Annotated in this window: 39 protein-coding genes; 30 read left to right on the forward strand and 9 right to left on the reverse strand. The window is 64.7% G+C overall.

All coding sequences use genetic code 11. From position 1 onward, the window contains the following. The coding region (locus tag SX243_06155; protein MDY7092542.1) for a protein kinase at nt 1-1,298 on the forward strand (1,298 nt) is incomplete at its 5' end. A gap of 33 nt (nt 1,299-1,331) precedes the next feature. Here SX243_06155 and SX243_06160 read toward each other — a convergent pair. The 3 genes from SX243_06160 to glgX form a co-directional block, all read right to left on the reverse strand. After that, nucleotides 1,332-3,143: a DegV family protein gene (locus tag SX243_06160; GenBank protein ID MDY7092543.1), complete on the reverse strand. Its 1,812-nt coding sequence runs from the start codon at nt 3,141-3,143 to the stop codon at nt 1,332-1,334. 158 nt (nt 3,144-3,301) lie between these two features. Next, nucleotides 3,302-4,780 (reverse strand): response regulator, encoded by a 1,479-nt coding sequence (locus tag SX243_06165; protein ID MDY7092544.1) that lies wholly within the window; start codon nt 4,778-4,780, stop codon nt 3,302-3,304. A 56-nt stretch (nt 4,781-4,836) separates the two neighbouring features. Beyond that, entirely contained in the window at nt 4,837-6,903 is a 2,067-nt protein-coding gene (gene glgX, locus SX243_06170; GenBank protein MDY7092545.1) for a glycogen debranching protein GlgX, read from the reverse strand. A 449-nt stretch (nt 6,904-7,352) separates the two neighbouring features. On the opposite strand from glgX, the gene SX243_06175 reads away from it, so the two are divergent. The 17 genes from SX243_06175 (at nt 7,353) to SX243_06255 (ending at nt 30,716) form a co-directional block, all read left to right on the forward strand. Continuing rightward, nucleotides 7,353-9,395 (forward strand): M1 family metallopeptidase, encoded by a 2,043-nt coding sequence (locus tag SX243_06175; GenBank protein MDY7092546.1) that lies wholly within the window; start codon nt 7,353-7,355, stop codon nt 9,393-9,395. 1 nt (nt 9,396) lies between these two features. Next, nucleotides 9,397-10,428: a hypothetical protein gene (locus SX243_06180; protein ID MDY7092547.1), complete on the forward strand. Its 1,032-nt coding sequence runs from the start codon at nt 9,397-9,399 to the stop codon at nt 10,426-10,428. 106 nt (nt 10,429-10,534) lie between these two features. Continuing rightward, nucleotides 10,535-12,445, forward strand: coding sequence for a SpoIIE family protein phosphatase (locus SX243_06185; GenBank protein MDY7092548.1), 1,911 nt, complete (start codon nt 10,535-10,537; stop codon nt 12,443-12,445). Between the two features lie 135 nt (nt 12,446-12,580). Beyond that, entirely contained in the window at nt 12,581-13,018 is a 438-nt protein-coding gene (locus tag SX243_06190) for a hypothetical protein (protein ID MDY7092549.1), read from the forward strand. A 480-nt stretch (nt 13,019-13,498) separates the two neighbouring features. Next, the gene (locus SX243_06195) at nt 13,499-15,163 is read left to right on the forward strand and encodes a carboxypeptidase regulatory-like domain-containing protein (protein ID MDY7092550.1); all 1,665 of its coding nucleotides are present in this window, start codon (nt 13,499-13,501) and stop codon (nt 15,161-15,163) included. Nucleotides 15,164-15,426: 263 nt separating this feature from the next. Continuing rightward, on the forward strand, nt 15,427-16,221 hold the full coding sequence (locus SX243_06200; protein MDY7092551.1) for a hypothetical protein: 795 nt from the start codon (nt 15,427-15,429) through the stop codon (nt 16,219-16,221). An 89-nt stretch (nt 16,222-16,310) separates the two neighbouring features. Further along, a complete protein-coding gene (locus tag SX243_06205) occupies nt 16,311-16,751 on the forward strand; it encodes a hypothetical protein (protein ID MDY7092552.1) in 441 nt (146 codons plus the stop codon). Nucleotides 16,752-16,766: 15 nt separating this feature from the next. Further along, nucleotides 16,767-19,409, forward strand: a complete 2,643-nt coding sequence (locus SX243_06210) for an ATP-binding cassette domain-containing protein (GenBank protein MDY7092553.1) — start codon at nt 16,767-16,769, stop codon at nt 19,407-19,409. A gap of 50 nt (nt 19,410-19,459) precedes the next feature. Continuing rightward, a complete protein-coding gene (locus SX243_06215; GenBank protein MDY7092554.1) occupies nt 19,460-20,767 on the forward strand; it encodes a TAXI family TRAP transporter solute-binding subunit in 1,308 nt (435 codons plus the stop codon). Between the two features lie 224 nt (nt 20,768-20,991). After that, nucleotides 20,992-22,605, forward strand: coding sequence for a hypothetical protein (locus SX243_06220; protein ID MDY7092555.1), 1,614 nt, complete (start codon nt 20,992-20,994; stop codon nt 22,603-22,605). 205 nt (nt 22,606-22,810) lie between these two features. Continuing rightward, nucleotides 22,811-24,448, forward strand: coding sequence for a hypothetical protein (locus SX243_06225; protein MDY7092556.1), 1,638 nt, complete (start codon nt 22,811-22,813; stop codon nt 24,446-24,448). A 165-nt stretch (nt 24,449-24,613) separates the two neighbouring features. Further along, a complete protein-coding gene (locus SX243_06230; GenBank protein ID MDY7092557.1) occupies nt 24,614-25,813 on the forward strand; it encodes a glycosyltransferase family 2 protein in 1,200 nt (399 codons plus the stop codon). Continuing rightward, nucleotides 25,810-26,523, forward strand: coding sequence for a class I SAM-dependent methyltransferase (locus SX243_06235; GenBank protein ID MDY7092558.1), 714 nt, complete (start codon nt 25,810-25,812; stop codon nt 26,521-26,523). Before SX243_06230 ends, SX243_06235 begins: the two co-directional genes overlap by 4 nt. Before the next feature lie 62 nt (nt 26,524-26,585). Then, nucleotides 26,586-27,680, forward strand: coding sequence for an OpgC domain-containing protein (opgC, locus tag SX243_06240; GenBank protein ID MDY7092559.1), 1,095 nt, complete (start codon nt 26,586-26,588; stop codon nt 27,678-27,680). Between the two features lie 10 nt (nt 27,681-27,690). Beyond that, nucleotides 27,691-28,752 carry a hypothetical protein gene (locus SX243_06245; GenBank protein MDY7092560.1) on the forward strand — a complete coding sequence of 354 codons (1,062 nt, stop codon included), beginning with the start codon at nt 27,691-27,693 and terminating at the stop codon, nt 28,750-28,752. 99 nt (nt 28,753-28,851) lie between these two features. Continuing rightward, the gene (locus SX243_06250; protein ID MDY7092561.1) at nt 28,852-29,841 is read left to right on the forward strand and encodes an SPFH domain-containing protein; all 990 of its coding nucleotides are present in this window, start codon (nt 28,852-28,854) and stop codon (nt 29,839-29,841) included. Further along, the gene (locus SX243_06255; GenBank protein MDY7092562.1) at nt 29,841-30,716 is read left to right on the forward strand and encodes an SPFH domain-containing protein; all 876 of its coding nucleotides are present in this window, start codon (nt 29,841-29,843) and stop codon (nt 30,714-30,716) included. Before SX243_06250 ends, SX243_06255 begins: the two co-directional genes overlap by 1 nt. 32 nt (nt 30,717-30,748) lie before the next feature. Here the strand turns inward: SX243_06255 and SX243_06260 are convergent, their stop codons facing one another. Beyond that, on the reverse strand, nt 30,749-31,015 hold the full coding sequence (locus SX243_06260; protein ID MDY7092563.1) for a Txe/YoeB family addiction module toxin: 267 nt from the start codon (nt 31,013-31,015) through the stop codon (nt 30,749-30,751). Beyond that, complete coding sequence (locus tag SX243_06265) at nt 31,012-31,254, reverse strand: type II toxin-antitoxin system Phd/YefM family antitoxin (GenBank protein MDY7092564.1); 243 nt, start codon at nt 31,252-31,254, stop codon at nt 31,012-31,014. Before SX243_06265 ends, SX243_06260 begins: the two co-directional genes overlap by 4 nt. 178 nt (nt 31,255-31,432) lie before the next feature. Here SX243_06265 and SX243_06270 point away from each other — a divergent pair, with 178 nt between their 5' ends. After that, nucleotides 31,433-33,025 (forward strand): VWA domain-containing protein, encoded by a 1,593-nt coding sequence (locus tag SX243_06270; GenBank protein ID MDY7092565.1) that lies wholly within the window; start codon nt 31,433-31,435, stop codon nt 33,023-33,025. A 36-nt stretch (nt 33,026-33,061) separates the two neighbouring features. On the opposite strand, the gene SX243_06275 is transcribed toward SX243_06270, so the two are convergent. Then, nucleotides 33,062-34,189, reverse strand: coding sequence for a hypothetical protein (locus SX243_06275; GenBank protein ID MDY7092566.1), 1,128 nt, complete (start codon nt 34,187-34,189; stop codon nt 33,062-33,064). A 185-nt stretch (nt 34,190-34,374) separates the two neighbouring features. On the opposite strand from SX243_06275, the gene SX243_06280 reads away from it, so the two are divergent. From SX243_06280 to SX243_06320, 9 genes are all read left to right on the forward strand, one after another. Then, nucleotides 34,375-35,646 (forward strand): hydroxymethylglutaryl-CoA reductase, encoded by a 1,272-nt coding sequence (locus SX243_06280; protein ID MDY7092567.1) that lies wholly within the window; start codon nt 34,375-34,377, stop codon nt 35,644-35,646. Next, nucleotides 35,643-37,244 (forward strand): NAD(P)/FAD-dependent oxidoreductase, encoded by a 1,602-nt coding sequence (locus SX243_06285; protein MDY7092568.1) that lies wholly within the window; start codon nt 35,643-35,645, stop codon nt 37,242-37,244. Before SX243_06280 ends, SX243_06285 begins: the two co-directional genes overlap by 4 nt. Next, a complete protein-coding gene (locus SX243_06290; protein ID MDY7092569.1) occupies nt 37,241-39,070 on the forward strand; it encodes a VCBS repeat-containing protein in 1,830 nt (609 codons plus the stop codon). Before SX243_06285 ends, SX243_06290 begins: the two co-directional genes overlap by 4 nt. Before the next feature lie 12 nt (nt 39,071-39,082). After that, entirely contained in the window at nt 39,083-39,772 is a 690-nt protein-coding gene (locus SX243_06295; GenBank protein MDY7092570.1) for a CRTAC1 family protein, read from the forward strand. An 18-nt stretch (nt 39,773-39,790) separates the two neighbouring features. Next, entirely contained in the window at nt 39,791-41,560 is a 1,770-nt protein-coding gene (locus tag SX243_06300; GenBank protein MDY7092571.1) for a 1-acyl-sn-glycerol-3-phosphate acyltransferase, read from the forward strand. Between the two features lie 126 nt (nt 41,561-41,686). Next, a complete protein-coding gene (locus tag SX243_06305) occupies nt 41,687-42,163 on the forward strand; it encodes a TlpA disulfide reductase family protein (GenBank protein ID MDY7092572.1) in 477 nt (158 codons plus the stop codon). Between the two features lie 152 nt (nt 42,164-42,315). After that, the gene (locus tag SX243_06310) at nt 42,316-43,143 is read left to right on the forward strand and encodes an alpha/beta hydrolase (protein ID MDY7092573.1); all 828 of its coding nucleotides are present in this window, start codon (nt 42,316-42,318) and stop codon (nt 43,141-43,143) included. A 965-nt stretch (nt 43,144-44,108) separates the two neighbouring features. Continuing rightward, complete coding sequence (locus SX243_06315; protein ID MDY7092574.1) at nt 44,109-44,759, forward strand: RNA polymerase sigma factor; 651 nt, start codon at nt 44,109-44,111, stop codon at nt 44,757-44,759. Then, nucleotides 44,752-45,780, forward strand: a complete 1,029-nt coding sequence (locus SX243_06320; protein ID MDY7092575.1) for a hypothetical protein — start codon at nt 44,752-44,754, stop codon at nt 45,778-45,780. Before SX243_06315 ends, SX243_06320 begins: the two co-directional genes overlap by 8 nt. Nucleotides 45,781-45,989: 209 nt before the next feature. Here SX243_06320 and SX243_06325 read toward each other — a convergent pair whose 3' ends face one another. From SX243_06325 to SX243_06335, 3 genes are all read right to left on the reverse strand, one after another. Further along, complete coding sequence (locus SX243_06325) at nt 45,990-46,844, reverse strand: hypothetical protein (protein ID MDY7092576.1); 855 nt, start codon at nt 46,842-46,844, stop codon at nt 45,990-45,992. 179 nt (nt 46,845-47,023) lie between these two features. Further along, nucleotides 47,024-49,006 (reverse strand): ABC transporter permease, encoded by a 1,983-nt coding sequence (locus SX243_06330; GenBank protein MDY7092577.1) that lies wholly within the window; start codon nt 49,004-49,006, stop codon nt 47,024-47,026. Between the two features lie 8 nt (nt 49,007-49,014). After that, nucleotides 49,015-50,838 (reverse strand): VWA domain-containing protein, encoded by a 1,824-nt coding sequence (locus SX243_06335; GenBank protein MDY7092578.1) that lies wholly within the window; start codon nt 50,836-50,838, stop codon nt 49,015-49,017. Nucleotides 50,839-50,948: 110 nt separating this feature from the next. Between SX243_06335 and SX243_06340 the strand changes: the two genes are divergently transcribed. Both SX243_06340 and SX243_06345 read left to right on the forward strand, forming a co-directional pair. Continuing rightward, nucleotides 50,949-51,212, forward strand: coding sequence for a hypothetical protein (locus tag SX243_06340; GenBank protein ID MDY7092579.1), 264 nt, complete (start codon nt 50,949-50,951; stop codon nt 51,210-51,212). A gap of 645 nt (nt 51,213-51,857) precedes the next feature. After that, nucleotides 51,858-55,226: a CHAT domain-containing tetratricopeptide repeat protein gene (locus SX243_06345; protein MDY7092580.1), complete on the forward strand. Its 3,369-nt coding sequence runs from the start codon at nt 51,858-51,860 to the stop codon at nt 55,224-55,226. Nucleotides 55,227-55,637: the final 411 nt, after the last annotated feature.

Consider the following 55,637-nt stretch of genomic DNA (forward strand, 5'->3'; position numbering starts at 1 on the left):
CCGCCCTGACCCAGGGGGGGCACCGAGTTCTATGCTTCGACGATCCCGCTGAGGCGGCGGGGGCCGCGGAACGCACGGCGGTGGATGCGGCGGTGCTGGACATCATGATGCCCGGCAAGAGCGGCTACGACCTGCTGGGTACCCTGCGGGCGGATCCCCGCACTCGCAACCTCCCGGTGCTTTTTCTGTCGTCGCTGGATTCCGCTCCGGAGCGGGTGCGGGGACTGCGGGAAGGAGCCGACGACTACCTGGGCAAGCCCTTCGATCCGGACGAGCTCAACCTGCGGCTGGATCGTCTCCTGGGACGCCGTCCCGTCACCACCGAGGAGGCGACGGCGAAGGGCGAGGAAGAGGAAGAAGCGACGGCGCCGTCGGTGGGGGATACCCTGGGCCGGTACCAGGTGTTGGAGGTCATCGGCGAGGGCTCCATGGGCACCGTCTTCCGAGGTTGGGATCCCCGGCTGCGGCGTACCGTCGCCCTCAAGACCGTGCGGCTGGACGTCACCCGCACCACCCTTTCGCGTAGCGAGCTGATCTCCCGGTTGCTCCACGAGGCGGTGATGGGAGCCCGCTTCAGCCATCCCAACATCGTCGCCGTATTCGACGTCGGCGATGCCCCCAACGCTGCCTTCATGGCGTTGGAGTTCGTGGAAGGCTGGAGCCTCGACGCCTATCTGCGGGAGTTTCAGCGGTTGCCCAGCCAGAGTGTCGCCCACGTCGGCGCCCAGGTCGCCGCCGCGCTGGCCGCCGCCCACGCTTGCAGCGTAGTGCACCACGACGTCAAGCCGGGGAATGTCATGCTGGGACCCAACGGCATGGTCAAAGTCACCGACTTCGGCCTCGCCAACTGGGTTTCGGAGCTGGTGCGGGAGAGCGGCCGGGTCTTCGGCACGCCGGGCTTCCTGGCCCCCGAGGCGTTGCGGGGTCAGGGCTACGATGAAGCTTCGGATCTCTTCGGCCTCGGCGCCATCCTCTATCGGGCTCTCACCGGTGTTCCCGCCTTCCCCGGCAAGACCATTTCGGAGATGGTGGCCACCACCCTCGGGGGCGAGGTGGTGTTGCCGTCGGAATATGCGGCGGACGTGGATCCGGAGCTGGAGATGATGATCATGGCGCTGCTGCAGCGCAACCGCGAGCTCCGCCCCCCCAGTGCCGACCAGGTGCGCCGGGAGCTGAATTCACTGATCACCACCGAGCCGCCGGATTGGACTCAGGGGATGAAGGGGGTCAGCTGGTCCAACGAGGAAGAGGGGGAGGAGATCTCCCTCAGCCACTCGACCCTGATTCGTACTGGCTAGGATTCGTACCGGCTAGCGGTCGCAGGGCGGCTGCTAGCTCTCGGCGTCGGGCTCCAGCGGTCGGATCAGCTCGAGCTCGCTCTCGGTGGGTTGGAAGATGCCCAGGCCGACGGTCCCCGGCCCCACGTGGGTACCGATCACCGGACCCATCTCGGAGACGATCATCTCTGCCACCCGGAAAGTTTCGAGGAAGATCTTCCGCAGGCGGTCGGCCCACACCGGCGCCTGGGAGTGGGCGATGGTCGCCATCACCGGCGCTCCGGCCTCCAGCTGCTCCTGAGCCAGCTCGAGGATGCGGCGGTGGGCGTTGCGGCCGCCCCGCACCTTGTCCAATGCCACCACCTCGCCGTCGGCGATGCCGAGGATAGGCTTGATGCCCAGCAGGCTACCCAGCAGGGCCCGGGCACGGCCGATGCGATTGCCCCGCACCAGGTACTCGAGGGTGTCGACGACGAAGAAGGAGTCGATGCGGTCGCGCATCTCCTGCAGCCGGCGGGCGATCTCCGGCGCCGGGAGCCCCCGTTCCGCCATGCGCGCGGCAAAGACCACCAGCATTCCCTGGGCCAGGGAGCTCTGACGGCTGTCCACCACTTCCAGCTGCACCGGCCGGCCGTCGTCGCGCTCCGACGGCTGCACCAACAACGCCTCGCCGGCGGCCTCCCGGGCGTGGACCACGGTCTGGGACAGCTTCTCCGAAATGTGCACCGTCACCACGTCCTTGCGCGGCAGCAGGCGCTGGAAGCAATCCTCGAAGGCCTTGCGCGGCGGTGGATTGGTGAACGGGTGCTCCGGGTTGGTGGCCAGCTGCTGGAAGAACTCGCCGGGACTCAGGTCGACGCCGTCGAGGTAGGCCTGCCGGCCGAAGGTGACGGTGAGAGGCACTACTTCCACCCCCAGGGAGTGGACCAGGTCTCGGGGTAGATCGCAGCAGGAATCGGTGACCACCGCCACTCCGGCTTCCGGCTCCAGGAGCTTGACCACCCCCAGGCTTTCGAGCTCCAGAACCTGTTCCATGAGCTGGCCGTCGGGGACTTTGGAGGAGTCCAGCAGCCGGCCCAGGGCGATGCCGTTGCGGGCCAGCTGGAGCACTTCCTGCTGGAGAGGGGTGAATTGATGGGAGAAGAGCTCCGGTCCCACCTCGACCTTCACCCGCATGCGCGGATCGGGCATCTCGCCCAACGAGTCCTCCAGGGCGAGGGCCATGAGGGCATCCAGGTCCTCCCGCCACTGGGTCGCCGGCACGCTCTCCGTCGGCCGCAGGCGGAAGGTGCCCTCGGCGGTGGTGACCAGCCTGCAGAAGGCCTTGAGCCCGTCGATCTCTCCGCTGCGGGCCGCCACCGGCTGGCCGCCGTCGACATAGATCTGGCCGTTGGGGAGCTCCAGGACGCCGCGGAAGGGATTGCGGCCCAGGGCCGGCAGTAGCTCGAAGAGTGGGCGGGTGGAGAGCTGGCCCAAGAGGCCGGTAACCTCTGCGTCGGTGACCAGGTCCAGATCTCGCCCCAGGAGCACCAGCAGCAAACGGTCGAGAAAGGCCTCCGGGGTCAGGCCCTCGGTGGCCAGGAAGGCGACCCGCCGGGGTACCCGGCCCTCCTCACTGGCTCGACCCAAGGCCACCACGGTCCGGCGGCGGGGAGCATCGGCACCGATGTAGGGGACGAGGTCGGGGTGCGCCAGATCTTCCACCGGCAGCACCACCACCTGCGGCTCCAGGGCCTGCAGATATTGGGCTCCCTGGGCGATGTCCCGGGCCGGGGCGACCTCGTAGCCGCGGCGGGTCAGACCCTGGGCGAGGGATTTGCGGCGTTGCGGGTCGAGGCCGATGAGAACGACGGCGGAAGCGCTCACGGCGGACCTTTGGGAGGAGCTTGCGGTGTGGGCAGAGGTTCGATGGCTCTCATCACGGCGTTTCCAGGTTTTGACCAAGGATGGCTGAGTTTCTCACATTGTTCCCGTGATGTATTGCCGGATTCCAAGCCACCCTGGGGGTGCCCCGCGGGGGTGGGTCAGATCAGGGAGAGAAGCTTGCTCAAAGACGTCGGTGCCTGGGACGACAGGCGCCAGCGCTCGCTGCCCCGGAGGCGCTCCCGGGCGCGGCGCAGGGTGTCCTCGGCGGTGGCCAGCAGCAGGCCGCTCTGGGAGCGCTCGGAGGAGTCGAGCCGCTGAATCAAATCGTCCGCCAGCTCCACCGCCGAAGAGTCGTCGACCCACAGCCCGACGGCGGTGCACAGGGCGAGGGTCGCGGCGGTACGCCCGAGGCTGGCTTGGGTGAGCAGCTGGGCGTGCACCGAGAGCTGACCGCCGGGGGTGCTCAAGGAGGCGGTGCCGCCGCGGCGCAGCTGCATCTGGCGGTGCAGCTTGCTCCAGGCCGCGTCCCCCAACTCCTCTCCCGCCGCTGCGACCAGTTCTTCCAGGCGAGTCCAGGCCTCTCCCTGGGCCAGCAGGAGCACGTGGACCTTCTCGCCTCCCCGGCCGCTGAGCCGTGCCGCCAACAGTAGCCGCCGGACCGCTGCGGCCATCTCGTCGGTGGGCTCGCCGGTGGTGGGGCTCGGTGCCGGCGCTCCGGCGGTGGTCACCAGCCCCTGCTCGAGGAGCCAAGCGACGGCCAGCTGGATCTTCTGGGGGGCCACCGCCAACCGTTCCTCGAGCTTGCTCAGGCTGGTGTCGGGATGATCCAGGATGCCCAGATAGGTCGCCGCCACCGGGATGCTCTCGAAGGTCTCCGGCAGCGGCGGTAGGGTTCCCGGCAGGGCGTGGAGGAGCTGGTGGGTACCGGGAACGAAGCGCTGCAGCTTGCGCAGCTCGTCCTGCAGGAAGGCGGACTCCATGAGCAGGCCGTTGATGGAGATCTCGACGCCGGCGGAGGTGTCCGCCACCTCGTCGCCGGCGGTGCGGAAGTTGAACCGTCCTCGGGCTTCGTGGGCCATGGCCAGGGCGGCCTCGCGGCCTACCAGATTGCCGAAGGCGGCGAGTTGTACGCCCCCCAGATGGAGTCGCAGGTAGGCAGGCTGGGGGAGGTCTTGGAGCTCCAGGTGCCCGCTGCGACGTCCGTGCTGGAGGGATTGGAGCAGCTCCCAGAAAGGATAGCTCTCCAGGTGTCCCTCCAGCTCCCGGGAGTCGACGGCTTCCACCAGCCGCCCCACTCGCAACACCAATTCGTCGGGGTCGAAGGGTTTGGCGACGAAGTCGGAGGCCCCCTGACGCAGCCCGTGGACCCGCTGGCGACTCTCGCTGGCGGAGGAGAGGAGGAGCACCGGCAGCCGAGCGGTGCGGCCGTTGGTGCGCAGCTGGCGTAGCACCTCGTAGCCCGAGACCCCGGGCATCAGGACGTCCAGCACCACCGCGTCCACGTCCTCTTCGGCAGCCAAGGCCACCACCTGGCTCGGTTGGGTGGTGGTTACCACCTGGTGCCCTGCGGTTTCCAGCGACGCTTCCACGAGCAGGACGATGTCGGGATCGTCATCGACGACTAGGATTCTGGCCAAGGGCTTCTCGAATGGTCTCGGTGATCTACTGGAAAGGAAAAAAGTACCACAGGTGATCAGATCTCCACGGTGCCCACCAGGCATTGGACCGAGTGACTCTCGAGGAAGGATTCGGTCTGGCGTGGGGGAGCGGTGCCCAGCTCGAGCTCCGGTGCGGCGCTGTCCAGGGCGAGGTGCCAGCCGGCGGAGATCTGTGGCAGCTGGAATCGGAGCCCCTGGTCCCCGGCGTGGAGCAGCAAGAGCAGGGCTCCGGTGCCGCCGGGCTCGCGCAGACACATGCCCAAGCTGCGCAGCTCACCGTCGTTCCATTCTTCATCGCCCATGGCTCGGCCCGAGGGATGGAACCAATGGGGCGCGGGCAGATCGCCGCCCTGGGGACGCCAGGCCCAACCCAGAGAGCGCCGCAGGCGGCTCGCCCGGCGGACGAAGGCGAGGAGGGGGGCCTCCTCCCGGCGCAGCTTCCAATCGAGCCAGGAAGTGGGATTGTCCTGGCAGTAGGCGTTGTTGTTGCCCCGCTGGCTGTGGCCCATCTCGTCGCCGTGGAAGAGCATGGGGACTCCTTGGGAGAACAGGGCGGTGGTGAGCAGGCTGCGGTGGAGTTTGCGCCGCAAGGACTGGATCACGGGATCATCGGTGGCGCCCTCGTGGCCCCAGTTGCGACTCAGGTTGTGGCCGTGACCGTCGCGATTGCCCTCGCCGTTGGCCTGGTTGTGCTTGCGCTCGTAGCTGACCACGTCGCGGGTGGTGAAGCCGTCGTGACAGGCGACGAAATGGATGTCGGCGTTGGGCCGGCGGTGGAAGATGTCGCGGCTGCCCGCCAGGCGGCTGGCGAGCTCCGGCACCCGGCCGGCGTCGCCGCGCCAGAAGGAGCGAACGGTGTCCCGCCAGCGGTCGTTCCACTCCCGGAAGGGGCTCGGAAAACCTCCCAGCCGGTAGCCTTCCGGCCCGATGTCCCAAGGCTCGGCGATCCACTTCACGGAGCTCAGCAGGGGGTCCCTTTGGATCTCCTGGAAGAGGGGGGCGTGGGGGTTGAAGACCGCGGGATCCCGCGCCAGCACCGGCGCCAGATCGAAGCGGAAGCCGTCGACGTGCATCTCGCGCACCCAGTAGCGCAGGCAGTCGAGCACCAGCTGGAGCGCCCGGGGCTTGCGGATGTCCAGGGTGTTGCCACAGCCGGAGTAATTGAGGTAGCGCTGCGGGTGGCCGTCCTGCAGCCGGTAGTAGGCGAGGTTGTCGAAACCCTTGAGGCTGAGGGTCGGTCCTCGGTGGTCACCCTCGGCGGTGTGGTTGAGGGCGATGTCGAGGATCACCTCCAGCCCCTCCCGGTGCAGCCTCCGGACCATGGTCTTGAACTCCCGCACCGGGTCGTCGAGGCTGGTGAACCGGCGATCCGGGGCGAAGAAGGCGAGGGTGTTGTAGCCCCAATAGTTGGCCAGGCCCATGCGGTGCAGGCGGTGCTCGGTGAGGGAGTGTTGTACCGGCAGCAGCTCGACGGCGGTGACCCCCAAGCTCAGCAGGTGCTCCAGCACCGGTTCCTGGGCCAGGCCCAAATAGGTGCCCCGCAGCGTTCTCGGGATCAGCGAATGCAGCTGCGTCATGCCCTTGACGTGGCATTCGTAGATCAGGGTCTCGGACCACGGATGGGCCGGAGGCCGGTCGTCGCCCCAGGCGAAGGAGGGGTCCACCACCATCGCCTTGGCCATGAAGGGGGAGCTGTCCCGACTCGAAGGCCGCTGGGGCTCCTGGGGCTGGTAGCCGTAGAGTTCGTCACTCCACACCACTTCCCCCGCCACCGACCGGGCGTAGGGATCGAGGAGCAGCTTGGCGGGATTGTGGCGCTGGCCGAAGCGCGGCTGGTATGGGCCGTGGACCCGGTAGCCATAGAGCTGTCCCGGTCCGTGACCGGGGAGATAGACCTGCCAGATACCGTCCTCCCGACGGCGGAGGGAGTGGCGCGCCGACTCCCGGCCTTGCGCGGGGTGGTCGAAAAGGCAGAGCTCCACGGCGGTGGCTTCTCCGGCGTAGACCGAAAAATGCACACCTCGGCCATCCCAGTGGGCACCGAGCTCACCGCTGGAGCTCTCCGCGGCGGTTGCTTCCAGGGGCGGTGACAGCTGGCTCACGGTAGCTGGCTCAAGAGGGCTGGCTCAATGAAGGGGCCGTCCTGGAACGAAGATCGTGCTGCATCATTTCCGGCTCCGAGGATATACCGAAGCAAGTCCAAGAGACACGAAGTGGGGAGACTTGTTGTCGCAGCCGGGGGCGCTCGGGGCCGGGCCTTCAGATTTGGAGCCTTCCGAGCCGGGCTCTTGGGCTGGCATTGATGGGTGTGCTGGCGGGCCTGCGCTGGCGGGCTGGCAATGCCGGGCTGGCAATGCCGGGCTTGCTCTGACGGGCCTCGGATCGGTATCCTGCTCTCGTGGTATCCACTTCAGCCTACCCATTCCCTGCCGGCGCGATGGGGCGGTCGCGGCGAGCCCGAGGCTCTTCTCGAGCTCGGTGGCGGAAGCATGGTGGACCCTGGAGGCTTGGCGGGCTCTTTCTCGCTCTCATGATCGGAGTCGGTCTCCCAGTGCTCGGTCAGGGGCTGCCGGAATCCAACGAGGATCTGGTCTACAGCCTGCGGATGGAAGCGCGCTACGAGCCGGAGACCCGCGAGCTCACCGGCCGTCAGCAGCTGACCTGGCGCAATACGTCCTCGGTGCCGATTCACGAGCTCCGCTTCCACCTCTATCTCAACGCCTTCGCCAACAACCGCAGCACCTTCATGCTGGAGAGCGGTGGCAAGCTGCGGCGTACGGAGTTCGACCGGGAGGGATGGGGGTGGATCGAAGTGCAGGCCCTGCGGCTGCCCGACGGCACCGATCTCAAGCCCTGGGAGCGCTTCCTGGCTCCCGACGACGGCAACCCGGAAGATCGCACCGTCGTCGCCTATCCCTTGCCCCGGCCCCTGGCTCCCGGTGCTTCGGTGGAGCTGGAGATCGAATTCAACGCCCGCATGCCCAGCGTCTTCGCGCGCACCGGTGCCCACGGCGACTACGTGTTGGGCGGCCAGTGGTTCCCCAAGATCGGTGTCTTCGAGGATGCCGGAGTGCGCGGTCGCCGACAGCCCGGATGGAACTGCCACCAATTCCACGCCCACAGCGAGTTCTACGCCGACTTCGGTGACTACGACGTCACCTTGGACCTGCCCGAGCGCTACCAGGGCAAGGTGGGCGCCACCGGCCGCTTGGTCGAGGAGAAGACCGCCGATGGGCGGTATCGGGTGCGCTTCCGCCAGGCCTGGGTGCACGACTTCGCCTGGGCGGCGGATCCGGATTTCGAAGTCTTCGAGGACGTTCTGGATCCCGCCGTGGACGTGCCCGAAGCCCTGCGCAGGAGCTTCGCCGAGAAGTTGGGCATGTCCCCCCAGCAGCTGGAGATTTCACCGGTGACCCTGCGCCTGCTGCTGCAGCCCTCCCACCGCGCCCAGGCAGCGGTGCACCTGGAGGCCGCCAAGCGCTCGCTGGTGGGGTTGGGGCTGCGCCTGGGGGCCTATCCCTACGAGACCCTCACGGTGGTGGATCCGGCCCACGGCGCGGAGGGCTCGGGGGGCATGGAGTACCCGACCCTGATCACCGCCGGCACCTCGGTGCTCTTCAACTACCCCTATCTGCAACGCTTGCCGGTCCCCGAGCTGGTAATCCTCCATGAGACCGCTCATCAATATTTCCAAGGTATGGCGGCGAGCAATGAGTTCGAGGAGAGCTGGCTCGACGAGGGCATCACTACCTACTACGAGATGGACGTGGGCCAAGACTTTCTCGTGCCCATCACCTTCTTGGGGCTGGACCTGGATCCCCGCATGGCACGGCGGCGAGCGGTGGCGCAAGGGGATTATCTGTCGCCGGTGAACACCCCGTCCTGGGAATTCGCCTCCAGCGGCCGCTACGGCGACGCCAGCTACGGGCGCCCCGGCATGACGCTCATGCACCTGCGCAATCTGCTAGGAGAAGAGACCTTCCACCGCGCTCTTCGGACCTACTTTCAGCGCTATCGATTCCGTCATCCCTCCACCGCCGATTTCGAGGCGACGGTGTCCCTGGTGGCGGAGCAGGACCTGGATTGGTTCTTTCGCCAGGCGCTGCGCTCTCCGGCGGTGCTGGACTACTCGGTGCGCCGGGTCCGGTCTCGACCCCTCAAGCCACCCCAGGGACAGTTTTGGCGCCCCGGCCCCGCGGGAGAGGAACGGCATACCATCGACGATTGGAACGAGACCTGGGCCCACGGTCAGGACCCGGATCAGCTCGACGAGCGATGGCTCTACGAGTCTCGGGTAGAGATCGTTCGGGAGGGCGATTTTCACCATCCGGTGGTGGTGGAGCTGGAGTTCGAGGATGGCGAGCTGCAGCATTACACCTGGAACGGCGAGGGGCGCTGGTGGCATCGAACGGTGCGCCGCCGCTCACCGCTGGTGGCTGCCCGAGTGGATCCCGACCACCACCTGGTGCTCGACAGCAACACCCTCAACAACGGCCTTTCCGTCGAGCCGGACCGGCGTCCGGCGACCAAGGTGGCGGCAACCTTCTTGTTTTGGGTACAGAGTCTGTTCCAGGCTCTGATGTGGGTGACCTGAGGTGCTGCTGAAAATGGAAGGGGTGGAGGCTCCCAGGAAGGCAGGCTCCCGGGGCTCCGGTGCTCGCAGGCTGGCGCCCTGGTGGTCCGGACTGCGGCAGGCCGTGGGGCGCCCGGGGCTGGTGCTCTCGGTCTACCTGGCTTCGGCGCTGCCGGCGCTTCTTTGGCTCTTGGTGCTGGCGCCGAGCCTGTTCGAAGGTTTGAACCGGCGCCCCGCGGCGTCGGGCGTGCTGGAAGGGGAGGCTCTCGCGGTCTGGTTCGAGCTGGTGCTCAGCGGTGAGCTCCATACCCGGCCGGCGATGCTTCTGCTGCCGCTGATGGCCTTGCTGGCGTTTGTCATCCAGCTGGCGGTGGCCGGCGGCGTGGTGCATTCTCTCCTGCACTCCACCGCCGCTCCACCGGCGACCTTCTGGGCTGCCATGGGCCGCTACCTGGTGCGTTTCCTGCGCTCCCTGTTGGTCTTCTCTCTGGCTCTGGCGGCGGTCTTGGCGCTGCCGGCGGCGGCGATTTGGCTCGGAGGAACGGTGGCGGACAGCACCGGGGACGGGCGCTGGTTCTATGGCCTGGCAGCGCTGGGGCTGGTGGTGGCCTACCCCTTCTTCGCCTGGATCGACCTGGCCTACGATCTGTCTCGCATCGCCGCCGTGCACCACGCCCACCGCTCCATGTTGCGGGGCTTTCTCCGCGGCTGCGCCTGGGTGCTCCGGCGTCCCTTGCGGCTCTTGCTCCTGCACCTGGCCTTCGTGCTCAGCCTGGTGATCGTGCAGGCCCTCTACGCCGCCGTGCGCATACCGTGGACCCCCAACTGCGTCTGGACCATCTCGCTGATGCTCTTGCTGCAGCAGATCGTGCTCTTCCTGCGGGCTGGCTTGCAGGTGGCGTTTTGGGCGGCGCTGGTACAAGCCTATCGCCGGAGTGGGGCTCCTTCTCTGGCCCGTCCCCGATCGGCCCCGAGACCGCCCCGTCGCAAGGTCCCAGAAGATCTGCGCAGCGGAGAGCACACGCCGAGCCAGGCCATTCCGACGGTTTCTTAGCGTTTCCGCGTTCTGAGCTTCATCGCTTCGAGAAGGAAACCTCCGGCCTGGCCTTGCGTACTTCGAAACGGCGTCCGCTGACGGCGCCGTCCTCACCCTTCGAGCCATGAAGCTTCGTACCCAGCTCCTCCTCGCCTTTCTGATCCTCGCCGTATTGCCCCTGGCGCTCCTGGTCTTGCTCTCCTATCGCTCTTCCCAGGATGCCTTCCGCCAGGCGGTGGAGGCGGAGGCGTTGGTGCTGGCAGATGAGATGGCCGAGCGTCTGGCGAGCTCCAAGCAGGATCTCAGCCGGACCGTCGAGCGCCTCGGAGTGCTGGCCCTTCAGCAATCGGCCTTCGATGCGGCGACGGGCCGCCCGCTGTCCGCCGTCGAGCTGCGGGAGCTGCGCGAGGAGCTGTTGGCGGAGCTGGGACCGGTGGCGCTGCCGCTGGTGGAGAAGCTGGAATTGATGATCGCCGCGCCGGCCGGCGAGGAGACGCTGGAGCTGGTGTGGCCGGAGGACGGACCGCGAGCTCCGGCGGCACCGGAGACTCCGGAAGTGATCACCGAGACGGAGGAGCTCGGCGCCGTGGAGAACCCCCCCGGCGAGCCCTCCGGCGTGCCGGAAGGAACGCGGGATTGGCTGCAGAAGGCCCTCGCGGCCGTGGGTTCGCAGCGGGAAGGCCCGCCGCAGGAAGTGATGCCCGGGCGGGCGCTGATGGCTCGGATCCCCGGTGAAGAGCTGGTGCAGGCGGTGCTGGCGCGGACGCCGCGGGATCGGGGAGAGGTACCCTTCGCCCGGGACCTCAACGGGCGTCTGTTTACCCAGCGACCGTCGGATCGCCAGCGTCTCGAGGCGGTGCCGGCGGAGGCCATGGAGCTGGGGGATGCAGACTCCCAAATGCGCGGCGCCGGCGGCTGGGTGGTGGCAGCCCGCCGGGATCCCAACACCGGCATCACCTTCGGCGTCGCGCGGCCGATCCAGGAGTCGGTGGAGCAGATGCGAGCCGCCGCCGTGCGCAATCTGGTGCTGGGCTTGGCCTTGTTGGGACTCGCCCTGCTGGGAATCCTGCCTCTCTCGGCCCATCTCACCCGGCCTCTCAGTGCCCTCAGCCTCGGTGCCGAGCGCATCGCCGCCGGCGATCTCCAAGTGCGGGTGCCGGTTTCCTCGGAGAACGAGATCGGCCAGCTGGCGCGTTCCTTCAACCGCATGGCCTACGAGCTCAGCGAGAATCAGCGACAGCTCCTGGAGCAGGAACGGGAGCGCCAGGAGCAGGAGCTCCAGCGTCAGCTCTTGGAGGTGGAGAACGCGCGCAAGAGCCGGGAGCTGGAGGAGGCGCGGCGCTTTCAGCTGGCTCTGCTGCCCCGGCAGGTACCGCAGCCGCCGGGGATGTCGCTGGCGGTCTACACTCGCACTGCCACCGAGGTGGGGGGCGACTACTACGACTTCGTGGACGCCGAGGGCGGTGGCCTCATCGCCGCCATCGGTGACGCCACCGGTCACGGTGCCCGCGCCGGTACGCTGGTGGCGGTGATCAAAAGCCTCTTCGCCACCCGCGCCCCGGACTCCGAGCTGCCGGACTTCCTGCACCAGGGCTCCCGCACCATCAAGGGCATGGGGCTGGAGCGCATGGCCATGGCGTTGGCGGTGGTCCGCATCGACGGGCCGAAGCTGGAGATTTCGTCTGCCGGCATGCCACCGGCGCTGATCTACCGCTGCCGCCACCGCGAGGTGGAAGAGGTGGAGCTTCCGGGCATGCCCCTGGGAGGTCTGCTGGGCTTTCCCTACCGCAGCCACACCACCGAGCTGCACCCCGGCGACACCCTGCTGCTGATGACCGACGGGTTTCCGGAGCTGCTCAGCCCCGAGGAGCAGGTCTTCGGGTACCAGCGGGTGCGCGCGGTCTTCTCCGGGGCCGCCGAGCTGGCGCCGGAGGAGATCATCGCGGAGCTCGCCCACGCCGCCGACGGCTGGCGCAACCGCCGCGCCCTCGCCGACGACATGACCTTCGTGGTCATGCAGGCGCAGACTGCTTGAGCAATCCTTCGATTCTGCAAAGACTTCGATTCCTCGCTATCATTCTCTCGGCCGTTAGGTCTTATTTCTCCCGATCCGCCGGTGCCCATGGTGGGTGGTGGGGGAGTCGGGTGATGTTTCTTCAAGGAGGACTCGATGAGTAGATGGAGCGTGTTGATGATGTCGGCCTTGGCTTGGGTCTGGATCTTTGCTCCGGTGGAGGCCGCGCCGGGATTGGAGCAGGTCGTCCCCGCTGAGACCTGTGCGAACAGTGCAGACGCCGCCAGCTGGAGCGGTGATTCTTGGACCGGTGCAGACCTGCCGACGACCCCCGAGCCGCAGCCGCTGGTGTGTCCGCAGGGATTCTGCACCTCCGACCAGCAATGCCGCTCGGCCTGTCCCTCGGCGCAGACGGCGACCTGCGTCAGCGACTTCTGCCACTACACCTACTCCGGCGGTGGCGGCGGCGGTGGTGGAGGAGGGGGAGGTCCCATCTGTCCCACCTCCATCTGCGCCCATGACCTGCACTGCTGGAACGCCTGTCCTCAGGCCAACGGCGTGGCTTGCGTCAACGACATCTGTCAGTACTGGTAGATTTCACCGCCCTCGAACCGGTCCTTGGTTTCTCGGTCACCTCTTCGTCCGGAAAGCCAAGGGCCGGAAGTCTCTCCAGACCATGGCCTTGTGCCATGGCAAACCAATCCTCTCGCACGGTTCTGTCTGCTTCTCTCTCCTAATAGAGCACTCCCCACCGCCCGCTTCGCCAACCGAGGAAGCTGGACAGCGGGTGAGAAATATGCTCTATTAGCATGGACTAATCCGAAAGGGCGAAGCTTCTCCCCCCACCAGTTTTGGGAGCGGAAGGCTTCTGAGCAGACGAACATGAGCTGGAGAGGAGTGGGGCCGATGGCATACCGTGAGAGTCGAGAATTCGCGCGTCGCAGAGCGAGGATCGAGCGGAGTCAGGGGGGGCGGATAGCTGGCCGGAGCCGGCCCGAGGCCGAGCCCTGGGGGACCGACGAAACGGCTCGGCCCCCGCTTCGGATCGGACGCTTCCTGGCTTGCGCCCTGGCCTTGCTCGCGGGCTGGCTCCTTGCGCCGGTGGCCTTCGCCGGGAGCGTCGAAGGCCGGGTGACGGACGCTCTCACCGGTGAGCCTCTGGCCGGCGCCGTGGTGCGCCTCTCCGGCAGCGGCAATCCGGGGATCAGCGACGCCGACGGCTTCTACACGATCTCCGACGTTCCCGCGGGAGATTTCTACTACATCTATATCGACCAGCCGCCGGAAGGCTACGTGGGGGAGGTCTATTTCGGTGGACCGTGCTTCGGGCCCAAGGCCACCGAGGCTTGCGCCATCGGCCTGGGAGGGCCGGTGGAGGTGCCGGAGGTGGGCGTCACCTCCGGCATCAACTTCGCGCTCGATCCTGACGCGGTGATCAGCGGTACGGTGCTCGATCTGGGTGGTTCGACAGCGGTGACCGGGGAGGTGACCCTCTACAGCTTCTCCCAGGACTTTGGAGAGGTCTACCGCATTCGCTCCGTAGTCGCCGAGGCGGATGGCTCCTACAGCTTTTCCGGCTTGCCGGCGGGATTCACCTTCTATGTCGTGGTGGAGGCGGACGGTTTCGTCGACCAAGTCTGGGACGACATCCCCTGCCTGGTGGAGTGTGTCGTCGAGTCCGGAACGGCCATCGTCCCCGCTTTGGACGAAGACGTGGCCGGCATCGACTTCAACCTCGTTCCGGAAAGCGCCGTCGGTGGTCTGGTCGAGGCGGAGGGCACCGGGGAGCCGATTCCGAATGTGGTGATCTGGCTTCACGACTCGGAGGGAACTTTCCTCGACGCGACATCTACCGGGGCCGACGGCCGCTACCGATTCTTCGGATTGCCCCAGGGCACCTACTACCTGCGGACCTTCGCCAACTTCTTCTGGGCCGATGAGCTCTACGGCGGTCAATTCTGTCCCCAGGCCGACGGCACCTGCGACGTCACCGAGGGCGTTCCCATCCTCCTCACGGCTCCGGGCTCGGTGGTGGAGAATATCGATTTGGCGCTCGCCGAAGGCGGCCGCATCACCGGCACCGTGCGAAGCGCCGGTGGCCGTACTTTGAGCGCCGTGATCGACGCCTGGAGCGGCGCGGGCGAGCGAGTGCGCATCACCGGCAGCGGCGAGGACGGCCGCTACGAGATCTCCGGCCTCGCCCCCGGCGACTACTTTGTCACCACCCGCCTGGTGCCCGGCTACAAGCCGCAGCTCTATGACGAGCTCCCCTGCGGCGATCTCCCGGAGCCGGATTGCGACGTCACCGCCGGTACGCCGGTCTCGGTGACGTTGGGAGAGGCCACGGCGAACATCGACTTCGCTCTCGAGCGCCAAGGCTTCTGCCAGCCCAGCGCCACCGTCCTCTGTCTCAACAGCGGCCGCTTCGCCGTCGAAGCCCGCTGGACCACCCGCGAGGGGGAAACTGGTCCGGGCGTCGCCGTGAACCTGCCCCAAGCAGACGACTCCGGCTATTTCTGGTTCTTCGAAGAGGACAACGCGGAAGTCCTGGTGAAGGTGCTGGACGGCTGCGGCACCAGCTTCAACTCCTTCTGGGTCTTCGCCGCCGGCCTCACCAACGTCGAGGTCGTCCTCACCGTCACCGACACCGTCTCGACTCAACAGCGAACCTACACCAACCCCCTCCGCACCCCCTTCCAGCCGATCCAGGACACCCGGGCGTTCATGACTTGCCCGTAGTCTGAATCGTCACCTTCTGACCTCTCCTTAGCGGCCGGCGAGAGCTTCTTGGCTCCCGCCGGCCGTTCTGTCGTTTGTCGACATTCCTCCTCTGCGATGCGGATGGGGCTGAAGTGTTGACCTGACAAATCTCTGAATTCCGCTTCTATAAGAAAAGACGGTAACGCTATCAGTGTTCGTTCGAAGCTAGGCCGCACCGTCACACCTCGCTCCCGGACCCCGGCGGCGATGGCGTGCCACAACCAATATTTGAAGGAGGAGTCATGACCAGATTCTTGATTTCGACGGTCGCCTGTATCGTCGCCGCCCTTTGCTCGATCTCGGCGCTGTCGGCGGAGCAAACCGAAGACGTTCCCTTTGAGCCCGGGGTGCGCGACAAGGCGGTGCTGCAATTCCCCGCGGTAGGCGAGATTCAGCAGTCGCTCCAGGACACGGGGCTGGTGGAGGACTTCGCTACCGTCGAGGTGCGCTGCTCCGCGCCGGAATGGAAGAAGCTCTCGGCAGTACAGTCCCAGCTGCAATTCGGCTCGCTCATGGGCGAGCTCGCCTTCGCGGCGATCCGCCAACACAATCCCACCACTGCCCGATGCTTGGAGGCGTTGCTAGCTGGATCGAAGGCCCTCGGTGTGCCCGAAGACAGCAAATCTCGGCAGGCTCTGCAGGAGGTTCTGGGCAAGGTCAAGACGGGCACCATCTCGGCAGCGCAGTTGCTCAAGGTCCTGGACAGCCTGCGCGAGCAGGGACTGCGAGACCTGGCCGACGAACTCGACGAGGAAGGCATGACCGTGGTGACCGCCGCAGCCTGGTTGCGCGGCGGCATCGTGACGGCGCAGCAGGTTGAGACAGAGGACCAGGCGACGGCTCTGGCCCAACTGCTAGCCCAACCGGATCTGGTGCAACGCATCGAGGCCTCGCTGGCCGATGCCACCGGCGCTGAGGAATCTGACGCCAGGTACCGGCGCATTGCCTCTCAACTCCTCGAGCTGGCCCACGCCGAGGATCCGGGGCGGGAGGAGCTCGAAAAGTTTACCGCGCTGGCTGAACAGCTGTTCTCGTGACCAGCTCACAACCGGCCGCTCCCGCAGCCCGCACCACTCATATCCGCCGCCTCACCATCCGCCAACGCCTACCTGGAAAGGAAGAGCTCATGAATCGTCCGTGGACCCTCCGCATCGCTCTCATCGCCATCGCTTGCTGCATGCTGTCTCTGATCACGGTTCCCGCCGAGGCGAGCCAGGACGAAGCGGTGAGCAAGGCCGCTCTCGTCTTCCTCACCCACCTGGCCCCCAAGGGCTACACCGAGATTCGCAACGAGGATGCGGACGTGCTGTCCCAGGGGCAGCGCATGACCTACACGGTCACTCTCTATCGCAATGTCACCTACGCCCTCTTTGCTGCCGGCTGCAGCAACATCCGGGATCTGGACATCTTTCTCTACGACGAGAACGGCAATCTGGTCGCTCGGGACACTCTACGGGACAACTATCCCATCGTCACCATCACGCCCCGTTGGACTGGCACCTTCCGCCTGCAGATCCGGAACTACCGGGGGGGCAGGGGCTGGTTCCACGTCGGCATCGCCTACTGATCGGCGTCGGGGTCGATGAGCATGCAAGGTCTCCAGGATCTCCTCTCCGGTGTCGAGCTCGATGCCGGAGAGATTCTCACCGCTGAGGAGGCGCGCACCGCCGTCGCCGCGGTATGTCTGATGGCACTGTGTGACGAGGTACTCACCGCCGAAGAAAAGAAGAGTATTCGTCACGAGCTGGGCCGCCGTTGGGGGATTGGTATCAGTGCCGGTGCATTGGATCGTATGGTCAGCGAGCTGGTCGCTGCGCCGCGTCCGGAGGTCTTGGGAGCGGCCCTGGATGCCTTGGAGCGATGGCCCGACGCCCACAAGCAGCCACTCATCGAAGTCCTGGTGGCGGTGGTGGCCAGCGACGACAATCTTTCGCTGGCGGAGTATCGGCTGCTGCGCAGAATGGCCGATGTCCTCGGTGAAAGTCTGGACGATCTCTCACGCTATGGCATTGATCCCCGGGCCGCGGAAGCTTCGGAGGTCATCGCGAAGATTCCTCTGGAGGAGGGCAGAAAGATCCTCCTGGGCCGATCCGCGGAGGCCCAGATACGCCTGCCGCGGGCACCCATCGACGGTGTGCAAGCGTCCCTCGAGTTACGGGACGGGCGCCTGTCGATCCGGGATCTCGGCTCGGAGCCCTTGCTGACTCGCGGTACCGAGGTGCTGGCGCAGCACGAGGTCCTCGATTCCGGCGACGAGGTCGGCGTTGGACGCTATGTCCTGCGTTTCGAGAGTGAGCCTTCGCGGATAGTGGTGCGGCAGCGGGGGGCCACCATCAAGTTGGAGGTTCGCGACCTGAGCTTCTCCGTGCCTTATCGGGGCACTCGCCGGTCGATCTTCCGCGGCCTGAGCTTCTGGGCTCACGCCGGCACCATGGTGGCGGTCATCGGACCCTCGGGGTGTGGCAAGTCTTCTCTGCTCAACGCCCTGGCGGGTATCAGCCGCACCGACGGGGGGGCCATGACCCTGGACGGTGTGGCCATCGAGCCGGGACTGGGGGCGGTGACCCGGCGCATTTCCTTCGTGCCCCAAGACGACCTGCTCTTCGCCGGCCTGACGGTAGAGGAGTCCATCTCCATGACCGCTCAGCTCAAAGGATTGCAACGCTCCAGCGGCGACCTGGAGGGGTTGACCAGCGAGATCATGGAGCGCCTGGGGCTGAATCAGGAAGAAGTCCGGGAGAGCCGCATCGGCGACGCCGTGCGCCGTGGGATCAGCGGCGGCCAGCGCAAGCGGGTCAGCGTCGCCCAGGAGCTGGTGGGGGATGACACCGACGTGGTGTTGTTGGACGAGCCCACCAGCGGCCTCGACCCGCGCACCGAGGCCGGGGTAATGCTGATGCTCCGGGAGATCGCCGATAGCGGCAAGATTGTTGTCTGCACTACCCACGGCGTGCTCGGCGGTCTGACTCACTTCGACAAGGTGCTCTGCCTCAGCGCCAACGGTGAGCCGGCTTATTTCGGCCGTCCCTCCGGATTGCTTCACCACTTCGGCATCGCCTCCATGGGAGAGCTCTACCAATGCCTCGAGGAGGGGCTCGACGGTAGCCCGCTCGTGTCGCCCGGGGGATCTCCGGGGCCAGGGCTGAAGGGCGAGGCGGATGGGGAAGAGAAGGTGCCCCCGAAGGGGGGCAAGCCCTTGGGGCTGATCTCTCAATTACCCGTCCTCGCTCGGCGTCAGTGGATGATCCGCACCCGAGATACTCCGGGGTTGGTGCTCGCCTTGGCCTTGCCTCTGGCGGTCATCCTCATCCTCAAGGCCTTCTACCTTCCCGGCTGTCTGGAGCCTAGCGGCCTGTTCATTCTCGGGCTCGCCTGCGTCTGGGCCGGCATCTCCTTCACCATCCGGGATCTCATCGCCGATTTTGCGGTCATTCGCCACGAGACCCGATTCCGCACCAGCCTGTTCTCCACCTATGGCAGCAAGGTCTTCATCGCGGCCCTGGCCAGCGCTCTCCAGGCTCTGCTCCTGGTGGCCATCCTCTTCCCAGTCCTGGGCGTGGGGGATATCCATCAATATGGTGATTGGGTGGGGTCGGAGTACGGGGGCATTCTCCGCGCGATCAACCTCATGAGCCCGATGCACGTCTTCTTCCTGCTCTTTGCTGCCTACGTCTTCGGTAACGCCCTGGGGCTCTTTCTCTCCTCCTTCTTTAACACTGCGGCGGCGGCGATCTTCATGATCCCGCTGGTCCTGCTGCCTTCCATCGTTGCCGGCGGCATCTTGGTCGCCCCCAAGGATCTGCCCCAATGGTCCCAGCCGCTGCTCCGGGTCAACCCTCTCTACTGGACCTACACGGGGCTGTTGGCCAGCTCGGCTAGCATCTGCCATGCCAAGCCAGACGACGTGATTCCTCCGGTGCCTGCAGACGGGGTCGGGGCCGAGCTGCGAACGGTGCAGCCCCCGGAAGACTCCTTCGCTTCGGCCTATGTCGTTCCGGAGCAAGCCTTCGTCTACAACTCCTACCAACCGGTGGATGAGTGGTATGAGGAGATCGGCCTGGAGGGACCGCTAGAAGCGGTGCCGCCGGAGGAGCGAGCTTTGCCCATTCGACGCATTTGGAGCGCGCATTTCCGAACTGCAGTGGCGGCCCTGGGAGGTTTGGCCCTGATTCTCCACGCCGGGGCGCTGCTACTCCTGCGCCGACGAGTCCGCCGTACTGTCTAGACGGGGAAGGGACCTTGGGCGCCGACGATAGCCAACGGGGCGAGAGCCTCTTGCACCGCCTACGCTTTCTCGCTGTGGTGACCCTACCGGTGGTGGCGCTGGTCTCCGGGATCCTATGGTTCCAGCTACAGCGCGGCCGCGGTGATGCAGTGCTCCTGGCCTCGGGGCCGAAGGGCGGTACCTACCGGCCGCTGGGGGAGGCGATGGGGTCGGTCCTCGCCGACAAGCTCGGCTCGATCCCCGTCTCGGTAGAGAAGACCTCCGGCAGCACCGAGAATATGCAATTGCTGACCGATGCCGCAGGGAGGGGTAAGCCCTCGGTGAACTTTGCCTTCGTCCAGAATGACAGCTCGGGAAAGGCAGAGGTCCGCACCGTCGCGAAGCTCTACCAGGAAGTCCTGCAGATCGTGGTGCGCCGGGATGCAGGTATCTCCTCGGTGGAGGAACTGCGCGGCCTAAGGGTCAATTTCGGTAGTCCTACGAGCGGAGCCCGGCGGACGATGGCGCGTCTCTTGAACCACCTCGAGATGAGCTTCACGGATTGTCGTGCCTCATTTCACGGGAATGAAGCAGCGGCGGTCGCCTTCGAGAACGGCGAGTTGGACGCGGCGGTCTTCCTCGCCGGGCTGAAGACGCCGATGGTCCAGCGGCTGCTCGAAGGGCAGCGGGCGACCCTCTTGTCCCTGGGGCAGCCCGGTGTCGCCGGCTCTTCTCTGGAGGGTGTGATCTTCGCTCTGCCGGGGATGGAGCCGGCGGTGGTGCCTGCCCAGACCTACGGCTCCTATCCACAGGAGGCGGTGGGGACGGTGTCGGTGGACGCTCTGCTGGTGACTCGGGAGGATGTTCCCCACCATCTGGTGCGCCGGGTGGTGGAGCAGCTCTTCGCGAACAAATTTGCCCTCATGGAGAAGCATCCCGCCGCCGCCGAGATGAGCGAGATCCAGGGGTCCCGCGGGCTGCGCTTTCCCCTGCACGCCGGCGCCGCGAGCTTTTACCACCGCAACGACCCTCCGTTGCTGGTCACCTACGCCGAGCCACTGAGCCTTGCCCTGACCCTCGTCTTGAGCCTGGGATCGGGGCTCTTGGCTCTCCGGGAGTGGGCCCGACGGGTGAAGAAGAATCGCATCGACGTCTATTACATCGAGGTCGACGCGGTAGCCCAGGGTCTCGCCCACGAGAGTCCGGAGGAGGAGCTGCGGGAAGTGAGGCGCAAGCTCTTCGGACTGCGCAAGCGAGCCTTCCACGATCTGGTGGCAGAGCGACTGAACGCGGACCAGAGCTTCTCCATCTTCCAAGCCTTCCTCGACACCCAACTCTTCGAGATCGACCGGCGGTTGAACCGTATACGTTCCGGCTAATTCTGCTGCCTCCACGCTTGTCCTTGCGCCTTTTCTATATGACCTCCCAACAGGGGGTACCCAAATGTTGATGACTTTGTTTTCAATCGATTAGCGCCCACCAAGGGGCGTTGGTTGCCATCCCGGGCGTCGCCCTTGGTGCTGGAGGAGTGGGTCGGATAGAGTCTCGGCAACGAGATCGATTGGACGAGTTGGAGGCATGGGCGTTGGCAGGTGACGAGGTCGTGAACGCCGAGGGAGAGGAGGGTGTGGGGGAGGATCGGCGCGGTCGGCGGATAGGTTGGCTGGCGCATCCGCTGCCCTGGCTGCTGGCCCAGGCGCTGGTGCTGTGGTGGCGGTGCGCTGAGGCTGGGCTGCTGGTGGCGGAACGGGTGCCGGACAGCAGCGGCTACCTGAATCTGGCCAACCTGTCTCTGGATTCCAAACGATGGCTCGAGCAGGTGCTGGGGACGACCCGTACCTACGGCTACCCCCTTTTTCTCAAGATCGCGGGGTGGGCATCGCCGGAGCATGCGGCGGTACCGGCGGCCCACCTGGTCTGCTACATCGTCGCGATCCTGCTCTCCTGGCACGCCTTCAGCCGTTACTCCGGGCGCCCCTGGCTCGCCTTCTGGGTGGTAACGCCGCTCTTCTATGCTGGAGTCTTGTCCATGGCGGGCCGGATCCAGGCGGACTTCCTGGGTGCGGCGGCGGCGTTGGCGAGCCTGGGGCTCCTGCTGTGGCTGGCGCGGCGCCCAGAGAGCGTGGCTCTGTGGTCAGCGCTGACAGCGTCGGTGGCCCTCACCTACCATGTCCGCCCCGCCTACCTCTTCCTGCTGCCACTGGTACCGCTTCTGGGAGTGGCCTTGCGCTGGCTGCTACCGGAGGAGCGGCGGCTGCGCTGGCGCTGGGCGGTGGGGCTGGTGCTCGCCATGGTGTTGCCCTTTCTGGCCTACAGTAGCCTGCGCTGGGCGGTGATGGGGCATTTCGGGCTGGTCTCCTTCGGTGGCTACAACCTGGCCGGTGTGGTCACTCCCTTGCTGGACGAAGAGCTCATCGCCGAATTGCCGGAAGAGGACCAGGAGCTGGGGAGGTTGGTGCTGGAGAAGCGGCGGGAGATCGGGCTGGAGACGGTGTCCTGGGACACTCCCGTGGAGCATTGGCACGGCCAGTACAACCGCAGCGTGTGGTCGGCGGCGGTGCCCGCGTCGCGGCAGCAGGTGCGCCAGCGCTGGTTGGGGCAAGAGGCGGCGGAGGCGTTCGAGGTTCGGCATCGCAAGCGCCTCAAGCGCAAGGCCGCCCTGGAGGGCAGAGAACCGACCGCGGAGGAGCGGGCTCAATGGCGGGAAGAACGCCGCCGGCGGCGAGCTCAACGGCAGATCCGGCGAGCCCAGCGGGCACGGGAGGTGGCGGCCCTCAACCAGGGGCTGAATCAACTGTCGCGGTCGATTCTGCCGCTTCGCCCGATGCTCTATGGGCGGTGGGTCGTGGGCGGGTTCTTCGTCGGAGTGGCCAAGGCGTGGAGCGATCCGTGGGTTCGATGGCCGGCCTATGGCCTGCTGGCGACGGGGCTTGCTGTCGGAGGGCTCGGGGTTGCGGGAAGGAGGCGGACGCGGCGGCGGAAGTCACCCCCAAAGGAGCTACGACCTTTCTTCGCCCGCCTCCGGTGGACTTGGCGGAGCGCTGCGATGGCGTTGGTGGCGGTGGGGTATTTCGCCGCCGGGTTGGGGCTGGTGGTGCTGGTGGAGGTGCCCTTCGATCGCTACCTGATCGCCTTGACTTTGCTGCTGCCTGGCGCCCTCCTCGCTGCCCTGGTGGAACCGTGGCTCGGGCCGGCGGTGAGGACCCGGGGCGTCTGAGGTTGGTCATGGGGCTCTAGGATTTCTTTCGCTGTCGGCTACAATGCTTATGTGCCTTTTGGAATGTTTCCCTGGCTTCGGGGTCGCCCAAGGTCGGGTGGGGCAGACTATCTGGGGCGTTGGCGCGGGCCGATGGAAGTGGAAGGAATTCGGGTCGGGGCCAGTTGGCTCCAGATAGACCTTGAGAAGTCTTTGGAGGAGGGTGGTGGCAGAGGGCGACACGGGACGGGGAGGAGAGAAGACGGCGGTGGTCTCTGCCTGGCTGCGGCTGGGACTGCGGTGGTTCGGGCATCCGATGGTGTGGCTCCTGGTTTTGGGGGTGGCGCTGGGGCGACGCATTGCCGGAGCCGGCCTGCTGGTGCCGAGGAGGGTTCCGGACACCAGCGGCTACCTCGCGCTGGCCCAGCTGAGTCTCGACACTCCCCAGTGGTGGGAGAAGCTCCTGGGCACGACCCGCACCTACGGCTACCCGCTCTTCCTCAAGCTCACCGGCTGGGTGGCGCCGGATCTTACGGCGGTGCCCGGGGCCCACTTGCTCTGCTACATCTTCGCCATCGTGGTCTTCTGGTGGGGCTTCAGCCGCTATTCCGGCAGACCGTGGCTGGCCTTCTGGGCGGCGATGCCCCTTTTCTACGCCGAGCTTCTGTCGATGGTGAACCGCGTGCAGGCCGATGCCCTGGCGTCGGCGTCGGCGGTGGCGGGCCTGGGATTGTTGCTGGGGCTGGCCCGGCGCCCCCGGAGCGCGGCCCTGTGGCTGGCGGTAGTGGCGGTGGTTACCTACACGTACCACGTACGCCCGGCTTACCTCTTCCTCCTGCCCTTGTTCCCTCTGCTGGCTCTGGCCCTGCGCCGGCTGCTGCCGGGAGAAGGCCGTTGGCGCTGGCGCTGGGGGATGGGGTTGGCCGTGGCCCTGGTGTTGCCCTTTCTGGCCTTCTGCAGCTTGCGCTGGGTGGTGATGGGGCACTTCGGCCTGGTCTCCTTCGGCGGCTACAATCTCGCCGGCTTGACGACGCCGCTACTCGACGACGAGCTGGTGGCGGAGTTGCCGGAGGGGGATCGGGAGCTCGCTGCGGCGGTACTGGAGCTACGGCGCAAGAAAGGGCTGGAGACGGTGGGGTGGGACACTCCCATGGAGGAGTGGTATCGCCAATACAATGCCAGCGTCTGGCGCGTGGCGGTGCCGGCGGCGCGGCAGGAAGCGCGGCAAGAGGCGCGGCGCCAGACGCCGGACGAGGCGCAGCGGTTGGATCCCCGGGAGCGGGAACGCCGGCGCCGCGAGCTCAAAGCTTTGTGGAAGGGGCGGACTCTCACCCCCGAGGAGCGGGCCGAGGAGCGGGCCGAGCTGCGGGCGAAGTGGCGCGGTCAGCGGCAGGCGCAGCGGCAGGCGCAGCGGCAGGAGGCTCGAAGGCTCGAGCGGGTGCGGCAGGTGGCGGAGATGAATCGCGCTCTCAGCCATCTGGCCCGCTCGATCCTCGTGCAGCGGCCCGCGCTCTACGGCAAGTGGCTGGTGGGGGGCGTGGCGGAGGGGTTGGAAAAAGTCTGGGAGATCGTCTGGGTCCGGCGCTCCGCCCTCGCTCTGCTGGTTTTGGCGGCGCTGGCCGGGGGGCTCCGCTGGCTGTTCCGGCCTTGGCTGCGATGGAGCTGGCGCAGTAGTGCCGTAGCCCTGGTGGCGGTGGGGTATTTCGCCGCCGGGTTCGCCCTGGTGGTGCTGGTGGAGGTGCCCATCGACCGCTACATGAACGCCCTCTTGCCGCTGCTGCCCAGCGCCCTCGTGGCTGCCTTGGCAGAGCCCGTCCTCGGGCTGCTGCAGAAGCTCCGGGCCGCAGCCGGTATGGGCTCATGATCACAGAGTGCTTGGGGGGCATTGGGCGGGGAATGCGATCTCCCGGCACTGGGCCTGCGAGGCCAGGGGGTTGGATTTGGTTCCCCATGGGCTAGAATCTTTATGCGCCTTTCAGTATTTCCTCGTTCCGCCGCCGCCAGCGGTGGGTAGTCGGAGTTCGTCGTCATGAAGTTATTGATCGCCATTCCAGCCCTCGACGAAGAGGAGAGCATCGCCTCGATCATCGAACGCTGCCTGGCGGCGGCGCCGGAGATCGTGGAGAAGACCGCGGTCACCGAGGTGGAGATCACGGTGGTGAGCGATGGCTCCACCGACGCCACGGTGGCCATCGCCCGGGGCTACACGGACCGCATCCGGCTGATCGAATTCGAGGTCAACCGGGGCTATGGCGCGGCCATTCTCGAGGCCTGGAAGACCTCCGACGCCGAGCTCCTCTCCTTCCTCGATGCCGACGGCACCTGCGATCCGCGCTTCTTCGTCGACCTTTGCCGCACCCTCGAGGAAGAGGGCGCCGAAATCGCCCTCGGCTGCCGGCTGCACCGGGAGAGCAAGATGCCGCCGGTGCGGCGCCTGGGCAATCGCCTCTTCGGCACCCTGCTCAGCCTGGTCTCTTCCCAGAGCGTGCGGGACACCGCCAGCGGCATGCGGGTGGTGCGGCGCTCGGCGCTGCCGAAGCTCATGCCCCTGCCCAGCGGTCTGCACTTCACCCCGGCGATGAGCGCCCGGGCGCTGCTGCGGCGGGACGTGGTGATCCGGGAGATCAACATGCCCTACGACGAGCGCCAGGGGCAGTCCAAGCTCAAGGTCTTTCGCGACGGCCTGCGCTTCCTCGCCATCATTTTGGAGACGGTCTTTCTCTTCCGGCCCTCCCGGCCCCTGGGCTTTGCGAGCCTGGCGGCTCTGGGATTGGGTGGGCTCCTGATGCTGACGCCGATCCTGCACTATCTGGCCACCCACACGGTGGAAGAGTGGATGATCTACCGCTTCGTGGTCAGCCATTTGCTGGGAACCATTGGCGTCTTGGCCCTTTGTACCGCGTATCTGAGCCGGCGGGTGGTGACGGTGACGGTGTTGCCCCACCGCAAGGACAGCTGGGCCTACCGGTTGCTGCGGGCCTTTTTCACTGGTGCCGGACTGCGCGTCGCGGTGCCGGTGCTGGTGGTGGCGGGGAGCGCTCTGGTGCTGCCGGGACTCCTGCAGTGGATCGAGCGGGGCTCGGTCTACGAGCATTGGTCCCGCTTCATCGCCACCTCGTTCCTATTCTCTGCCGCCGCCATCCTGGTGGTGACCCGGGTGATGGATTTCTCCCTCGATCTGATCCAGGGTTGGATGGCCTATGAAGGCCGGCGGAGCGAGAGCCCGTGACGGAGCAGCAGCCAGCATCCCAGGAAGCGCTCTTCGACCGCGCGGAAGAGTACGACGCCATGCTGCAGCAGGGGCTCAAGCTTTCCGGGGAGGACAAGCACTTCTTCATCCACGGCCGCTTGGCGGATTTGCGGCAGACTCTGCCAGCCGAATCCCAGCCCCGGCGGATCCTGGATTTCGGCTGCGGTATCGGTGACACCTCGGTGCTCTTGGCGCAGGCTTTTCCCGGCGCCCAGGTCGTCGGTGCGGAGACCGCGGAGCAGGCCCTGGCCCACGCCCGCCAGCAACACGCTTCGGAGACCGTGAGCTTCGTGGGAGTGGAGGAGGTGGCGGACCTCGAACCCTTCGACTTGGCCTACGTCAACGGGGTCTTCCACCACGTGCCGCCGCCCCAGCGGCAGCGGGCGGCGCGGCTGGTCCACGACGCGCTGAATCCCGGAGGGCATTTCGCCCTCTTCGAGAACAATCCCTGGAATCCCGGCACCCGCCTGGTGATGAGCCGCATCCCCTTCGACCGCGACGCCATCACCCTGACCCCGCCGGAAACTCGGGAGCTCCTGAGCTCGGTGGGCTTCGCAGTGCGGGGGACCCGCTTTCTGTTCATCTTTCCGCGGCTGCTGCGGGCTCTGCGCTTCACCGAGGCGTGGCTCACGGGCCTGCCCCTGGGGGCTCAATATTGGGTCTTGGGGGAGCGTCCGGGAGACGGCTGAGTGGGGCGCGAGGTAGAACCCTACCGGTCTTCGAATGTGCCCGCGGACTGGTAGAATTCCCCATGCCCTCCGAGAGCGATTGGAGCTACCGCGGGATCGGTGCTCGAGACCTGCGGCTGGATTATCTGCGCGGGCTGTGCCTGATCAAGATGGTCTTCAACCATCTTTGGCATACGCCGGTGCACGCCATCCAGCATTGGCTGGGCTTCGTCACCGCCGCCGAGGGATTTTTCTTCATCTCCGGCGTGGTGGTGGGCATCGTCCATGGACGGCGGAGCCGGCAGCAGGGGCTGGGGGTCACCAGCCGGCAGGTCTTGCAACGCTCCTCCCAGCTGTACATCGCCAACTTGGCCCTGGTCTTCCTCTTCATCTCGCTGGAGGCGGCCCAGCTGCTGAGCTTCGATCGCTTCCAGAGCCTGTGGCGGGACTCCCTGGAATGGTCCCAGCTCTTCGCCTTCGGCCAGCCCTACTACCTCCACGTCCTGCCCCGATATGTAGCCTTCCTCGCTCTCACCCCGTTGGCTCTGTGGGCCTTGGTGAAGGGGCGCAGCCATTGGATTCTGCTCGTCGCCGCGGCGGCCTATGGAGTCAATCTCGCCGCCGGCGGCACGCTGTGGATTCCCTGGTTGGAGCGCTCGGGCTTTCCCATTCTGGCGTGGCAACTTCTCTTCTTCGTCGGTCTTTGGCTCGGCGAGCACCGCGAGGGCTTCGGGCGCTGGTGGCGGCGATGGAATCCGCGCTTGCGAACTCCGCTGCTGCTGACCCTCTTCCTGGCTTTCGTCTTCTACAAGCAGGGGGTGATGAACGGCTTGTGGGCGGGGCCCGACGGCAGCAGTCTGCTCCTCAGCCGGGACGCCCTGGGTCCCCTGCGTTTGATCAATCTGGCCATCGCCTTCGCTTTCTTCTTCGACCTGGTGGATCGCTGCTGGCGACCTCTGGAGCGCCTCAGCGGCGGGTTCGTGCTGCCCATCGGTCAGGCTTCGCTCTACGTCTTCCTGATGCACATTCCGCTGGTGTGGATCGCCAAAGAGGCCTTGGTGCGCACCCCGCCGCCCTTGCCGGCGGACGCCTGGCTGTTGTTGGGAGATTTGCTCTTGTTGAGCCTGCTGTGGGTGATGGTGCGCCGGCGGTTTCTCTTTGCGTTGGTGCCGAGGTAAAGGGGTGAGGATGTCCGCTCTGTGGAAGGATCGCCCGTTGGTGGGGGCCGTGGTCTTCTTCGCCGTGGTGCTGATGGTCTCCAATCTGCTGCTCCTGGTGCGCCGGCCGCCGACGGTGTGGCAGAGCGCCTCGGAGGTGGAGGCCGCCGCCTTCCGGCTGGGGCGTTTGGCCTCCCGCACCGCTGTTGTCGCGCCCCATAGCGACGCAGCAGTGCAGCTGACCTACACGCAGGGGGATCCCTGCGGAGCGCCGTTGGGGTTGGCGGTGCTGGGGCAGCTGACCCACGACAATCGGGCGGCGGGCCCGGAGACCCAGCTGTGGTTCCGCCTCGAGCCCTGGAAAGTCTTTCCCCGCAATCCCGACGCTGCGGCCTCGCCGACCGTGCTGGCGGCTCGGGACGAGATCGGAACGGACCAGGTCGGTTTCGCCGATGCTGGACATCTGCGGGTGGTGGTGGTCGAGCCCACCCTGGCGCAGGAAGATCCGCCGGTGGCTCTGCGGCTGAACAATCTGTCCGGCAACCGGCGATGGGCGGTGGCCAGCGCCGTGGCGCCGGAGCTCTACGGGCTGATGACGGCGCACCGGTGCGGATTGCCGGAGTCGGACCTGGTACTGCTGCGGTGGTTGGCCCGCAGCCTGCGGGCCCGGGTCTGTGACGATCTCGATCTCGCCGGCACCCGCTGCTACGACACCTCCCTGACCCTCTATCGGGATCGCCAGGTCGATCACTACCGCCTGGATCTGCGAGCTCTGGGCGATTCCGCCGAGCTTTTGGCTCTCCTCCTGGAGGTTGGGCGCAACCCCGTCGGCCAGCCGGTGTTGTTGACCTACCGGACCCTGCCGGGGTCCACCCTCGGCAAGCCGGCCAATCTCTTCTTCACCCGCCCCCGGCCCTCCGGGGAGCTTCTGAGCCCACAGGACAAGGGCTTTCACGGGCTTCGCTACGAGCCTGGAGCGGACCTGCCGGAGGGAACGGTTCAGCTCCAGGTGCTGTGGAGCGGCCTGCCGGATCTGGGGATCCCGCCAGTGGAGGAGTCGACGGTGACTGATAAGCTCTCGGGAGCTTCATAAGAAAAGTCCCGCACCGGATCGCCGATCCGCGGTCATGAAGATCGACGGGATCGGACCCACGATGGGATAGACCACTGGTGCGATAGGAAAGGAGTCTCTATGTTTTTTGCCGGGTTCATTCTCGGATTGATGGTTTACGCGGTTTTCCGCATCGGTGTGCGCGGATTCTTCACCGTCAAGCCCAACGAGCGGGCGGTGAAGACCAGTTTCGGTCGGGCGGAACGGATGCCCGGCCGGCCGTCGGAAAGTTTCGACATGAGTGAGGACGAGCAGGAGCGGTACCAGTACCCGCAGCTGCGGGTCATCGGCCCCGGCGGTCCCTACCTCAAGATGCCCTGGCAGGATGTGCACAAGGTCTCGGTGGCGACCCAGACCGTCGACATCATCTGGGATCCCACCAAGCAGCAGGACACCATCGAGGCGGTGACCAAGGACAACCTGACCACCGGGGTCAACGGCCAGCTGCGCTATCGGGTGAGCGAGAACAACCTCTACCCGTACCTCTTCGGCGTTCTCAGCCCGCTGGAGCACGTCATGGGTTACTTCATCTCCGTGCTGCGGGAACGCATCGCCAACTTCGTCGATCCTCGGGGCGCCAGTCTGGTGGACGATGACGATCTCAAGGGCACCGGCACCGCCGTCGAGCTCTCGGAGGGCGTCTCCATCAACGACCTGCGCAAGAATCTGCCGCTCTTGAACGAGTACATGGAGCAGCAGTGCAAGTCCACCGGCGGCCGCTACGGCATCGAGCTCGACGCCGCCCTGATCACCGAGATCGATCCGCCGCCGGAGGTGGATCACGCCCTTTCCGCCATCAACTCCACCCGCAATCAGGTGGCGGCGGACATCTCTACCGCCCGCGCCGACGCGGAGCAGCAGATCACCATGAGCGAGCGGGCCGTGGAGATCGCCCGCAACAATGCCGAGGCCGAGGTGGCCCCGCTCAGCGAGCTGGCCACCATCCTCACCCAGATCAAGGGGGAGGGCGGCCCAGACGCCCTCAAGACCTATTTGCGCAATATGCGGGTGCCGCTCTACGAGCGCGCCCGGCGCGTGGTGCTCAACGCCCAGGCGGGAGGGAAGAGCTGATGCTGTTCATGATAGGAATCGTCGTCGGCCTCGCCTTCTTCCCCATCGTCCTGCGCCTGGCCCGCGCCTTCGGCCTCTACGCCGTGGTGGGGGAGTGCCAGGCCCAGGTCTTCACCCTCTTCGGCAAGGTCGTGGGCGTCCTGGACGAGCCGGGGCTGCGCTTTCCCATGGCCAAATTCGGTCCCCGGGCGCTGCTCCTGCCGTTCTTCGGCAAGCGCCACGTGGTGTCCACGGCGCTGCGGCAGCACTATCTGCGCAGTCAGATGGTCAACTCCGAGGAGGGAACCCCCATGGGCGTGGGCATCTGGTACGAGATGAGCGTCAGCGACCCGGTCTCCTACCTCTTCGTCAACGCCAACCCCGAAGGCTCGTTGCAGGCCAACGTCGCCAGCTCTACCATTTCCACCCTTTCCAACCTGGAGATGGAGGAGATGCTGGAGAACCGCCACAGCCTCAGCCGCACGGTGCGCTCCACCGTCTCGCCGCTGAGCGAGAAGTGGGGCTATCGGCTGGGCTCGGTGTACATTCGCAAGGTCGCCTTCACCGACCGGCTGATGGTGGAGAACATCACCGAGAAGGTGGTCAAGCGGCTGGTGCAGGTGACCAGCGCCATGAAGCAGGACGGCGAGAACCGCGTCGGCCTGATCCAGAGTGAGACCGCCAAGAAGGTCTCTCAAAAACTCGCCGAAGCCTCGGCGGCGCGCCCCGAGGTGGTGGGCCAGACCCTCAACCAGATCCGCCGCCAGGACGCCGAGATCCTCGACGCCGTCATCGATGTGATGGAAACCGAGAAGCTGCTCAAATCCGGCGCCCTCATCGACGTCCTCCCCGGCGAGGCTCCGCTGCTGGTGCAGCTGTCGGAGGGAGCCAAGTAGCCTGCTTGGAAAGGGCCTACTCGGCTGTGGACCTACTGATAGTGGGTCCACAGCCGCAACACCTTCACCACCCGCTCCTCCGGCAACACCTGGTAGACCAGGCGATGCTGGATATTGATCCGCCGAGAGTACGCCCCGGCCAAGTCGCCGACGAGCTTCTCGAAGCGGGGAGGGGTGGTGAAGGGGTTTTCGGCGAGGAGGGCGAGGAGCTTTTCGGCCTTGGGTCGCAGGCCGGCGGCGGCTAGCTTCCGAGCGTCTTTCTTGGCCTGTTTGGTGTAGACGACGCGCCAGCGGCTCACCAGCCCGGGTCCTCGCTACACTCGTCCACCGGTTCAGACAGCCCAGACCGGATCGAATCCCTCATGCCGGGGATCGAGAGGAGGTACAAGGTCTCCTGGATGGCCCGCCAATCGTCCTCGGAGAGCAAGACGGCCTTGGACCGCTTGCCGGAGATCTGAATCGGCTCGCCGGATTCCTTGACCTCGTCGATGAGACGGTAGAGGGTGCGGCGGGCTTCGGTGGCGGTGAGCGTGTTCATGGCTCAATAGTACGACAAAGCGTACGGAATTGGAATCTGCGAGCCCTGCGGAGGCTGCTGAGTCCTCGAGCCGGGCATCGAGTGGTCGTCCAACGCAACCCCGGCGGCGGGATTCCGTTATCTTCTGCATAGTCCTGGGTAGAGGGCCGTGATGAAGCGGCTCGGAATGGAGGTTCCTGTGAGCAGAAGTAGCCTGTCCTTCTGGAAGAATCGGTCGATCTACGCTTTCGTTGCTGGCCTTGCCGGTCTAACGGTGTTGTTGCTAGGTGGGCTGGCCCAAGCTCCAGCGCGGGCCCAGGACGCGCCGCCGCTGGTGGAGACCATCGATGTTCATCTGGTCAATGTCGACGTGGTGGTCACCGACCGCAAGGGGGAGGTGGTGCGCGGGCTGACGGCGGAGGACTTCGAGCTCTTCGAAGACGGCAAGCGGGTGAAGATCACCAATTTCTCCTTCATCGACCGCCAGCCGCCGGAGGCAGCCTCAGAGGACCAGCCGGAGCCGGAACCGGAGGCCGACGCGCCACCGCCGCCGCCCCTGCATCTGGTGGTCTACGTCGACAACCGCAACCTCCAGCCCACCAGCCGCAACCGGCTGATGCCGGCGGTGGAGAGCTTCCTCGGGTCTCGCCTCTCCGACCAGGATCAGGTGATGGTGGTGAGCTTCGACAACGGGCTGCGCATCCTGCACCCCTTCAGCGCCGAGCGCGAGGCGGTAGTGGCCTCTTTGGAGCCCCTCAAGAAGGGCACCACCCGGGCGATGATCCGCGGCTCCGAGGCGCGGCGGGTGGCGGCGGACTTGCTCAGCGCCGACGATAAGACCGGTGCCGACGCCATCGCGCAATGGCAGATGTTCCAGGAGGCGCAGAAGGAGGAGGCGCTGAAGGGGCTGAACGTGCTGGCCAGCTTCGTCGAGGCCCTGGCGGGTCTACCGGGGCAGAAGGCGGTGCTCTTCATCAGCGAGGGCTTCGCCATGACCGCCGATTCCCGCAATGCTCTCGACCGCATCACCACCGCCGCCAACAGCAGTGATGTCACCTTCTACGCCCTCGACGGCCTGGGGCCGGATACCGCCGGCGATCAGCAGGCGGCGTCGGTGAATAGCGGCGCCGAGGCGTTCGTCAACAACACCCTCACCGTCGACCGTCGCCGGACCCTCCAGCGCCTGTCGGACGACACTGGCGGCTTCGCCGTCACCAACACCTACAATTTCGACCGCGGGCTGGAGCGGGTGGGCCAATCGTTGGCCAGCGCCTATTCCCTGGGCTTCGTGCCGAAGCGCGAGCGGGATGGCAAGTACCACGAGCTGAAGGTCAAGGTGAAGGGACGCGGGCTGACGGTACGCTATTCCACCGGCTACCAGGACAAGCAGGTGGTGGCCATGCTCGCTGACCGAACCCTGGCGGCACTGCAATTCGACGCCGAGCTGGACAACCCCATGGAGGTCTCGGTGCGGCGCTCTCCGCAAGCCCAGGAGGAATGGGTCATCGCCATCCCGCTACGCCACATCACGCTGATCCCCCAGGGCAAGCTCCACCAGGGCCAGGTGCGCCTGCTGGTGGCCAGCCAGCGCCCCGGCGGCGCCCTGGCGCCGGTGAAGGAGATCACCCTGCCGATCAAGATCCCCGCCGAGCAAATGGCCGCCGGCGGCCCTCCCGCCATCGGCTACAAGGTCGCCCTCGCCGGCGACGAAACCCGCCTCGCTGTGGGCGCTCAGGACATCGTGGCGCGCACCCAAAGCTTTGCGCGGGTGGTGGTGGAGCCGGGGGGCTGATCCTTTGGGGCGGCGGTCAATCTGGCGTCTGCGCGGTCACCGTGGCGGGCCGGCAGTGATTGGCGAGAGGTCTTCGGGCTCGATGCGCAGAGGCGGAACGAAGGGGATTTGGAGCTCTGCCTGGGCTCGGGCGAAGATCTGTCGTAGCTCCTCCTGGGAGGCCTTCCAGGCGGTAGTCCCGAAGTCCTCGGCCCACTTCTGTCCTCGGCGATCCCCAAAACGCGCCAGTGCTTCCCACAGGAAGACCCGGCCCCACCAAGGGATCTCCTGGAGCTCCAGAAGTCCACTCACAACTCCGAGGACGTAGCGATCGAGTCCTTGATCGGAATAGTCCTCCAGGGCGCGAAGCATCATGACCATGGTGCGGTTGTATTTGGGGGCGTCCACGAAAGCGTTCGCGAGAGCCTCGAGTTGGTGGGGCTCCAGGGGCACCCGCTGATCCCGAAAGCGATCCCGGTAGGTAGGGTAGTGAAACCACTCGTAGGGATCCCCGTTGGGGACCAGGAGATACAGGCCGTGCCAGCGGGTGGTAGGCAGCTCCGCGGCCCGAAGTAGCCACTCTTTCTGGGCCGCAGCGACAGGCGGCTCGGAAGGCTGGTGACCAGCTGGTGAGACCCTAGTTGATGGGGCCCCGGCCGCGGCTTCTGGCTCCGCCGCCGACTTCTCGGCTACTCTTTCGGGTGGACCCGCCGAGACCTTGCCTTTCTTCGGTAGCTCCGAGCCCTGTTGCAACTTCTGCGCTGCGCGAATCAAACCCGCGATGTCCTCCACCTCGCCGGCCTCCGGGAAGAGGGCTCCGTAGACGTTGCCGACGGTGAACCAACCCCGCGGGTGATCGACGAGGAAGACGATCACCGTTTCTCCTTCGGAATACTCCGGCTGTTCAGGGCAGACTGCCCCTGGCCTGAACAGCACGGGCACTGATTCTTTCGCCGGACCCTTGAGTACCTCGGAAGGGTAGAGGAGGGCGCGGGCACTGGCGTAGTGCTGCTCCCGTGCTTCGGGGTTCAACTCCTGGATCTCACCCACCTGCCCCACGAAGATCAGGTCGGCTTCGTCAACCAGAGTCCATAGCGTCTTGGGGCCCGTCCCCACCGGGTAGGCCGAGGTGGGGAGAAACACGGCGAGAAAGAGAACGAGGAGACAGTGGCGGGCTCGTTTCATGATGCTTCCAGGATCCAGTTCATCAGGGTTCGTCAGTCCTGTCCGGAAAGTTCTGCAAGAATCAGTCCGCCGACAGAACCGTGAGCATGTGGGGCGAGCGCCCGAGTAGCTATAGCTATTCTGGTATGCTCCCACGCCAGATTGTTGTTGTACTGAGCACGGGCGTAGTGGCGAGGAGAGATGGCTTGAGCGAGACGACGGCGGAGCAGGGGAGCGCTCTCTCCTCCGGAGCGGAGTCCGATGAGGGCGACGGCGCCGGTGCCATGAGGCCGCGGCGGGCGTCTGCGCCGCTGGTGCCGCGTTTTCAGCATCAGGGCTACCAGGGCGAGCAGGTGGCGGATCGGCGGCGCTGGGTGGAGGAGCGGACAGGGGCGGAGCTCGATCACGTCGGGAAGTTCTCTCTCGATCCCCAAAGCCTGCGGGGAAATATCGAAAACCCCATCGGCGCCGCCCAGGTACCGCTGGGAGTAGCGGGGCCGCTGTTGATGCAGGGGGAGCATGCCCAGGGCACCTTCTACGTTCCTCTGGCCACCACCGAAGGGGCTCTCCTGCGTTCCTACGAGCGGGGCATGGTGGCCCTCACTCGATCCGGTGGTGCCACCGCCCGCATCCATCTCGACCGCAATCGAGTGTCGCCCATCTTCCATTTCGCCGACGTCGGCGAGGCTCATGACTTCGCCCGCCGGTTGCCGGAGCACCTGCCCGCCATCACCGCCGCCGCCGAGGCGACCACGCAGCACGGCAAGCTGCTGTCGGTGACCTGCCTGCCCGCCGGGCGGCGGGTGATCGTCGACTTCGAATATGCCACCGGCGACGCCCACGGCATGAATATGATCGTGCGCGCCACCGATGCCGCCTGCCGCACGATCCTCGAACGGGTCGGGGGCGAGCGCTACTTGGTCTTCAGTGGCTACAGCGCCGAGAAACGCCCCGCCGGCTCGCTGCTGCGGGGCGGCAAGGGCAAGAAGGTGGTGGCTGGGGCGTTGCTGCCGCGGCGGGTGGTGCGGGCGGTGCTGCGCACCACTTCCGAGGCCATGGCAGAGCTCTGGCACGATACCGTCGCCGGTCATCTCACCAGCGGCAGCTTGGGCTACAACGGTCAATACGCCAACGGGTTGACGGCGCTCTTCATCGCCTGCGGTCAGGATGTCGCCAACGTGGTCAACTCGGCGGTGGGACTGACTCAGCTGGAGCTCACCGGTGACGGCGACCTCTACGCCAGCGTCACCCTGCCATCCCTCACCGTCGCCACCGTTGGCGGTGGCACCGGCCTCGGCACCGCTCGGGAGTGCTTGGAGATGCTCGGCTGCGCCGGCGGTGGTGGGGCCCCCAAGCTGGCGGAGATCACCGCCGCCACGGTGCTCGCCGGGGAGCTCTCCATGGCCGCCGCCATCGCCAGCGGCCAGTTCGTCGACGCCCACGAGACCTACGGCCGAAACCGGCCCGAGGGGGCATGAAGCGACCCTTTCGAGGCCTGCGGCGCCGCGGCCCGGCGGAGCGCTACGACGCGGTGGTCATCGGCGCCGGCGTCGGTGGCCTGGTGTGCGCCAATCTGCTGGCCTTGGAGGGGCTGAAAGTGCTGCTGGTGGAGCAGCATTACATGGTCGGCGGCTACACCAGCACCTTCCGCCGCGCCGGCTACACCTTCGACGCCGCCACCCACTTCTATCCGCTGCTGGGCAATCCCGACACCCTCACCGGCAAGGTGCTGGGGAAGATCGGCTGCCGCACCGGCTGGGTGGCCATGGATCCGGTGGACACTTTCCATTTCCCCGACGGCAGCCGCTTCGAGGTGCCGGCGGACCTGGAAACCTACCGGGCGCGGCTGGACGAAGAGTTCCCGCATCAACGGGAAGCCTTGGACGGTTTCTTCGCCGAGGTGCAGAAGGCTTATTTGCGCGGCTTGATGGTCTATTTCAAGGGCCGCGACGAGGCGCTGCTGGGAGACCTGAATGAGCAATCCATCACCGACGCGCTGGAGCGCCACATCGCCGACCCCAAGCTCCGGCTGCTGCTCACCGCCGACTGCCCCCACTGGGGCTCGGCGCCGTCCCGCACCTCCTTCGTCTTCGATTCCATGCTGCGGCTCTCCTACTTCCTGGGCAACTTCTACCCTCAGGGCGGCTCTCAAGCTTTCGCCGACGACCTCGCCCGCTGCTTCGAGGAGCGCGGCGGGGACATCCTCATGTCGACGGCGGCGGACCGCATCGAGATCGAAGGCGGCCGGGTGGCGGGAGTGCAGCTGACCACCGACCGGGGGTGGCTCAAGGGAGAGCATCGGGTGGCGACGGAGGTGGTGGTGTCCAACGCCGACCTGCGCCACACCTATGGCGACCTGCTGCCGTCGGAAGTGGTGCCGCCGGAGACCACCGCGACCCTGAACGAGCTGCGCCCCAGCTACCCGTGCTTTCTGGTGCACATCGGTTTGAAGGGAGTGGATCCCAAGCAGCTGGAACAAGCCCAGGGCTACTATTGGCGCCATTGGGATCCGGATCGGGTGGGCCAGGACGGCCTGATCTGCAAGGTTTTTGTACCCACCCTCTACGAGCCTGCCATGGCGCCGGAGGGAGGGCAGATCGTCATCCTGCAGAAAGTCCAGGAGCTCGACTGGAAGTCGGTGGAGGATTGGCCCCGGCACAAGAAGCGAGTGGAGGCGGGGATGTTTGCCCAGCTGGAGGAAGTGGTGCCGGGCATCGCCGATCACGTGGTGGTCAAGACCGCCGCCTCCGCCCGCACCTCGTGGCGCTTCACCCGCAATACGGTGGGCGCCATGCTCGGTTGGGAGATGGCACCGGATCAGCTGGGCTCGGATCGCCCGGGCATCGAAGGACCGGTGCCGGGGATGTTTTGCGTTGGCCATTGGGTGCGGCCCGGTGGCGGCATCACGCCGGTGATCGTCTCCGCCGAACGAGTGGCGGAACGGGTCGTGAAAGAGGTCGGCGCTCTGTCTCGTAGCGGCGGGACCGTCCAAGCCGAGCTCGGGGCGGTACAGCCCCCAGCTGCGGTGCCGGCGACGGGCTCGCGCAATGTTTTAGAAGGAGGACCCTCGGAATGAAACGAAAAACCAAGCGATGGCTTTGGATCACGCCCCTGCTCCTGCTCGGTGCGTTGGCGGCCTGGGGTGCGTACCAGGTGGACCGCATCCAGGACCGGGCGGATCGCCTGGCTGCTACCGGCACCGGTGCCATCAAGTTGTTGGGAGAGCTGGGGGCCGGCCTCAAGCACCACGATCTGGAACGGGTGGCCGCCTGCTACGACGAGGCCTACGACCATCCCCAGCAGGCCCTTTGGAACCAGCGGGATGCGTCGCACAAGGACGGCGTGACGGTCTACCGCTGGCAGGCGGAGGATGCGGTGGCTCCCGACAAGGAGGCCGCCGTCGGGCAGATGGCGCGCTTGTTGGAGAATGTGGAGTCCTTCGAGCTCGCCAAGCTCAAGCTGGCCCGGGTCGAAGAGATTCAGGGCGAAGAGGGGGCGGTGGTGCGCTCGGTGCTGTGGCTGCGCGGGCAGCGTCCCGGCGGCGAGCTCTTCGAGTCCCAGGCGACCCTCCGCTTTCACCTCCGTCGGGCCACCGAAGGTGGTGTTGGCGGCTGGTCCATCGCCCGGCAAGAGCTGGTCTCCGGCACCACCACCGAGGGGGTGGGGGAGGGCTTCGCCGACATCGCCGAGGCGGCGGGGATCACTCATCGCTCGCAGCCCAACCCCCTCTTCGCCACCGACGAATGGTTCCCGGAGACCTTCGAGATCATCCAATACGGACCGGCGGGAGTCTCTGCTGCGGACGTCGACGGGGACGGCTGGGCGGATCTCTTCTTCGGCGACGGGGTGCATCCGCGGTTGTACATGAACCGCGGCTTGGACGAGGCCGGCGAGCTGCGCTTCGAAGACGTCAGCGCCGCCGCCGGTCTGCCGGCGGACGCTCCCGGCTCCAACGTCGGCCTCTTCGCTGACCTGGACAACGACGGCGACGACGACCTGGTCCTGCCCCGCTTCATGGGCGGTCATCTCCTCTTCCGCAACGAAGGGGTGGACGAGGCCGGCGTGCCGCGGTTCACCGACCTCAGCAACGAGGTGGATCTGGGCAAGGGCTTCGTGGTGGTGGCCAGCGCCGCCGACTACGACAACGATGGGGACCTGGACCTCTACCTGGGACGCTACCTGGATCCCCGCACGCAGCTACCCACCACTCTCTTCTACACCCGCAATGGCCAGGGCAACAGTCTGCTGCGTAACGACGGAGTGGACGAAGCCGGCGTGCCGCGCTTCACCGATGTGACGGAGGAGGCCGGGGTTCGAGAAGGAGGCCTGACCCTGGGCGTCGCCTGGGCCGACTACGATGCCGACGGAGATCAGGATCTCTACGTCTCCAACGACTTCGGCCGCAACGCGCTGCTGCGCAATGAAGGGCCGGATGAAGGCGGGGTGGTGCGCTTCGCCGACGTCAGCGAGGAGACCGGCACCCTCGACTTCGGCTTCGGGATGAGCACCGCCTGGGGAGACGCCGACGCCGACGGCGACCTGGACCTCTACGTTTCCAACGTGCACTCCGGCCAGCGCTGGTACGGCCAGGCAACCACCCTGCGCCAGTATCTCCTCACCAGCCTGCGCCAGGGCACCTTTTCGGAGGATCTGCCGCTCTATCAAGAGATCTACGGCTACGCCGGCACCGACTGGCAGGACTACGGCGACGGCATGGTGAAGGGCAACTCGTTGATGATCAACGACGGTGAAGGAGCCTTCACCGAGGTCAGCGAGATCGCCGGTACCAACCCCTTTGGCTGGTATTGGGGCTCCGCCTTCGTCGACTACGACAACGACGGCTGGCAGGACGTCTACGCCAACAACGGATGGATTACCGGCCGCACCTACGACGATTTGTGACTGCCCTACATTGTGAGCGCGGTCGCGCACATCGACGAGTACAAGCAGGGCACTTTCTACAGCAACGAGTTCCGCGGCGACATGTCCTGGAACGGCTTCGAGACCAACAACCTCCTGCGCAACGACGGCTGCGGTGAGGACGGCATCCCCCGTTTCACCGACGTTGCCATGGCTCTGGGGGCGGATGATGGCAAGGACGCCCGGGGACTGGCCATCGCCGATTTCGACAACGACGGCGATCCCGACTTCGCCATCAACAACAACTTCGGTGACAGCGGCAAGATCGAGCGCGCCGCGCCAACCTTGCTGCGCAACGACATCGGCCAGCGTCGGGGGTGGCTGGCCCTGGACCTCCAGGGCACCAGCAGTAACCGTTCGGCGGTGGGTGCGGTGGTGACCGTGGAAGCCGGCGGCGTGATCCAGAGTCGGGTCGTGGAGATCGGCTCCAGCTACGCGTCTCAACACCATCGGCGGCTGCACTTCGGCCTCGGCGATCATCCTCAGGCGGATCGCGTCACCGTGCGCTGGCCCGCCGGCGGCGAGGAGGTGTTCGAGAACCTTCCCGCCCGCAGCCGGGTGCGCATCGTCGAAGGGCAGGGAGTGGTGGATCAGAGCACCGAAGAGCCGAGCTTGGGAGCTCCCGCCTCGGGGGAGCCTGGCTCGGCGAAGCGGTCGTCGGAGGAGACCGCCGGAACCCGTTGAAGGTTCCGCCGGAACGGCATGAGCGGGTCGCCGGCCTCCTCCCGACGGGTCCTGGTGGCGGACGCCGGCGAGCCGCTGGCGGCCCATCTTGTGGAGATCCTCGCCGGGACCTTGGCACCGGATCCAGCGGCGAGGGCCGGCGCGGGGTTGGGAGCGGGCAGTTGGGAGGTTCAGCATCGCATCGTGACTGGCCGCCCCGGCGACGTGGCGCCGCAGACCGGGGCGCTGATCCTGGTGGCGGAGCGTGCGACCCCCAAAGGAGCCTCGGCTGAGAGCACCGCCACGGAGCTCACGAAGGGAGATCTCGCCCTCCTGGGCTTGGCCGCCGCCTGGCTGCGGGGCTCGATCCGTGCGACGCCTCCGGAGGAACGGCCGCGGCGCCTGATCCTTGTCTCCAGCGCCTGGGTTCATGAGCCCTCTCATCGCCACCTCGGCTATCTCAGCGAAGACCAGCTGCCCAAGCGGCCGCCGGAGAATCGGGTGGCGCGGCGTTGGCGAGCCTTGGAGGCGGCGTTTCGAGAGCGCCTGGAGGCGGTGCCCGGCGGTCGGGCGGCGCTGGTGTCGGTGATCCTGCGGCCGACTCCCATTCCGATGCCGGACGGGCGGGATCCCCTCAGCGGACTGCTTCGGGGCCGGGCTTCCTGGGCCCCCGCCGGCTACAACCCACCGCTCCAACTACTCACCGTCCACGAGCTCGCCACGGCGGCGCGGGCGGCTCTGGACGATGCGGTAACCGGTAACGAAGCGGGGGAGCCCCAGGTCTGGCAGGTGGCGCCGGAGGAAGCGATCCCGTTGCGCTGGGCCATGAAGGCCGCCGGCGTCCGCCGTCTGCCGGCACCGGCCTGGACTCTGCGAATCGCCCGTTCCCTTGCCGGCTCCGAGCCCGACGGCGTCGACGCCCTCTGCCATGCGGCGACGGTGAGCGATGCCCGCTGGCGGCGCATCTTGGCGGGGCTCGGTCGTCCGCTGCCGCCGTCGACCCTGCAGCGCCCGGCTCGGGAGCTCGCCCACGACCCTTTTGGATTCGATCAGGCCTACGTCGACCGCTTCCGCCGCACCCTTTTTCCCTTCCTCCACGACCTGTGGTGGCGGGTGGAGTGGCGAGGGTTGGAGCATGTGCCGCGGCACGGTGGAGGAGTGCTGGTGGGCACCCACCGCGGCCACCAGCCCTGGGACGGCGTGATGGTGCTCCATCGGCTGGCCGGCGAGCTGGGTCGCTATCCGCGGTTTCTGATTCATCCTGCGCTGATCAAATTCCCCTTCCTGGCCCGCTATATGGCCGGCCTCGGGGGCATCAACGCCTGCCGCGAGAACGGCGATTGGGTGCTGCGCCAGCAGGAGCTGCTGGGCATCTTTCCGGAGGGCATCCGCGGCGCCTTCGCCCGCTACCGCAACGCGTACAGCCTGCGCCGCTTCCGACCGGACTACGTTCGCTTCGCCCTGCAGCATCAGGTGCCCATCGTGCCCTTCGTGGTCTTGGGTAGCGCGGAGATCTTTCCCGTCCTCGCCAAGCTCCAGTGGCAGTGGTGGAAGCGGCTCTCGGATTGGCCGTGCCTACCCGTGACTCCGACGCTGTCGACCCTGCCCCTGCCCTCCAAATGGCACGTAGAATTTCTCGAGCCTTTGGATCCCGCCCGGGAGTATGGTCCCGAGGCCGCCCAGGATGGTGATCTCGTGCGCCGCCTCAACCGCGAGGTGCATCAGCGCATGGACGAAGCCTTGCAGGCTCTCCTGACCCGTCGCCGCCACATTTTCTGGGGTTCCCTGTTCAACGATGCTGGAGCTTGATCCGTGATGCCTATCTTCCACCGTCCAAAGTCACCCCACCGCTTCCCGTCTCGTACCCGGCGTCTCATCCGGAGAAGGCCCCTCGTTCAAAGGCAGCGCCTCGCATGGCGTATTGGGGCTCCCAAGGTGCTCCCACTGCTCCTGCTCGTCCTGCTGCCCTGGCTCGCCACGGGCTGCGGCACCGGTCCGGCCACCGCCGAGGTAGGGGCGGCGCTACCTTCCTTCAGTCTGGAGAGTCTCTCCGGGGAGACCGTGCGCTCGGCGGATTTTCAAGGCCGCCCGACGGTGATCTCGGTATGGGCCACCTGGTGTCAGCCCTGCCTCAAAGAGATTCCCCTGCTGCAGCAACTCCACGCCGACCCGCGCTTCCGGGTGGTGACCATCGCCTTGGACGAGACCGGCGCCGACACCGTGGCTCCCTTCGTCGAAGAGCGAGGGCTGAGCTATCCGGTCTTGTTGGGCGATCAAGAGACCTTCCAATCCCTCGCCGGCTTCGCCATCCCCCACAACGTCCTGGTCACCCCCGACGGCACCGTCGCCGACATCATCCGCGGCCTCTTGGACGAGGAACGGGTCGAAGCGCTGCTGCTGAGCTCGGGGTGAGACGCCGGATGAAGCATGTCCTTGGAGCTGTGACGGTAGCGCTCTTCGCTCTGATGGAGCCTTGCCTCGGGCTCTGGACCGGCCCAGCATTGGCCGCGGAGAAGGCGACGCAAGAGGCCGCGGCGCCCGAGCGATCTGTGACTGAGCGAACCGTGCCTGATCGATCGGAGCTCGATCAGCGAGTCCTGGTGGGGGAGCACCGGCTGCACGCCCGAGTCGTTGGCACCGGCACCCCGGCGGTGGTTTTGGATACCGGCATGGGGGACTCCCTGGAAGCGTGGGGAGAGCTGCTGCCGCGGCTTGGGGAGCTGACCACCACCGTGGCCTACGACCGCGCCGGTCTCGGTGAGTCGGAGCTCGGTCCGGAGCCGCGGGACCTCTTCGCGGTGGCGAAGGATCTGAGGGCACTGCTGCAAGGGCTTGGCATCGAGCCCCCCTATCTCCTCATCGGCCACTCCCTCGGCGGCTTGCACATCCGAGGCTTCGCCCATCTCTATCCCGAGGAGGTAGCGGGTTGGATCTTCATCGACCCGACCACCGAGGGGATGATTCAGAGCGTGCTCACCGAAGAGGGCCAGGCGGCGGTGCTCCAGCAGCTCGAAGGAGAGAGCGAGGGAGTTCTCGCGGAGGCGCGGGGAGTGCCGCACCGGCTGCGCCAGCTCGATGACCTCGACCCTCCCCCCCACATCCCGGCGGTGGTCCTCTCCGCCGCCGCACCCATGCACATCCCCGAAGAGCACCGCGAAGCCGCCGCCGCCGCCGGCATGACCGAAGAACGCCTCGAGGAGCTCCTCACTCTGAAGCTCGATCTCCACCGAGCGCTAGCAGACAAGCTCCCCCAGAGCGAGCACATCACCCTGCCCGAGAATCACCACTACCTACACCAACAAGACCCTGAAATCGTCGTCGAGCAAGTCCGCAAGCTGCTGGGACAGATCCGTCGGGGGCAGGAAGTGAAAGCTCCCGTCGAGGATGGGTGAACGTCGGGGTGGCCTCGCTGGTCGGGTTGAACAATGAGTCAGCTCATCATCCTCCTAGATCGCTGCGAAGAAGCCGTGCCCTTCGCCTCCTGATCCCGACCACTACGATCACAGACAAGAGACTTTCTCTCCGAGCCGCAAGCGCAGTTCTTGTGGGTTGGGTGCCTCCCTGCCGAGCCAACGGGTCCGATCGGTAGCAACACCGGCTGGTCTTCTTGACCCATGCCATCCAGCTGTTGCTGCAGGCTGCGCATTGGTCGCTCGTCTCTTCTAGCAGTCCGTGGTGAAAGTCGAGCCGTCCTACGAACGGCCCGTTTCTTCCGAGCCCTCCTTCGAAGACCTCGTTGATCCCCGCCTCGCCTTCTGTTTCCTGGTCTAGTTATCTAACAAATTTCCAGCGTTTGTGTCTTTCCAAGAGTAATGGTGATGGAAAGCAATAGGTGGTCTGAAAGTAGCCTTCGGCACGTTGTGCGGAACAGCTTCGGAGTGGTTAGACACAAGCTTCGATGATTTGTAGCTTCCTCTTTCGAGAGCGCTGATGGATACGGCATGTTGTCTGGTCAGCGCAGAGGTGTAGAGCACGATAGTAGAAGGTTGCCAGGTGTCATGAAAAGGAAATCTCGAAGCCGTGGTCTTGGAGAGTGGATGACCTTGTTCCTTTTCGACTGCCAACCAGATGCCTACTAGCGGGACTAGCCGAGCACGCTGAGACCGATACGTCCTCAAGATTCCTGGGGCGGTTTTGTCTTCATCACCACCGGACATCGTGGGCTGAGAGGGGCGAAGGCAATAGCTGGTTCGCAGGGAGGTGGGTCGGGTCGTGCAGGATTCTGATAGCGGCCCGATTGTCAAGGTTATCTACGCTTCCTAAATATTTCCAAGAGCTAACAAGAGTAGTTAGGCACTTGCCGGTCGGGCTACCGGCGGGCTGATTCTAGACCGTCTGAAGGAGGTGCGATCAATCAATGGGTGACTTCCATCTTTCCCCTGCCGAGCTAGACTCTTTTCAGGAGATGTATGAGAACTACTTCTCTTGGGTAGTCAGGTGCTTTCGGCGTATGGGCTTTAGGCCTGGCGAGTCAGAAGATCTCGCCCAAGATACATTTTTGCGTGTCTATAGGGGCATGAAAGACTACAAAGGCAAGGCCGTCGCCGGGTATCTCGAGACGGTGGCCAGGCGTGTTGGCTACAATGAAATTCGTGGTCGGCATGCGAATAAACGGGAGGCACGACTCGTCTCGTTGGATGGTCTGCCCGTTGAGCCAAAACCTCGCGGAAAGGCAACCGCGATGTGGAGACCGCCTCTGTCTCAGGAGGATGAGGTCCTAGAGCGCGAAAGCCTGCACCAACGCAAGCGTCTGTTGGCGGAAGGCCTCGATCAAATTACACAAACGAATCGGGAAGCACTGCTCTTGTGGCTTGCAGGGCATAAATACAGGGAGATCGCTGAGCTTCTAAACATTAGTCTCAATGCAGTCAAGTCCCGAATCTATGCGGCAAAGAAGGAATTGGAGTCCTTGTGTGCGAGGACCTCGTTGGATGAGATGCCCTCAAGGCCTGAAGTTGAGGACGCTGTAAGGAAAGAAAGCAGCAACGGGGAGGACGACGATGAATGACGATGGACTCAGAGCTGCATACAACCTTTGGCTGGCATCAGCATCGGTTGAGGAGGTTCCCTTCCCTGAGCTCGAGACACTGGAGCGCTACCGGCAGCGAAAGCTTTGCCCGGAAGAGCGAGAGCTTGTTACCAAAGCTTTATGTCGTTATCCCGAGCTCGCGCGCCTATTGTCTACTGACTGGCATCCACCTGATCCCGGTCATATTGATGTTTTCGATGAGGAGATGGTCGCTCGGAGTTGGAGCGATTTTCAGGCTCAGCTCTTGAGGGTGGATGCAGGTGGAGCGGCCTCTTTTACCAAGAGCACCTCGGAAGACCTGCCTGCTGGTGGTGACAATGTTCCATCGGCTGAAGCCAACGAAAACCACCGGGAGGGATCTGAGGGTCGCAGAGACTCTGCGGAGGTGATCCGGCCTGAGGGCGCTGCCCGGAGCACCAGTCCTGGAGCCCGACCACCTCTTGGAGAGCCCCTGCTGGCAGTGGGGCCGGCAGGCTTGGTTTCCTTGGCGGGCAGGAGGAGGAAGGTTTTGGCGTTCTGGCGTCGTGTATCCCTCGCGGCTTGTCTACTTGCGGTGATCATTTGTTGGCTATATATCAATAGTTGGCAGGAGTTTGCTCGCCTGGAGTCGTCGCTGCTTGAGCCGAAGGCCGCTCCTCAGCACCGAGAGCTGGCTCCTGATGGTTTTGAGCATAGCGGCCAAGCTGTTGTAGAGGACTCTCTGCCTTTGGGAGCTGTATCTGAGTTGCTTATCTTGAACCTGAGAGGTCTTCCTCAGAATCCAGCCTACACTGTGCATCTCCTGAAGCTGGACGGAGCCGGGGAGAAGCTAGTGTGGTCAGCTGATGGCCTCGTGCCTAGACCAGACGATACGATTGAGTTTTGGTTTCCAGCTCAGTTCTGGGGCAGCGGGCGGTACCGGTTCGATCTTTACGCTATGAATAGCATCGAAGAGAAGCCACTTGCCTCTTTCTCTCTTGGCACAGCTTTATCCTCCAACGAGAGGAAGGTCGCATTCTAGGATCCGGGAGGTCAATAAATCCCTCATGGGGTTGGGGTTGGGGTTGATGTCAGAGGGCAGCTTCGCCGAAGTCCACGCCCAGGAGGGGCCTTTGCGCATAGAGGGGCCGTCCAGCGCCCCAGTAGGCGACAACAGGCTGTGGTTCCTGCTTCACTGTGGAGCTTCGAGAGAAATCCTCTAAGGAAGCGCGAGCAACCCATTCGCTGATCTCAGGGCAGATGCCGAAGAACGAGGCGGAAGGAGGTGTCTTTCTGGCGTACCGTTGGACGTGCCGCACTCCGATACTCTGGAATACACTCCAAGGCGTTTTCAGATTTGCTGGTACCTCCTTTGCGTACGAAGGATCCTCCTGGGCAGGGTTCGGTGGCTCTCTTCGAGAGGGGCTTGCAGGCTGATCGTGTGAGCTGCCAACTGTGGCCCAGGAGTTGATCCACCTGGATAGTCTTTCCTCGATGGGCCAGAGCCGTGCATGGGATCAAGCCATTGCGGGCTGGGTCGTAGACGAGCTTGGCCACGGCCACCAGTTCCTCTTCGCTAGGGAGATCGAATTGGGCGACGCCGTCACAGAGTCTATTCAGGGTGCCGATGAACTGCCTGGCATCTTCGTAGGAGACCTCGTTGGCCACGGCTCCATTCACCAGGAGCTCATAGAGACGAGGCTCCACGAGTCGGTCCTGCAAGAGAAAGAATGGAACTTCGCGCCGGACCGCGGGCACGGATCGGAGAAGCCAAGGCATCAGGGGTTCTGAGGATTGGGCCTGTGCTTCGCGAAAGAGCTCTGATGCCCGGGCTTCATCGAGCCCGATGGTGACCGGGGCTGATGGGCGTATCTCGACGAAGCGGAGTACCGAGCCGGAGACACTAATCATGACCTCGCGTCGATCGAGATAGATGGCTTCGGTTGCTGTACAACCTCCAGGAATTTTACCTTCGAGGTCTCGGACAGATTGCTTGAGCTCTTTCAGTCTGTGCTGTAGCGAATCCTGTGCTTGCTCCATTCTTTTTAGATCACCCTCGATTCGATCAATGATCGTCTTGGGGGCGGTGTTTTCGTCGGGCGGCATCCCAGCGGGTGCCTTCTGAGGTGACTGCTTCTCTTTGTTCGGTGTACTCCGCTCCATCATTGAGGACCAGAACATGGTTCCCGCGTCCCGGGGCGGTGCCGCGGGGAGCATCCCTTGAACGGTGGACGCGAGGAAGTAGGCGAGGCTGAGTAGAATGATCATGATCTCAGTCCATCGGGTCAATCGAGAAGAGTCAAAGGATCAGCCTTGGCAGCACCTCGAGCGCTGACCATTGCTATGAGGGATGTGCACACCAGAACTCCTGTGAAAACTACCAGGAAGGCTTTGGGATCGATACTCATGGAGTCGACGATCACTGCAAAGTCGCGGCCGCTGGAAGTATTTGGGCTCGATCTTAGTTGACTTCTTGCGATCGCGAAGAGCACTGCTGTGAAGCCTAAGGATGCGATGGCCGAAAGAGTCGTGAGTAGTACGTACTCGGCGACGACCAGGCGGCGGACGAATTGGCGGCGGAAACCGAGGATGAGCATCTGAGCCATCTGACGGCTCCGCCTTTCCAGGTTGATCTGCGCCAAGGCGGCCAGAGCGAGGAACAAGAAGAGGGCTGATAGGGTCATGGTCAATGTGAAGAGGACCGAGAGCCGAGAGTCTTGCCTTTCCAGCTTGTCGAGAGCAGCGGCGTTGTACTGCACACTGAGTCCTGGGTACTGCTCCTGCAGATGCTCGGCAATCTTGGGTACTTCTTGAACGTCCGGCGCGTAAGCCAGGATCTGGTCGAAGCTTTCGGTGGCTCCGGAAGGGATGAGTACGAAAGGTTCAAGACTGGCGACGTCGACGATGCCGTCGACCAGATTCTTCAGTCGAAAGACTGTTCGAGGATCTGCGATCCAAGGGCAGGGCTCTTCTGGGTTGCACCGATAGAAAGAGCCAACCCGGATCGGCAGGCTATGATCACCGACGGTGATGGTCAGCCGGTCACCGATCCCTCGGTTTTCCGAGAGGGGAAGGGTGAAGACTAGCTCGGTGCTGGTGGGCGGTAGAGTGCCGAAGCGGTCTCGTAGGTCCTGCCAGCCGTCGAGCAAGCCGAGGTATTCAGGATCTAGAGAGACCAGCTCTACCTGTCGAGTGGAGTCCTCGATCTCTGCTGGATCCCTCTGTACCACCGACAGGGTCAGATGGAGCTCATCGACCACTTTGGCTCTGGTGCAGCGATCGATGAGTTGGGGGCGAACAATGTCCCGACATCGACCGTAGCGTGGGCGAATCTCATTCTGTCCACCCGGCTCGAAGAGCTCCTGGGGAGCAAGAAGGAAGCTTTGATGACCGTCGATGGAGGGATAGTCGATTTCCGAGCTTGGCTCGAGATCGTGGTGTTGATCGCGGAGTCGGCGCTCTAGAGTGGATTGGGCTTCCGCGGTGCAGGAAGGGTCAGCCTCCTCGAGGAGGATTCGGCAACGGTTCGTGACTACCTGAGGCAGCGCAGCCTGCACCAGAGCATCATCTGCTGGCAGTTCAAACTCCACGGCTCCGAATCCCGAGGTGTAGCGCCGCAAAGCCTCGCCTGCCTGTGGGCTCGCGTAGAGACCGGTGCCGGGAAGAGTGCGCCGGGCGACCACGCGAAAGGCGGCGGAAATCGGCAGCTCGTTGATGGAGAGCCTCAAGTTGTCTGCCAAGGGATACTCTCCCGTTTGAGAGAGCTCCTGCCAGGTTTCTTCGCCATACAGTCGTTGTCCGAGAGTGTCCGAGACGATGAGGTCGGCGAGGCCGAAGTCGGCGGGGATGCCGGGAACGATTCCGAGGGGCGTCGCCCGAGGGTCTCCCGGTTCCAAGGTTTGCAGCGTGAGGAAGTCGCTCCCCTCCGGACCCTCAATGCTGACCACTAGCTTCCTGTTCCCCACAGCATCGAGGTTCTGAAACTCTTCGGTTTCTGCCTCCAGGTCTCGGATCAGGTTGTCATCGAGTTTTCGACCCGCTTCGTCAGCCAGCTCGAGTCGAATTTCGCGAGCATTGTTCTCTTTCTCGATCTGTTCCTTGACCGCGGCATAGACGCGGTTCTTGATCGATCCCAAGGCCAGCGGAGTTGAGAACAATCCGGTGATTACCAGGATCACGACGAGGCTAAAGCGCCAGTCGACCCGGAGTCCGGCGACCAGGAATCGAAGCAACAGCCCGGCTCCGGAACGTTGTTTCTCAGCGTTCATGGGAATCCTTACGGGAAGATGTCTCTGGGGATGTAGAGGTAAGGGGTACGGCCAAAGAGGCGGAAATTACTCGGTCGTTGAGCGAACTCTCTGAGGAGCTCGGTCTTCTCCGTGAGGATCGTGTTGAGGCGTTCGAAGTCGGCGGGTTTCCAGGTATTGATTTCTTCGGCGGAGAATCGTAAGACCGTTGTCTTGAATGGAAGCACCTGGGCCTTTCTCATCATGCCGTCGAGAGATTCTCCTGCGCGGAATAGATCCTCCGGTGGGACATTGAGCATGGCTGCCAGGGAGGACCTCAGGTTCTGGATGAAGGCATCGGGGCCTTCGGTAAGGCCCGATTCGGCAGCGAGGGCGATATTTTGGATCACGTTGGCAAGCCTGAGGGTCTGGTTCTTGCTCATGAAGACATACTCGCCCATGGCGAGCTGCTTCTTGATTCGCTTGGGGACCCAACCCTCTACAAACTCCGGCGGCGCCTCCCCGGAGGAGCTCGGAGGAAGGTTGGCGATAATGATGGGGAGATCGTATTGGTCGACATCAAAGGGCTCGGCGAGGCTGGGGTCGGCACGAAGGGCTTGGGGCGTAATGCCGGCATCCACCAGTTTTTCGGCTTTGGTCAATAGCGCCCATTCGTCCTTGAGGGCTGCGAGCAACTGTTGCTGGAACGCGCTGGGGTCGGGTTCGATAGCGCGAAAACGCCCTTGAACCGCGTCCGGGCCTCGGAAGGCCAGCTGCTCGAACTCTGCTGTGTCGGCGATGCCAATCTTGAGGGTGAGGAATCGGATGTTCCGTTCGCTGGAAAGATTGACGATGTGGTCCACGCTCAGACCCAAGGGGTTCTTGTCTCGGGCCGCGGGGCTATGAGGGGGGGAGTCACCGATGAGTAGCACGACCTTGAAGTGTCCATCGTTCCATTTGGGGTCCTGAACCGCTCGCGAGACGCCATCGAGCACGGCCTCCGCCGCTTCGTCGCTGCCACAGGTCGCTTCCTGTGCCTGAGCTAGGGCCTGGGTCACTTCCTGGATGTCGTTGGTCAGCTCTGCTTGCCACTTGGTCAGAAATCCGATGTCGCAATCCTGCAGGATCTTGCGGTCCCGGTAGAAGAGAAGGCCGACGCGAAAAGGGCGGCGCATCTCTCCACTGCCAATTTGATCGCTGACGGAGCGGACGAAGGAGTCTAGGGCTTCCGTCGTAGGGCGAAACCACTTTTGCATGCTGGCGGTGGCGTCGACCACCAGCACCAGGTCGTAGCCCAGATTGACGGGGCCCTGTTGGGACTGGCCGCTGAGCTCACCATCGGTTTGCGGACGGACCACCGGACCCTCGGCGGTAACGCGGACGAAGCCGCCTTGATAGATCTCGTCCTGGCTCTGGAAAACCGGAATCAGCAGGGCATAGTCACTGCGCGCTTTGCCCACCCGTTGGGGTTCGCTGCCAAGCTCCTTGCAGGCTCCTGGTTCTCCGGTGAGGGCGAGTTCCTGAGCGCATGCCGCGCTATCGTAGATGCGTACCAGCTCGCGGCCGGACTGCGGTTCGAAGTTGATCATCTGTAGGGTGTTCCACTCGACCACGTCGGTCTTCGCAACCCAGCCGTCGGGCTGCTCCGCGTTGGGCTCGAGGGTCACGGGGAGGCGGTTGTTCTGCTCGCCTTCGAGCAGGAAGTAGATCTGCATGAAGTTGGACTTCTTGCCCTTGTCCCCTGAGGGGGATTCATAGAGCCGCGCATCGTGGGTGACGACCACGGCCTTGCGGTGGACCTGATCTTGGGTGCGGGCTGGGACGAGAGCCTCGACTGGCAGGGTGAGGCTGAGCAGGAAGATCCAACCGATCACTAAATATCGCTTCATGGCCTAAGTTCTCCATACAGCGTTCGAGTCGCCCGAGCATCCTGATCCGGTACTGGATCCAGGACCCTTGCAGTGCCGGGTGATGGGCCAGCAACGTGGTGGAGAGCACGATCCACCCCTCCGTCCTGCGTCATGGTTTCCTCGACTCGAAGCTGCCGATCCACTTCCAGCCCCTCGAGAAAGTCGGCGTCATGGGAGACGGCGATAAGACCTCTTTGGTCGCGTTGGCTGCGAACGAAGTCCAGAACCGCCTTGCGATTGTCGATGTCGAGGTTGTTGGTCGGTTCGTCGAGGAAGACCAAGGCCTGCCGGTCGCCGAACGCCCTCATCAGCCCGAGACGTTGAATCTGACCCCCTGAGATTTGCCAGACCCGGGACGAGGCGATGGATTGCCACTCGGTCTGGCTGAAAAGGTTGGCTTCAGAGGCGCTGCCTACTATTTCGAGATTGGCGGCGACGGAGAGGGAACGAATCAATTCCGGGCGTTGGAACGAGAATCCCAGCCGCCGCCAGAGTCGGGGACCCACTACCGAGCGCCAGCTTCCCGGGCTCACCTCGATGGGGGGAGCGTCGGGAAATCGATAACGAATCCTTCCTCTCTGGAATCGCCTCAAGGAGGCGAGAAGAGTCATGAGGGTGGTCTTTCCCGATCCGCTGATCCCCGAGAGGCACCAGGCCTCACCAGCAAAGAGTCTCAGTCCCGAGGGAATTCGATATCGGTGCTGGTCATCCCCTGGGTAGCGAAATTCGATCTCCTCGACGACCTCGAGGAGTGGCTGTCTCGTCATCACTCGTCCTTTCTCGAGCCGAGTGCGGATATCGCTGACCTTTCGGCGCAGCGATCTGAGCATTCTCCGCACTCGACTCGGTGTCGCTGCAATAGACACATCGGATTGGAGATTGTTGCGGGGGAAGACTTTCCTACCTCGTTTCGTGTCTCTTGGAGCTCGAGCCGCACCTCTGCTGGTGCGAGCTGATACCGCGGAACGAACCGGGAGGCCTCTATGAAATCGGTGTGGGGAAAGTTCTTCTTTTGCTTGGTTTTGCCGATGTTAGTGGCTTCAGTGATCTATGCCGATCCGAGTGGGGGAGAACCGGCCTTACGTTCGCCTTCTGCGGGCGACACACTCCAAGAAATAGGGAAGTTGTTGCTCCAGGAGGAGCACGAAGAAGCCAGAGCTCAGGCTGAGACCCTTGCAGAGTCGGAACTAGCGAGGGATCGTCCCCTGGTCGAAGGAGCTGCTCGAGCGGTTTTGGGGCTTGCTACCTGGCAGCTCGAAGAGCGAGAACAAGCTTTCTCTTCCTTCGACCGCGCCACGGAGCTGTTCTCTAAGGAGAACGATCACTTTGCGGCTTGGGCCGTCCTCTGGATGAGCGGAGATCTTTCTCTGCGCGCTGAACTGGAAGGTATGGGGATCGTGCGGCTTGAGCAGGCTTTGCATCAACTCCAGCTGCTGCGAGCAGCTCCAGAGGGTTTGACGATCCAGGGCACGCTGCAGCTCGTTCGTGCCTTTGGCTGGGACCGGCGGCTGGAAGCTCTCCTAGGAAGTGGGCCGATGTTGAGGCTCACGGCGCCCTTTCTGGCCACGATGCTGGAAAGCGTGACTCGGAGCAGTCTTGGAGCAGCTTGGATCTCAGTTGGAGATCTGGACCGTGCAGAGCGGGAGTTGGAGCGAGCTGACTTGATCGCGGGCAGCTTCGGAGGCATCTTTGACTCCTTCACTGAGAAGCAGTGGGGAGACCTTCGACGTGCTCAATGGCGGCTGGAGGAAGCGAAAGAGCACTATGAGAAAGCATGGGAGGGTACCAGCAGCTTTCGGCTCCTCCCATTCGCTACGGACTCTCGGCAAGAAATCAAGGCCTTGGGCAAGTTGGCGGAAATCGAATTCCTGGCCGGAAATTTCGAGAAGGCGCTGGATTGGAACGAAAAGGCTTCGCAGATGGCCGTTGCTGAGGAGGATCGATCTCGAGAGGCCCAGGTGAGGAATGATCGCGCTCTGCTCTTGATGCGAATGGGGCGGTTCGAGGAAGCGGAGACCGTCTATCTGAAGGCTCTTGAGATAGCGAGGTCCATCGAAGACCACTATCGAGCTGGACTGGTCTCTCTAGATCTTGGTCAGCTGTCGAGGATGCGTGGGGACTGGGGTCAAGCGGTTCGATGGTTGGAGCAGAGTCTCGACCTCCTCGAGGAGGTGGATGCTGATCCAGTCGAATCCGTGGCGGCGAGCGAGCTGGCTCACACCTATTTTTCCTTGGGCAGCTCTGCCGCGGCAAACATCTCGCTGGAAAGAGCTAGGCGGCTGTCGGCCCAGCCTCGAATGGAATTATGGAACACCTATCATCACCTGGTGGAGGTGTTTGGGCGAGTGCAGAATAAAGAGCTGCCCCTTGAGGAGGCTCTGCTTGCCTGGGACGCCCTTTTGGCCGCTCCGGATGGCATAGCCTCAGAGCTATCTCCTGAGGTGGTGGACTTCATGCGCGGACTCCTTCGTGAGTTGTTCGAAGGGCAATTGGATGGGGCTTTCGTAGGTCCTGAGGTAGAGATCGAAACGGCAGCATTGGGCCGACTTTCGTTCCTGAAGGCTTTTCCCGATATCTTCAAAGGCCTTGGAGCGCTAGAACGCGGGGAGTTTGAGGAGGCGGGGCAGGTCTTGCGTACTAGTCTAGGGCGGACCGAAGTTAGATCACTTCGGGAAATGGAAACGACTCTGAGGCTAGTTCTAGGGGTCCTGAGCTGGAAAGAAGGAAATACCCAACAAGCCATCGAATGGCTTCGGCAATCTGTGGAAGGGCAAGAGGAGCTCCTCGCAGGCCTGGACAACGGCAATCTGATCTCCTCGGCCATTGGCGTGCAGCGTCGGGTGGCCGATGACCTTTTGGTCGAGTTTCTTATTTCGGAAGGACGTTCCGAGGAAGCCTTGATCGCAGCCGAGCGGGTGCGTGCCAGGGGGTTGCGTGAGCTCTTGACGGGGCGCCCCATCCGGCGAAACTCGAAGAACGAGCGCCTGATACGAGAAGCTGAAGGCTTGCGAGCCATGCTGGATCATTGGGAGCGCGAGCGCCCGACAGCTTCTTCCAGCCGGCGGCGGGAGATTGATCGGGACCTTGAGAAAGCGAGGGCTTCCTTCGAGGGGCTGATGGTTCGCCTGCAGGTGTCCGAGCCTGGCTATGTGGCCTTGGTGGGATCCGGATCGCCTTCCTTGGACGAGATTCAAGAGGCGCTGGGTGAGGGCCGAGCGGCGATCATCTACTACCTGACGCACGCTGGTTCCCATGCATGGGTTGTGGATCATTCAAAGATCCGGCATGTACGGCTTGAGTCCACTGCCTCGGAGATAGGACAGTCTGTAGTTGCTCTTGTGGAGAGCTTGAGCCGGCCGCCGGCGAGCTCGCCTCGGCCGAGTGTTTCTCAACCCAACCATCCGTCTCCCTTGCCGCGAGCTGTGGTTGCAGTTCCGCTCCGGCTGGATCCTCCCGACGGTCGCGACCTTTACCGGGCCCTCATCGCACCCTTGGAACCGCATCTGTCGGGCTTTGAGGAGCTGATCGTAGTCCCCCACGGGCCCCTCCACGAGCTTCCATTTGCTGCGCTCGTGAACCCGGATACGGGACGCTATCTCATTGAGGAAAGGAGCCTATTGTTTCAGCCGAGCCTGGCGACGTTCTTACAGTTGGGGCACCTGGAGACGGAGCTCACTGGCGGCGCCAGGGTCCTCGGGGCCCCGGAAGAGCTGGATCCTTCTTTGAGTGAGCTGGATTATGCGCGGGATGAGGTCCATCGCATCGCCGGGTTGCTGGGGGTGGAGGCCCTCTTGGGCCCGGAATCGAGGGAGAGCCGGCTTGTAGAAGCCAAGGACACGGTGGACCTGATTCATATTGCTGCCCATGGAGAGGTCAATCCCCGGAATCCGGCCTTCAGCCGTTTGGCTCTCGCTCCAGGGGAGGGAGAGGATGGGTACTTGGAGGTGCATGAGATCCTGACTCGGCTGAACCTGCGGGGAGTCAATCTGGTCGTCTTGTCGGCCTGCGAGAGCAGCCTGGGTTCTCGCAATGAGGGCGATGATGTCATCAGCCTGGCGCGAGCCTTCCTCTACGCTGGGAGTCCAGGAGTGGTTTCGACCCTTTGGAAGGTCGACGATCAAGCCAGCGCTCGCCTGATGTCGGTCTTCTACGACTCTTTGCTGTCCGGTGACTCGGTGGCGAAAGCTTTGAGGGTAGCGCAGCAGGCATTGCTGAACGATCCATCGAGTACCCAGGGCCAAGACTTCCGAGATCCCTATTATTGGGCTGCCTTCAAGCTCACGGGGGATCCCAAAGCGCGGTGGGGGCGAGAAGCTCACGACTCGCCGCCTACCCTCCTGCATCAACGGTAGCCTCTCACCTCTGGTTTTCTTCGCTCTCGGCTTCTGAAGAGCTCCCTACTCTCATCGCAGTTCGGTGTCTCTTGCAGGTAGGGAACTTACTGTGAGTTTCCGACCTACCAAGGATAGAAAGGGTTGAGCAATGAGGACTCTGTGGGGACTGAAGGCGGCGTGCATTTTGATTCTGATTCTCGCCATGGTGGCTTGGCCGGCGGCAGCCCAGACCGATGACGAAGCTGGCGCTGGAGTGACGTTCAATTTCTCCACTCCCGGGTAAATCGTCCGAATAAAACCAACGGCTGTTCGGACGATTTGAATCAAGGGGGGAGCTGAGGGGGATCCGCGTCAGCGGCACTGCGGCGGGCGGTAAGGGCTATGAAAAGACCTTTGACCTCAAATTTGACCCGAACGCGGGCAATCCGG

The sequence above is a fragment of the Acidobacteriota bacterium genome, assembly GCA_034211275.1.
GTDB lineage: Bacteria > Acidobacteriota > Thermoanaerobaculia > Multivoradales > JAHZIX01 > JAGQSE01.

Coding starts and splice junctions, on each gene's coding strand:
- SX243_06230 (MDY7092557.1), top strand. CDS start 24,614: ATGAAGTTATTGATCGCCATTCCAGCCCTCGACGAAGAGGAGAGCATC.
- SX243_06330 (MDY7092577.1), bottom strand. CDS start 49,006: ATGAACGCTGAGAAACAACGTTCCGGAGCCGGGCTGTTGCTTCGATTC.
- SX243_06245 (MDY7092560.1), top strand. CDS start 27,691: ATGTCCGCTCTGTGGAAGGATCGCCCGTTGGTGGGGGCCGTGGTCTTC.
- SX243_06325 (MDY7092576.1), bottom strand. CDS start 46,844: ATGCCGCCCGACGAAAACACCGCCCCCAAGACGATCATTGATCGAATC.
- opgC (MDY7092559.1), top strand. CDS start 26,586: ATGCCCTCCGAGAGCGATTGGAGCTACCGCGGGATCGGTGCTCGAGAC.
- SX243_06265 (MDY7092564.1), bottom strand. CDS start 31,254: ATGAACACGCTCACCGCCACCGAAGCCCGCCGCACCCTCTACCGTCTC.
- SX243_06300 (MDY7092571.1), top strand. CDS start 39,791: ATGAGCGGGTCGCCGGCCTCCTCCCGACGGGTCCTGGTGGCGGACGCC.
- SX243_06285 (MDY7092568.1), top strand. CDS start 35,643: ATGAAGCGACCCTTTCGAGGCCTGCGGCGCCGCGGCCCGGCGGAGCGC.
- SX243_06255 (MDY7092562.1), top strand. CDS start 29,841: ATGCTGTTCATGATAGGAATCGTCGTCGGCCTCGCCTTCTTCCCCATC.
- SX243_06210 (MDY7092553.1), top strand. CDS start 16,767: ATGAGCATGCAAGGTCTCCAGGATCTCCTCTCCGGTGTCGAGCTCGAT.
- SX243_06315 (MDY7092574.1), top strand. CDS start 44,109: ATGGGTGACTTCCATCTTTCCCCTGCCGAGCTAGACTCTTTTCAGGAG.
- SX243_06185 (MDY7092548.1), top strand. CDS start 10,535: ATGAAGCTTCGTACCCAGCTCCTCCTCGCCTTTCTGATCCTCGCCGTA.
- SX243_06250 (MDY7092561.1), top strand. CDS start 28,852: ATGTTTTTTGCCGGGTTCATTCTCGGATTGATGGTTTACGCGGTTTTC.
- SX243_06275 (MDY7092566.1), bottom strand. CDS start 34,189: ATGAAACGAGCCCGCCACTGTCTCCTCGTTCTCTTTCTCGCCGTGTTT.
- SX243_06290 (MDY7092569.1), top strand. CDS start 37,241: ATGAAACGAAAAACCAAGCGATGGCTTTGGATCACGCCCCTGCTCCTG.
- SX243_06200 (MDY7092551.1), top strand. CDS start 15,427: ATGACCAGATTCTTGATTTCGACGGTCGCCTGTATCGTCGCCGCCCTT.
- SX243_06345 (MDY7092580.1), top strand. CDS start 51,858: ATGAAATCGGTGTGGGGAAAGTTCTTCTTTTGCTTGGTTTTGCCGATG.
- SX243_06190 (MDY7092549.1), top strand. CDS start 12,581: ATGAGTAGATGGAGCGTGTTGATGATGTCGGCCTTGGCTTGGGTCTGG.
- SX243_06320 (MDY7092575.1), top strand. CDS start 44,752: ATGAATGACGATGGACTCAGAGCTGCATACAACCTTTGGCTGGCATCA.
- SX243_06205 (MDY7092552.1), top strand. CDS start 16,311: ATGAATCGTCCGTGGACCCTCCGCATCGCTCTCATCGCCATCGCTTGC.